This is a genomic window from Peiella sedimenti, assembly GCF_030504955.1.
Classification (GTDB): domain Bacteria; phylum Pseudomonadota; class Alphaproteobacteria; order Caulobacterales; family Caulobacteraceae; genus Brevundimonas; species Brevundimonas sedimenti.
In genome coordinates, this window is the sequence record NZ_JAUKTR010000001.1 from 1 (window position 1) to 54357 (window position 54357).

Annotated in this window: 58 protein-coding genes (1 of these 58 only partly in view); 29 read left to right on the forward strand and 29 right to left on the reverse strand. The window is 69.8% G+C overall.

Features of this window, described 5'->3' with window-relative positions; genetic code table 11:
* Positions 1–313 precede the first annotated feature (313 nt).
* Both Q0812_RS00005 and efp read right to left on the reverse strand, forming a co-directional pair.
* On the reverse strand, positions 314–1111 hold the full coding sequence (locus Q0812_RS00005) for an inositol monophosphatase family protein (protein WP_302108244.1): 798 nt from the start codon (positions 1109–1111) through the stop codon (positions 314–316).
* Between the two features lie 12 nt (positions 1112–1123).
* Positions 1124–1690, reverse strand: a complete 567-nt coding sequence (efp, locus tag Q0812_RS00010; RefSeq protein WP_302108245.1) for an elongation factor P — start codon at positions 1688–1690, stop codon at positions 1124–1126.
* A 171-nt stretch (positions 1691–1861) separates the two neighbouring features.
* Between efp and Q0812_RS00015 the strand changes: the two genes are divergently transcribed.
* The 5 genes from Q0812_RS00015 to Q0812_RS00035 all read left to right on the forward strand — a co-directional run bounded on the left by Q0812_RS00015 (position 1862) and on the right by Q0812_RS00035 (position 4259).
* Entirely contained in the window at positions 1862–2458 is a 597-nt protein-coding gene (locus Q0812_RS00015) for a type 1 glutamine amidotransferase domain-containing protein (RefSeq protein ID WP_302108246.1), read from the forward strand.
* Between the two features lie 91 nt (positions 2459–2549).
* Positions 2550–2939: a hypothetical protein gene (locus tag Q0812_RS00020; RefSeq protein ID WP_302108247.1), complete on the forward strand. Its 390-nt coding sequence runs from the start codon at positions 2550–2552 to the stop codon at positions 2937–2939.
* Positions 2939–3139 (forward strand): helix-turn-helix transcriptional regulator, encoded by a 201-nt coding sequence (locus Q0812_RS00025; RefSeq protein ID WP_302108248.1) that lies wholly within the window; start codon positions 2939–2941, stop codon positions 3137–3139. The genes Q0812_RS00020 and Q0812_RS00025 overlap by 1 nt, the downstream gene beginning before the upstream one ends.
* Positions 3140–3149: 10 nt before the next feature.
* Positions 3150–4031, forward strand: a complete 882-nt coding sequence (locus Q0812_RS00030; protein ID WP_302108249.1) for an alpha/beta fold hydrolase — start codon at positions 3150–3152, stop codon at positions 4029–4031.
* A gap of 51 nt (positions 4032–4082) precedes the next feature.
* The gene (locus tag Q0812_RS00035) at positions 4083–4259 is read left to right on the forward strand and encodes a hypothetical protein (RefSeq protein ID WP_302108250.1); all 177 of its coding nucleotides are present in this window, start codon (positions 4083–4085) and stop codon (positions 4257–4259) included.
* Here Q0812_RS00035 and Q0812_RS00040 read toward each other — a convergent pair.
* Positions 4256–4747, reverse strand: coding sequence for a winged helix-turn-helix transcriptional regulator (locus tag Q0812_RS00040; protein WP_302108251.1), 492 nt, complete (start codon positions 4745–4747; stop codon positions 4256–4258). The two genes, Q0812_RS00035 and Q0812_RS00040, sit on opposite strands and share 4 nt — an antisense overlap.
* Before the next feature lie 99 nt (positions 4748–4846).
* On the opposite strand from Q0812_RS00040, the gene Q0812_RS00045 reads away from it, so the two are divergent.
* The 3 genes from Q0812_RS00045 to Q0812_RS00055 all read left to right on the forward strand — a co-directional run bounded on the left by Q0812_RS00045 (position 4847) and on the right by Q0812_RS00055 (position 7405).
* Entirely contained in the window at positions 4847–5692 is an 846-nt protein-coding gene (locus Q0812_RS00045; protein ID WP_302108252.1) for a thioesterase family protein, read from the forward strand.
* Between the two features lie 43 nt (positions 5693–5735).
* Entirely contained in the window at positions 5736–6923 is a 1188-nt protein-coding gene (locus tag Q0812_RS00050; protein WP_302108253.1) for an acetyl-CoA C-acyltransferase, read from the forward strand.
* Between the two features lie 80 nt (positions 6924–7003).
* Positions 7004–7405, forward strand: a complete 402-nt coding sequence (locus Q0812_RS00055) for a hypothetical protein (protein WP_302108254.1) — start codon at positions 7004–7006, stop codon at positions 7403–7405.
* Position 7406: 1 nt separating this feature from the next.
* Here the strand turns inward: Q0812_RS00055 and Q0812_RS00060 are convergent, their stop codons facing one another.
* From Q0812_RS00060 to Q0812_RS00090, 7 genes are all read right to left on the reverse strand, one after another.
* A complete protein-coding gene (locus tag Q0812_RS00060; RefSeq protein ID WP_302108255.1) occupies positions 7407–8030 on the reverse strand; it encodes an EipA family protein in 624 nt (207 codons plus the stop codon).
* A gap of 105 nt (positions 8031–8135) precedes the next feature.
* Positions 8136–10577, reverse strand: coding sequence for a phenylalanine--tRNA ligase subunit beta (pheT, locus tag Q0812_RS00065; protein ID WP_302108256.1), 2442 nt, complete (start codon positions 10575–10577; stop codon positions 8136–8138).
* Positions 10574–10969 (reverse strand): hypothetical protein, encoded by a 396-nt coding sequence (locus Q0812_RS00070; RefSeq protein WP_302108257.1) that lies wholly within the window; start codon positions 10967–10969, stop codon positions 10574–10576. Before Q0812_RS00070 ends, pheT begins: the two co-directional genes overlap by 4 nt.
* An 11-nt stretch (positions 10970–10980) precedes the next feature.
* A complete protein-coding gene (gene pheS, locus Q0812_RS00075) occupies positions 10981–12057 on the reverse strand; it encodes a phenylalanine--tRNA ligase subunit alpha (RefSeq protein ID WP_302108258.1) in 1077 nt (358 codons plus the stop codon).
* A 90-nt stretch (positions 12058–12147) separates the two neighbouring features.
* Positions 12148–12501 (reverse strand): 50S ribosomal protein L20, encoded by a 354-nt coding sequence (gene rplT, locus Q0812_RS00080; protein WP_302108259.1) that lies wholly within the window; start codon positions 12499–12501, stop codon positions 12148–12150.
* Between the two features lie 86 nt (positions 12502–12587).
* Complete coding sequence (rpmI, locus tag Q0812_RS00085; RefSeq protein WP_302108260.1) at positions 12588–12791, reverse strand: 50S ribosomal protein L35; 204 nt, start codon at positions 12789–12791, stop codon at positions 12588–12590.
* 312 nt (positions 12792–13103) lie between these two features.
* On the reverse strand, positions 13104–14333 hold the full coding sequence (locus Q0812_RS00090) for an MFS transporter (protein ID WP_425281531.1): 1230 nt from the start codon (positions 14331–14333) through the stop codon (positions 13104–13106).
* Between the two features lie 117 nt (positions 14334–14450).
* On the opposite strand from Q0812_RS00090, the gene Q0812_RS00095 reads away from it, so the two are divergent.
* The 3 genes from Q0812_RS00095 (at position 14451) to Q0812_RS00105 (ending at position 18291) form a co-directional block, all read left to right on the forward strand.
* A complete protein-coding gene (locus tag Q0812_RS00095) occupies positions 14451–15197 on the forward strand; it encodes a helix-turn-helix transcriptional regulator (protein ID WP_302108261.1) in 747 nt (248 codons plus the stop codon).
* Positions 15198–15259: 62 nt separating this feature from the next.
* Positions 15260–17065 (forward strand): hypothetical protein, encoded by a 1806-nt coding sequence (locus Q0812_RS00100; RefSeq protein WP_302108262.1) that lies wholly within the window; start codon positions 15260–15262, stop codon positions 17063–17065.
* A gap of 167 nt (positions 17066–17232) precedes the next feature.
* Positions 17233–18291, forward strand: a complete 1059-nt coding sequence (locus Q0812_RS00105; protein WP_302108263.1) for a 1,9-bis(guanidino)-5-aza-nonane synthase — start codon at positions 17233–17235, stop codon at positions 18289–18291.
* Positions 18292–18370: 79 nt separating this feature from the next.
* On the opposite strand, the gene Q0812_RS00110 is transcribed toward Q0812_RS00105, so the two are convergent.
* The 5 genes from Q0812_RS00110 to ppa all read right to left on the reverse strand — a co-directional run bounded on the left by Q0812_RS00110 (position 18371) and on the right by ppa (position 23831).
* The gene (locus Q0812_RS00110; RefSeq protein ID WP_302108264.1) at positions 18371–18943 is read right to left on the reverse strand and encodes a BA14K family protein; all 573 of its coding nucleotides are present in this window, start codon (positions 18941–18943) and stop codon (positions 18371–18373) included.
* Between the two features lie 89 nt (positions 18944–19032).
* Positions 19033–20838: a DUF885 domain-containing protein gene (locus Q0812_RS00115; protein ID WP_302108265.1), complete on the reverse strand. Its 1806-nt coding sequence runs from the start codon at positions 20836–20838 to the stop codon at positions 19033–19035.
* Positions 20835–22688, reverse strand: coding sequence for a monovalent cation:proton antiporter-2 (CPA2) family protein (locus tag Q0812_RS00120; protein WP_302108266.1), 1854 nt, complete (start codon positions 22686–22688; stop codon positions 20835–20837). The genes Q0812_RS00115 and Q0812_RS00120 overlap by 4 nt, the downstream gene beginning before the upstream one ends.
* On the reverse strand, positions 22685–23224 hold the full coding sequence (locus Q0812_RS00125; RefSeq protein ID WP_302108267.1) for an NAD(P)H-dependent oxidoreductase: 540 nt from the start codon (positions 23222–23224) through the stop codon (positions 22685–22687). Before Q0812_RS00125 ends, Q0812_RS00120 begins: the two co-directional genes overlap by 4 nt.
* A 64-nt stretch (positions 23225–23288) precedes the next feature.
* Entirely contained in the window at positions 23289–23831 is a 543-nt protein-coding gene (gene ppa, locus Q0812_RS00130; protein WP_302108268.1) for an inorganic diphosphatase, read from the reverse strand.
* A gap of 105 nt (positions 23832–23936) precedes the next feature.
* Here ppa and Q0812_RS00135 point away from each other — a divergent pair, with 105 nt between their 5' ends.
* Entirely contained in the window at positions 23937–24650 is a 714-nt protein-coding gene (locus Q0812_RS00135) for a DUF599 domain-containing protein (RefSeq protein ID WP_302108269.1), read from the forward strand.
* A 113-nt stretch (positions 24651–24763) separates the two neighbouring features.
* Here the strand turns inward: Q0812_RS00135 and Q0812_RS00140 are convergent, their stop codons facing one another.
* Positions 24764–25591, reverse strand: a complete 828-nt coding sequence (locus Q0812_RS00140) for an N-formylglutamate amidohydrolase (protein ID WP_302108270.1) — start codon at positions 25589–25591, stop codon at positions 24764–24766.
* A 71-nt stretch (positions 25592–25662) separates the two neighbouring features.
* Between Q0812_RS00140 and Q0812_RS00145 the strand changes: the two genes are divergently transcribed.
* Both Q0812_RS00145 and thiE read left to right on the forward strand, forming a co-directional pair.
* A complete protein-coding gene (locus Q0812_RS00145; protein WP_302108271.1) occupies positions 25663–26019 on the forward strand; it encodes a response regulator in 357 nt (118 codons plus the stop codon).
* A 39-nt stretch (positions 26020–26058) separates the two neighbouring features.
* Entirely contained in the window at positions 26059–26688 is a 630-nt protein-coding gene (gene thiE, locus Q0812_RS00150) for a thiamine phosphate synthase (protein ID WP_302108272.1), read from the forward strand.
* Here thiE and Q0812_RS00155 read toward each other — a convergent pair.
* The 4 genes from Q0812_RS00155 to Q0812_RS00170 all read right to left on the reverse strand — a co-directional run bounded on the left by Q0812_RS00155 (position 26685) and on the right by Q0812_RS00170 (position 30869).
* Positions 26685–27335 carry a hypothetical protein gene (locus Q0812_RS00155; RefSeq protein ID WP_302108273.1) on the reverse strand — a complete coding sequence of 217 codons (651 nt, stop codon included), beginning with the start codon at positions 27333–27335 and terminating at the stop codon, positions 26685–26687. The genes thiE and Q0812_RS00155 overlap by 4 nt on opposite strands.
* A 68-nt stretch (positions 27336–27403) precedes the next feature.
* Entirely contained in the window at positions 27404–28051 is a 648-nt protein-coding gene (locus Q0812_RS00160) for a M23 family metallopeptidase (protein WP_302108274.1), read from the reverse strand.
* Positions 28052–28114: 63 nt separating this feature from the next.
* Positions 28115–28789 carry a M23 family metallopeptidase gene (locus Q0812_RS00165; protein ID WP_302108275.1) on the reverse strand — a complete coding sequence of 225 codons (675 nt, stop codon included), beginning with the start codon at positions 28787–28789 and terminating at the stop codon, positions 28115–28117.
* Positions 28790–29033: 244 nt separating this feature from the next.
* Positions 29034–30869, reverse strand: a complete 1836-nt coding sequence (locus Q0812_RS00170; RefSeq protein WP_302108276.1) for an ABC transporter transmembrane domain-containing protein — start codon at positions 30867–30869, stop codon at positions 29034–29036.
* A 164-nt stretch (positions 30870–31033) separates the two neighbouring features.
* Between Q0812_RS00170 and rpmE the strand changes: the two genes are divergently transcribed.
* The 6 genes from rpmE to Q0812_RS00200 all read left to right on the forward strand — a co-directional run bounded on the left by rpmE (position 31034) and on the right by Q0812_RS00200 (position 36693).
* Positions 31034–31258, forward strand: a complete 225-nt coding sequence (gene rpmE / locus Q0812_RS00175; protein ID WP_302108277.1) for a 50S ribosomal protein L31 — start codon at positions 31034–31036, stop codon at positions 31256–31258.
* Between the two features lie 138 nt (positions 31259–31396).
* The gene (locus Q0812_RS00180) at positions 31397–32956 is read left to right on the forward strand and encodes a L,D-transpeptidase family protein (protein WP_302108278.1); all 1560 of its coding nucleotides are present in this window, start codon (positions 31397–31399) and stop codon (positions 32954–32956) included.
* A gap of 39 nt (positions 32957–32995) precedes the next feature.
* Positions 32996–33451 carry an iron-sulfur cluster assembly scaffold protein gene (locus Q0812_RS00185; protein ID WP_302108279.1) on the forward strand — a complete coding sequence of 152 codons (456 nt, stop codon included), beginning with the start codon at positions 32996–32998 and terminating at the stop codon, positions 33449–33451.
* A 58-nt stretch (positions 33452–33509) separates the two neighbouring features.
* Positions 33510–33764 (forward strand): membrane protein insertion efficiency factor YidD, encoded by a 255-nt coding sequence (gene yidD / locus Q0812_RS00190; RefSeq protein WP_302108280.1) that lies wholly within the window; start codon positions 33510–33512, stop codon positions 33762–33764.
* Positions 33761–35689 (forward strand): threonine--tRNA ligase, encoded by a 1929-nt coding sequence (gene thrS, locus Q0812_RS00195; RefSeq protein ID WP_302108281.1) that lies wholly within the window; start codon positions 33761–33763, stop codon positions 35687–35689. The genes yidD and thrS overlap by 4 nt, the downstream gene beginning before the upstream one ends.
* Before the next feature lie 101 nt (positions 35690–35790).
* Positions 35791–36693 (forward strand): glycosyltransferase family 2 protein, encoded by a 903-nt coding sequence (locus Q0812_RS00200; protein WP_425281546.1) that lies wholly within the window; start codon positions 35791–35793, stop codon positions 36691–36693.
* Here Q0812_RS00200 and Q0812_RS00205 read toward each other — a convergent pair.
* Positions 36644–37561: a hydroxymethylglutaryl-CoA lyase gene (locus Q0812_RS00205; protein ID WP_302108282.1), complete on the reverse strand. Its 918-nt coding sequence runs from the start codon at positions 37559–37561 to the stop codon at positions 36644–36646. The genes Q0812_RS00200 and Q0812_RS00205 overlap by 50 nt on opposite strands.
* 18 nt (positions 37562–37579) lie before the next feature.
* Positions 37580–39232 (reverse strand): glycosyltransferase family 39 protein, encoded by a 1653-nt coding sequence (locus Q0812_RS00210; protein ID WP_302108283.1) that lies wholly within the window; start codon positions 39230–39232, stop codon positions 37580–37582.
* Positions 39233–39300: 68 nt separating this feature from the next.
* Between Q0812_RS00210 and Q0812_RS00215 the strand changes: the two genes are divergently transcribed.
* Complete coding sequence (locus tag Q0812_RS00215; RefSeq protein ID WP_302108284.1) at positions 39301–40062, forward strand: glycosyltransferase family 2 protein; 762 nt, start codon at positions 39301–39303, stop codon at positions 40060–40062.
* A gap of 86 nt (positions 40063–40148) precedes the next feature.
* Entirely contained in the window at positions 40149–40571 is a 423-nt protein-coding gene (locus Q0812_RS00220) for a hypothetical protein (RefSeq protein ID WP_302109177.1), read from the forward strand.
* Positions 40572–40768: 197 nt separating this feature from the next.
* Here the strand turns inward: Q0812_RS00220 and Q0812_RS00225 are convergent, their stop codons facing one another.
* Entirely contained in the window at positions 40769–41122 is a 354-nt protein-coding gene (locus Q0812_RS00225; RefSeq protein WP_302108285.1) for a hypothetical protein, read from the reverse strand.
* Positions 41119–41781 carry a polyhydroxyalkanoate synthesis repressor PhaR gene (gene phaR / locus Q0812_RS00230; protein WP_302108286.1) on the reverse strand — a complete coding sequence of 221 codons (663 nt, stop codon included), beginning with the start codon at positions 41779–41781 and terminating at the stop codon, positions 41119–41121. Before phaR ends, Q0812_RS00225 begins: the two co-directional genes overlap by 4 nt.
* A 105-nt stretch (positions 41782–41886) precedes the next feature.
* Here phaR and Q0812_RS00235 point away from each other — a divergent pair, with 105 nt between their 5' ends.
* Genes Q0812_RS00235 through trxA form a run of 7 tightly spaced genes read left to right on the forward strand, consistent with a single transcriptional unit; the run spans position 41887 to position 51798 of the window.
* Complete coding sequence (locus Q0812_RS00235) at positions 41887–42729, forward strand: 1-acyl-sn-glycerol-3-phosphate acyltransferase (RefSeq protein WP_302108287.1); 843 nt, start codon at positions 41887–41889, stop codon at positions 42727–42729.
* On the forward strand, positions 42726–43172 hold the full coding sequence (gene tsaE / locus Q0812_RS00240) for a tRNA (adenosine(37)-N6)-threonylcarbamoyltransferase complex ATPase subunit type 1 TsaE (protein ID WP_302108288.1): 447 nt from the start codon (positions 42726–42728) through the stop codon (positions 43170–43172). The genes Q0812_RS00235 and tsaE overlap by 4 nt, the downstream gene beginning before the upstream one ends.
* Complete coding sequence (gene amgK, locus Q0812_RS00245; RefSeq protein WP_302108289.1) at positions 43159–44259, forward strand: N-acetylmuramate/N-acetylglucosamine kinase AmgK; 1101 nt, start codon at positions 43159–43161, stop codon at positions 44257–44259. The genes tsaE and amgK overlap by 14 nt, the downstream gene beginning before the upstream one ends.
* A gap of 17 nt (positions 44260–44276) precedes the next feature.
* Positions 44277–44969 carry an N-acetylmuramate alpha-1-phosphate uridylyltransferase MurU gene (gene murU, locus Q0812_RS00250; protein WP_302109178.1) on the forward strand — a complete coding sequence of 231 codons (693 nt, stop codon included), beginning with the start codon at positions 44277–44279 and terminating at the stop codon, positions 44967–44969.
* Positions 44966–47935, forward strand: a complete 2970-nt coding sequence (gene addB, locus Q0812_RS00255) for a double-strand break repair protein AddB (RefSeq protein WP_302108290.1) — start codon at positions 44966–44968, stop codon at positions 47933–47935. Before murU ends, addB begins: the two co-directional genes overlap by 4 nt.
* Positions 47932–51411: a double-strand break repair helicase AddA gene (addA, locus tag Q0812_RS00260; RefSeq protein WP_302108291.1), complete on the forward strand. Its 3480-nt coding sequence runs from the start codon at positions 47932–47934 to the stop codon at positions 51409–51411. Before addB ends, addA begins: the two co-directional genes overlap by 4 nt.
* 54 nt (positions 51412–51465) lie before the next feature.
* A complete protein-coding gene (gene trxA / locus Q0812_RS00265) occupies positions 51466–51798 on the forward strand; it encodes a thioredoxin (RefSeq protein ID WP_302108292.1) in 333 nt (110 codons plus the stop codon).
* 78 nt (positions 51799–51876) lie between these two features.
* On the opposite strand, the gene rplS is transcribed toward trxA, so the two are convergent.
* From rplS to rpsA, 5 genes are all read right to left on the reverse strand, one after another.
* Positions 51877–52305, reverse strand: coding sequence for a 50S ribosomal protein L19 (rplS, locus tag Q0812_RS00270; RefSeq protein WP_302108293.1), 429 nt, complete (start codon positions 52303–52305; stop codon positions 51877–51879).
* Between the two features lie 58 nt (positions 52306–52363).
* Positions 52364–53080, reverse strand: a complete 717-nt coding sequence (gene trmD, locus Q0812_RS00275; RefSeq protein WP_302108294.1) for a tRNA (guanosine(37)-N1)-methyltransferase TrmD — start codon at positions 53078–53080, stop codon at positions 52364–52366.
* Between the two features lie 36 nt (positions 53081–53116).
* The gene (mscL, locus tag Q0812_RS00280; protein ID WP_302108295.1) at positions 53117–53542 is read right to left on the reverse strand and encodes a large-conductance mechanosensitive channel protein MscL; all 426 of its coding nucleotides are present in this window, start codon (positions 53540–53542) and stop codon (positions 53117–53119) included.
* The gene (locus Q0812_RS00285) at positions 53542–53832 is read right to left on the reverse strand and encodes an integration host factor subunit beta (RefSeq protein ID WP_302108296.1); all 291 of its coding nucleotides are present in this window, start codon (positions 53830–53832) and stop codon (positions 53542–53544) included. Before Q0812_RS00285 ends, mscL begins: the two co-directional genes overlap by 1 nt.
* A gap of 135 nt (positions 53833–53967) precedes the next feature.
* Positions 53968–54357, reverse strand: partial view of a 30S ribosomal protein S1 gene (rpsA, locus tag Q0812_RS00290; protein ID WP_302108297.1) — the 3' end only. It continues 1317 nt past the right edge of the window; only the last 390 of its 1707 coding nucleotides appear in the window; the start codon falls outside the window, past its right edge; the stop codon is at positions 53968–53970.

Sequence of the window (54357 nt, forward strand, 5' to 3'; positions counted from 1 at the left end):
GAGAGGGCTTCGGGCCCATTCTGGCATACCCAGGCCCGACGGGCCCGCCCCGCCGGCGGGTCTGCTCCGACAGCGCCTTCCTGACAGAAGGCCGGCCAAGCCTGACGAACCGCGGAGCGCTGATAAGCCTCTGGGCCTGGAAAACCCAGCGGCGGCCCCAGCCGAACCCGGTACCACCTATAACGAGACCACCGGGCGAAGGCCCGGCGCTCCGCCGCCTCTCCACCCTAACTCCGCAGCGAAAGCGCGGGGGCGCCGGCCCCTGTTCGCCTGCCCGTCGCTCACGCGGCAGGACGGAGACAGAGGCGCCGCCTCACAGGGCCGTGCGCAACACCTTCAGGAGGTCGCCGTGACACTCGGCGTTGGTGGCGATGACCGAGGCGCCGTCGAAGGGCTGGGCCTCCTCGTTCTCGATGGTGCTGACGCGCCCGCCCGCCTCGGTGACGAACAGCAGGCCCGCCGCCACGTCCCAGGGCTTCAGATTGCGCTCCCAGAAGCCGTCGTAACGGCCGCACGCCACCCAGGCCAGGTCCAGCGCCGCCGAGCCCAGGCGGCGGATGCCCGCCACGCGCTGGCCCACGGCGTGGATTTCCTTGATGGTCTGGGCGTGGCCGGCCCGGCCGATGAAGGGCAGGCCCGTGCCGATAAGGCAGGTGGTCAGGTCCTTGCGCCCCGAGACGCGCACGCGCGTGTCGTTCAGGTAGCAACCCTTGCCCCGCTCGGCCCAGAACAGGTCGTTGGTGATCGGGTTGAAGGTGACGCCTGCCTGCATCTGGCCTTCGCGCTCCAGCCCCACCGTGATGGCGAAGTGGGGCATGGCGTGCATGAAGTTGGTCGTCCCGTCGATCGGATCGACGATCCAGGTGTGGGACTTGTCCGTGCCCTCCACCAGGCCGCGCTCCTCGCCGAGGAAGCCATAGCCCGGGCGCGCCTTCATCAGGCTTTCGAACAGGCTCTGCTCGGCGGCCGTGTCGGCTGCGGTGACGAAGTCGCCGGGGCCCTTGCGCGACACCTGAAGCGCCGACACCTCGCCGAAGTCGCGCGCCATCGGGCGGGCGGCCTTGCGGACCGCCTGGATCATGGTCTGGACGACGGTGGAGGCGAGGGCCAAGGCGGCGGCCCCCTAGTCGGCGCGGCGGACGTATTCGCCCGTGGCGGTGTCGACGACGATGCGCTCGCCCGTGGTCATGTAGGGCGGGATCATGATGCGGATGCCGTTGTCGGCGATGGCCGGCTTGTACGAGGAAGACGCCGTCTGACCCTTCACCGTCGGCTCGGTCTCGGCCACGGTCAGGGTCACCTGGTCAGGCAGGTTCAGGCCGATGGGGCGGCCCTCGTGGCTCTCGATCACCACCTTCATGCCGTCCTGCAGATAGGCGATGCGATCCTCGCCGACCCAGTCCTTCTGCAGCTCGATCTGCTCGTAGGAGGCGTCGTCCATGAAGACCAGGGTGTCGCCGTTGTCGAACAGGAACGAATAGTCGCGCTGCTCCAGCGTCACGCGCTCGACCCGGTCGTCCGAGCGGAAGCGCTCGTTCAGCTTGGTGCCGGTCTCCAGGTTCTTGGCCTCGACCTGGGCGAAGGCGCCGCCCTTGCCGGGCTTGACGTGCGCGGTCTTGGTGACGACCCACAGGCCGCCCTCGTGCTGGAGCACCATGCCGGGCTTGATGGTGTTGGCGTTGATCTTCATGCGCGGAATCCGAAGGCGTGGACCCGCGCGTGGCGCGCGGGAAATCGGGCGCTTCCCCTACAGGGGCCAGGGTCCGGTGGCAAGGCTGGGTCGCGCGCCTGGGATCGTGGAACATCCCTCGGCCCACCAGGTTTCCGCCACTCTCACCCCCCGCATCAAAGGAGACCCGCCATGGCCCAGCGCCTGGAAGGAAAGACCATCGCCGTTCTGGCCACCGACGGCTTTGAACAGGTCGAGCTGACCAAACCTGTCGAGGCCCTGAAGGAGGCCGGGGCGACCGTGGAGATCGTCTCGGACAAATCCGGCGCCATCCAGGGCTTCAATCACTTCGACAAGGGGCAGACGGTTCAGGTGGACCGCACGCTCTCGGACGCCGACGCCGGCCGCTATGACGGGCTTGTATTGCCGGGCGGCGCGCACAATCCGGACACCCTGCGCATCAACCAGCAGGCGCGCGATTTCGTCCGCGCCTTCTTCACCCAGAACAAGCCGGTCGCCGCCATCTGCCACGCGCCCTGGATCCTCATTGACGCGGGCGTGGCCGAGGGCCGACGCATGACCAGCTACAAGACCATCCGCAAGGATCTCGAAAATGCGGGCGCCGAGGTGGTCGACGAGCAGGTGGTTGTCGATGACGGTCTGGTCACCAGCCGCGACCCCGACGACCTGCCCGCCTTCTGCGCCAAGATGATCGAAGAGTTCGCCGAGGGCCGGCACAGCCAAGGCCGCTCCGCCGGCCGCGGCGAGACGCCGTCCGCCCCGCACTGACGACGAGTCAGGTCAGCCTCACACGATGTGGGGTTGACCTGACACTCTCGGGGTGTAATGTCTGCCTGACATTTCGTCGGGAGAACCTCACATGGACCGCAATAGCCCGGCTTTTCGCCGCTACTTCGTGCGGACCGCCCTGTTCATGGGCGGCTACATCGCCGTGAACTTCCTCGCGATCGGGGGCGCTTTTGACGATATCGCAACGCCCGGTGCCTATCTGCTTGCGCTGGCCGTAGCCGCGCCGGTGGGCGGGCAGATCTGGGCCACACTTTCGTTAATGAACGAGTCGGACGAGTTCTTCCGCGCCCTGACCGCCAAACGCTTCATCATCGCCGCAGGCTGGGCCATCGCCCTCTTTTCGGCATGGGGCTTCACCGAAAGCTACGCCCAGGCGCCACACGCGCCCGGCTGGCTGATCTATCCGCTGTTCTGGGTCATGTTCGCCCTGGTGAAGCCTTTCGTGCGGACTACCCGCTAGTGCGCTCGCGGCTCAAGGTGCTGCGCGCCGAGCGTGGCTGGACCCAAGCCGATCTGGGCGAGCGGGTCGGCGTCTCGCGCCAGGCCATCATCGCCATCGAGAGCGACAAGCACGACCCCTCCCTGGACCTGGCTTTCCGTATCGCCGCCGCCTTCGGCCTGGCGGTCGAGGCGGTGTTCGAAAACCCCCATACGACCTGAAGGACGCCCTATGACGCTTCGCCTCCTCGCCGCCGCCGCGGCGGCTTTCACCTTTGCCGCCGCGCCCCTGGCCCACGCTGAAACCGCCTGGCGCGACCGCATCACCGTCCAGACCGTGGGCCAGGGCCCGGACGTGATCCTGATCCCCGGCCTGTCATCGTCGCGCCAGGTGTTTGCGGCGACGGCTGAGCGCCTGTCGGCGGAGCATCGGGTGCATCTTGTGCAGGTGCGCGGGTTCGCCGGCGATCCGCCGCCTGAGGATGCAGACCGCGTGTTCGATCCCCTGGTCGAAGCTTTGGGGGATTACATTCGCCAGGAACGGCTCGACGCTCCCGCGATCATCGGCCACTCGATGGGCGGCGCGGCGGCCCTGGCCCTGGCCGCGCGAGAACCGGATTTGCCGGGCCGCGTGATGATCGTGGACGCCTTGCCCTTCTATCCGCTGCTGTTCTCGCCCACCGTGACCGTCGAGACGGCCCGCCCCTTCGCCGACCAGGCGCGGTCCCAGTTGCTGGCCCTCGACGAGGCCGGGTTTCGCCAGATGCAGGAGGCCGCCGCCGCCACCCTTTCGCTGACCCCCGAGGCCCGCACCCGCATAGTGGCCGACGGTCTGGCCTCGACGAGGTCGGTTCAGGCCCAGGCTGTCCATGAACTGATGACGACTGACCTGCGCGCTGAGTTCGGGCAGGTGCGGGCGCCTGTGACGGTGCTGTACGCCTGGGATGCCTCCATGGGGCGGCCGGCGACCGCGGCGGACGCCCTGTTCGGCGGTGGATATGACGGTCTTGCGGGCGTCGGGATGGTGCGCATCGACGGGTCGCTGCACTTCATCATGGACGACCAGCCGGGGCGCTTCGCCCATGCCGTCGACGCCTTTCTGGAGGCGCCATGAAACCAACCTCCCGCCCAGGGGGTTCAGCCCTCTAGGCCGAAGGAGGACCCCATGCCGGTTCCCGTAACCCCCCTGGAGGCGCTTGAGCTGCTGATTGATCGCATCGCGGCGGTCGAGTACCGCGACGCGCACGGCCGCCCGCTGGACCGTGATCCGATCTTCGAGACGGCGCTGTCGGTGGTGGAGAGCGAAGTCCTGCCGGAGGAAAAGAGCTTCCAGCCGGGCTAGGCGGCCTCTTCCCGGGCCAGCACCTCGCCCACGGTGGGCTGATCCTGCCTTATGATCATCTCCAGGTCCCGGGGACGCACGATCTCGCCGCAGCAGCCGCAGGCCAGCTTCGGGTCGAGATCGCCGCCGCAGGACTTGTGCTTGAAGCTGACGCCGGAATCGGCGTCGCCATACAGGTGCCGGTGGCCCCAGGAGTGCAGGGTCAAAAGGACGGCGTAGAGATCCTTGCCCTTGGCGGTCAGGACGTACTCATTGCGCGGGGGGCGCTCTGAATACTGACGAACCTCGAGCACGCCGTGGGCCACGAGGGTCTTCAGGCGCGAGGCCAGGACGTTGCGGGCGACGCCCAGCCGCTCCTGCCACTGCTCAAAGCGGCGCACGCCGTTGAAGGCGTCGCGAATGACCAGGAGGGTCCAGGGATCGCCGATCACTTCCAGCGTGGCGGCGATCGAGCAACTCTGGCGTGAATAGTCGGCGGTGCGTCCCATGTTGCGGAAAGTGCCCCTGCGTCAGCCTTTGCGCAAGGGCTTGAACCTCTTTGGGGAAGATTTAGTTGCGTTTTGCAACGCACAATGCAGACTAGCCTGATGCTCGCACCTGCAGCACACGCATCGATCCTGCCGCGCGCCCTGACTCTGACGCTCGAGGATGGCGGCGTCAGCGCCGACCTGCCTCCGGGACTGTCCAATGCGCCCCGCGCCGGCGCGGCCGAGGCGGGCGCGCCCTTCGGCGGCCTGATGGCGGCTTTAAGCCTGCTGTCTGCGCGCGAACTGCTGGCGATAAGATCGCCGCTGCGTACGATCACCGTTCAGTTCATGGCCGGGGCCCGCTTCGCGCCGTGCCGGTTTACCGCCGAGCTGCTGCGGGGCGGCGGCTCAACCGCCTTCGCCGCCGTGCGCGCCGGCCAGGGCGAGCGGACAGCGATCTCGTCGCTGCTGACCTTCGGGCGCGAGGCGGACCAGGTGGAGCTTGAACCGCTGCACCGCCACCCGCCGCCGCTTGCCGAGGCTGCAGAGGACGATAAAGACCACCCCTTCTGGCCCTGGTTCACGAACGAGGTGGAGCACCGCTTCCTCGATGGACCGGGCCTGTTCGGGCAGTTCGAAAAGCCTCTGGTGCGATGCTGGATGCGCACCCGCGACGGCCTGCCGCTGGACGAGGCCCGGCTGGCCTTCCTGCTGGATGCGGTGTTTCCCAACTACTGGACCGCATTGCCGGCCCCGCCCGCCCTCTCGGCCACGGTCGACCTGCGCTATGACCTCCTGGTTCCGATCACCGAGGAGACCGCGCCGGACGGCTTCGCCTATTTCGAGTTCCAGACAGCGCACGTGTCCGGGGGCTGGGCGGTCGAAGACGGCGTCTGCTGGGCGCGCGACGGAACGCCTCTGGCCGTCGCCCGCCAGAGGCGCAAGCTTGTTGCACTGCGGCGCTGATCCCACCTAAACAGTCGCCACCTGAGAAATGGAGCATCTCCCCATGCCCGCCGATCCCATCGTCATCGCCTCCTATGCCCGCACGCCCATGGGCGGATTCCAGGGCGTCCTCGCCGACGCCAAGGCCACGGACCTGGGCGCCGCGGCGGTCAAGGCGGCGCTGGAGCGGGCGGGCGTGTCGCCCGACGCGGTGCAGCAGATCTTTATGGGCTGCGTCCTGCCGGCTGGCCTGGGTCAGGCCCCGGCGCGCCAGGCAGGCATGGGCGCCGGCCTGCCGCTGAACGTGGAGGCCACTACGGTCAACAAGATGTGCGGCTCGGGCATGCAGGCGGCCATCATGGCGCATGACGCTCTTGCGGCGGGCACGGCGGACGTGATCGTGGCGGGCGGCATGGAGAGCATGACCAATGCGCCCTACCTGATGCAGAAGCACCGCGGCGGCGCACGCATCGGCCACGATGTCATCAAGGACAGCATGTACCTGGACGGGCTGGAGGACGCCTACGATCCCGGCAAGCTGATGGGCGCCTTCGCCGAGGACATCGCCCGCGAATACCAGTTCACCCGCGAGGCCCAGGACGCCTACGCCATCGAGAGCCTGAGCCGCGCCAAGCACGCGGTCGAGAGCGGCGCCTTTGACGCCGAGGTGGTCCCCGTCACGGTCAAGACCCGCAAGGGCGAGGTCGTCGTCAGCCATGACGAGCAGCCCGCCAAGGGCGACCCGGCCAAGATCCCGTCGCTGAAGCCCGCCTTCGCGAAGGACGGCACCATCACCGCCGCCAATGCCAGCTCCATCTCGGACGGCGCCGCGGCCCTGGTCATGACCCGCGCTTCGGTGGCCGAACAGCTGGGCTTGAACGTGGTGGCCCGCGTCGTCGCTCACGCCGCCCACGCCCATGAGCCGGGCCTGTTCACCACCGCGCCCGTGCCCGCCATGAGGAAGGTGCTGGACAAGGCCGGATGGGACGCCGCCGAGGTCGATCTGTGGGAGATCAACGAGGCCTTCGCCGTCGTGGCCATGATCGCCATGAAGGAGCTGAACCTCGACCACGCCAAGGTGAACGTGAATGGCGGCGCCACGGCGCTGGGCCACCCCATCGGGGCCTCCGGAGCGCGGATCCTGGCCACCCTGTTGTCCGCGCTGAAGGCGCGCGGCGGGACCAAGGGCGTCGCCTCGCTGTGCATTGGCGGGGGCGAGGCGACGGCCATGGCGGTCGAGCTGGTTCACTGACGAGGCGCTCGCCCCAGCTGTTTCTCGACTGCGACGGCGTCCTGGCCGATTTTGACCGGGGCGCTCGCGCCATCCTGGGCATGCCCCCGCGCGCGTTCGAAGCAAGGCATGGCCCGCGGCTGTTCTGGAGGAAGCTGGCCGCCGCGCCCGACTTCTACGGCACGCTGCCGCTGCTGCCGGATGCGGAACAGCTGGTAGACGCCGTGCGCCACCTGGACCCCATCATCCTGACCGGCTGTCCCATGGGCGGCTGGGCCGAGGCCCAGAAGGAGGCCTGGGCCGCCCGCCATTTCCCCGACCTGCGCATCATCACCTGCATGGCCCGGAACAAGCGCGACCATGCCGAGCCCGGCGACATCCTGGTGGACGACACGCTGAAGCACCGCGCCCGCTGGGAGGACATGGGCGGGCTCTTCGTTCCGCACACCGACACCGCCTCGACGCTGGATAAGCTGCGGGCGATCCCTGAGTTGGGCCTCTAGCCTAGAACGGCAGCGGATTGCGCTGGCGGCTGTAGCTCATGGTGCCGATGTTGGCCCCCAGGCGCAGGCCGACGCCGGTGCGGATGGGCGCCAGAACGATGCCGTCGGCCTGTTGGTAGTTCACGCCCAGCCCGCCGATCAGATAGGCCGAGCCCTCGACACCGGGATAGCGGCGATAGATCATCTCGGGCTGGTACAGATAATAGACCAGGGTGAACACCCGGCTGACGTTGCCGCCTACGTCCCAGCCGATGGAGATGCCCTGCCAATAGACTTCGCGCGGCTCCCGCTCGGACTTCATGTAAAGCAGGCCCCGCCCGTAGCGCAGGCCCACGCCGGCCGCGCCCGCGCCCTCTTCGCCGGCGATGTAGGCGGTGGGAGCGTCGCCATAGTCCGAGAAGATGCGCTCGATCGCGCCGCCCAGGGCCTCGGCCGTCACGCCCATGAAGTTGGCGCCGGCCGCGACCAGTTCTTCGCGCGTATAGGCCGGCGGCGCCGTTCCGGCGGGGCCGCCCTGGCCGGGTTCGACGCCATAGGCGGGACGCGGTTGCTGAGCCGGCGCGGTGGCGCAGGCGCCGGCGGCCGAAGCGGCCAGGCCGGACAGGATCAGGTTACGGCGGTGCATGAGCGGCTCTCTCGGATTGAGACGGCGGGCTGGGATCGACAGCCTCGCCGCCCTTTGCGGCAGCCTTGCGGCCCCAAGGTTAACCGAACCTTGCCTTGCGCCGGTTCAGGCGCGCAGCTGCGCGCCCAGCTTTTCGCACGCCGCCACGATGCGGCCCGACAGCTGCTCGATCTCGGCGTCCGTCAGGGTGCGTTCGCGAGGTTGGATAACCACCTCAAGAGCAATGGACTTCTTGCCGTCCGGAACGCCCGCGCCCTGGTAGACGTCGAAGACCCGCACCTGATCGATCAGGGCCTTGTCGGCCGAGGCGGTCGCGCGGACCAGATCGCCGGCGGGCAGGCCCTCCTCCACAACGAAGGCGAAGTCCCGCGTCAGGGGCATCAGGTCGGGCAGCTGGGCGGCCGGTCGGGTTTTCCCGCCCTTGCGGCGCGGCTCGGGCACGGCGTCCAAGCGCACCTCAAAGGCGTAGAGAGGTCCGGGAACGTCCATGACCTTGAGCACGCCCGGGTGCAGCTGTCCGAACTCGGCGATGACCGCCTTGGGCCCCAGCTGCAGGCGCGCGGAACGGCCCGGATGCCACCAGGGGCCGCCCTGGCCCTGCACCATCTGCAGCGAGCCCACAGGCGCGCCCATCTGCTCCAACAGGGCCATCAGGTCCGCCTTCAGCTGGAACAGAGGATCGGCCCCCTTGCCGGACCAATGCCGCGGCGTCTGCCCGCTCATCAGCCCCGCGGCGACGGCCATCTGACCGCTGGGCGTATCGTCGCGAAAAACGGGGCCGACTTCGAACAATGCGAGGTCTGGAAAGCCCCGCGCCATGTTGCGTCCGGCCATGCGCATCAGCCCCGGCAGGGCCGAGGGACGCATGTAGTCGAGGTCGGAAGCGATGGGGTTGGCTAGGGCGAGGCTGTCATCCTCGCCGCCGCCGAACAGCCGGGCGTCGTCTCGTGACACGAAGGACCAGCCGATCACCTCGGACCAGCCCATGGCCGCCAAGGCGCGGCGGGCCGTGCGGACACGGCTCTGGGCCGGAGACAGCACGCCCGAGGCTTTCACCGTCTGTTCCGGCAGGGCGGTCGACTGGATTCGGTCATAGCCCAGGGTGCGCGCCACCTCCTCGACGAGATCGGCGGGACCCTCCACGTCGCGACGGAAGCTGGGCGGAGTCACGCGCCAGGGATCGTTGTCGCCGGAGACCTCGAACCCCAGGTCGATCAGGACGCGGCGCACCATCTCGGGGCGGACGGGGACTCCGGCGAGGCCCGGCACGCTGCGCCATTCGAAGTCGAACCCTTCAGGAGGCGCCGGCGCCTCCCCGGCGAAAGTGATCTGCGACGGCTCGCCCCCGCAGAACTCAAGGATCAGGCGGGTGGCCTGCTCTACGCCGGGGACCAGCGACTGGGGATCGACCGTGCGCGCGAACCGGTACTGGGCGTCGGAGTGGATGCCGAGGGTCCGCCCCGTCTGGGCCGTGACGATGGGGTCGAACCAGGCGCTCTCGATGAAGACGTCGGTCGTGCCCTCGTCGCAGCCGGTGGACTCGCCGCCCATGACGCCGCCCAGGCCGATGGGACGCTCGCCATTCGCGTCGGCGATGATGCACATCTGGTCGGACAGGTCGTAGGTTTTGCCGTCCAGGGCGATCAGTTGCTCGTCGGCATGGGGCGCGGGCGAGGCTTCGGCCGGGCCCTTCTCGGCCGATCCGCGTCCGGCGCGGGCGACGATGGTCTGACCGGACAGCTTGGCCAGATCATACACGTGCAGCGGCCGCGCGCGATCGTAGGAGATCAGGTTGGTCACATCGACCAGCGCATTGATTGGGCGAAGGCCGATCGCGCGCAGGCGCTGTTGCACCCACTCGGGCGAAGGCCCGTTCTTCACGCCGCGAATGACCCGACCGGCGAAGGCGGGGCACATCTGCGGCGCCTCCAGGCGAACCTCGATGGGGCAGGGGAAGCTTCCAGCCACGGGGCCGATGGCCGGCGTCTTGAAGCGGCCCAGACCGGCGGCGGCCAGATCCCGGGCGATGCCGACGACGCCCAGCCAGTCGGGGCGGTTGGGAGTCACCTCGAAGTCGATGACCGGGTCCGCGCCGAAGACCTCGGCCGCGGGCGTCCCCACCTTCAGATCGGCGGCGAGCTCGAGGATGCCGTCGCTCTCGTCGGACAGCTCCAGTTCAGAAGCCGAACACAGCATGCCGTTGGACACGACGCCCCGAACCGGCTTCTCGACCAGGGTCACCCCCAGGCCCGGCACATAGGCGCCGATGGGGGCGTAGATGGTCGTCAGGCCCGCCCGCGCGTTCGGCGCGCCGCAGACGATCTCCTTCATCCCATCGACGGTTTCGACCTGACAGACCTGCAGCCGGTCGGCGTTCGGATGCCGGGCGGCCTCGACGATGCGCGCGACGCTGAAGGGCTTCAGGCGGGACGCGGGGTCGGCGACGTGCTCGACCTCAAGACCGGCCATCGTCATGGCGTCGGCCACGGCCGACACGTCGGCGTCAGTCTCCAGGTGTTCCTTCAGCCAGGAGAGCGTGAACTTCATTGCACAGTCCCGCGCAGCAGAACCGCCTTCATCTGCTCGATGAAGCCGGGCGCGCCCGTATAGCCGATGGCCGCGAACTGGCAGTTGCGGAAGGCGCAGTTGCGGAAGGGCGCGGGGCCGATGGCTTGGCTAGAGGACAGCGGCTGGAAGAGGACGCTCAAGGGATCAGGCCCCGTGTAGCCCAGGTTGCAGGCGTCCATGGTGACGCCGTCCAGCGCCATCATCACGCCCGGCCCCTCGATGCGGCAGTTGACGAAGGTGCGCCCTTCGATCAGCGGCTTGCCGTTGATGAGCTCGTGCTTGAACAGCTCGAACAGCGAGATGGCCACGCCCTCGAAATATAGCTGCGAATAGTCCTCGCACGGGGTCCACTGGATGGGCTGCTGGGTCATGGTCGGGAGTCTCAGCTGAGGCCGGCGGCGGCCGAGGGCGCCGAAAGCGGTGAAAAGGCATAGTGGGACAGCCAGCGCACGTCGCCGGCGAACATGTCGCGCAGGTCCGGCATGCCGTACTTCAGCATGGCCAGGCGATCGACGCCCATGCCGAAGGCGAAGCCCTGGTATTCGACCGGGTCGATGCCGCAGTTGGCCAGGACCTTCGGGTGGACCATGCCGCAGCCCAGGATCTCCAGCCAGTCGTCACCCTGGCCGATGCGGATCTCGCCGCCAGATCGGTCGCAACGCACATCCATCTCGGCCGACGGCTCGGTGAACGGGAAGTGGTGGGGCCGGAAGCGCGTCTCGACGTCCTCCACCTCGAAGAAGCGGGCGACGGCCTGGGCGACGGTCCACTTCAGGTGGCCCATGTGGATGCCGCGGTCGATCACCAGCCCCTCGATCTGGTGGAACATGGGCGTGTGGGTGGCGTCGGAATCGCAGCGGTAGGTGCGGCCCGGCGCGACGATGCGGATGGGCGGCTGTTGCGACTGCATGACCCGCACCTGGACCGGGCTGGTGTGGGTGCGCAGCACCTTGCGCTCCTCGCCCTCGGCGGCCTTGAGGAAGAAGGTGTCGTGCATCTCGCGCGCCGGGTGGCGCGGCGGGAAATTAAGGGCCGTGAAGTTGTGCCAGTCGTCCTCGATGTCCGGCCCCTCGGCGACCGAGAAACCCATCTCGGCGAAGATCTCGATCAGCTCGTCCATGGCCTGCATGGTGGGGTGCAGCCCGCCCTTGTGGCGCGGCGGGGCCGGTAGGGTCAGGTCGACGCGCTCCGACGCGAGACGGGCCTCAAGCTCGGCCGCCTCGAGCTCGGCCTTCCGGGTGGAAAGGGCGGCTGAGACGCGGTCGCGCAGGCCGTTGATGCGCGGCCCCTGCTCGCGGCGCTCGTCCGGGGTCATGGCGCCCAGGCCCTTGAGCAGGCCGGAGATGGAGCCGGACTTGCCCAGGGCCGCGACGCGCAGCTCCTCCAGGCGGGCGGCGGTCTCCGCCGCGCCGATGGACTGGATCAGCTCCAGTTCGAGGTTTTCGAGGTCTGTGGTCATGGTCTGGTCCGTCTAGCGGCTGCGGCGCCAAGCAAAAAGCCCCCCGGCGCGGGGCCGAGGGGCTTTTGCATCTTCCGTGTTCGGAAAGGCTTAGGCCAGGGCCGCGCGCACCTTGTCGGCGATGGCCTTAAAGCCCGCCTGATCGGCGGCCATGGCGGCCAGGATCTTGCGGTCCAGCTCGATGCCGGCCTTGTTCAGGCCGTTGATGAACTGGGAATAGGTCATGCCTTCGGCGCGCGCCGCAGCGTTGATGCGCTGGATCCACAGGGCGCGGAAGCTGCGCTTCTTGTTGCGGCGGTCGCGGTAGGCGTACTGACCGGCCTTGTCCACCGCGGCCTTGGCGGCGCGGATGGTGTTCTTGCGGCGGCCGTAGAAGCCCTTGGCCTGCTCGAGAACCTTCTTGTGCTTGGCGTGGGACGTAACGCCCCGTTTCACGCGAGCCATGATCTTATTTCCTTCGGGAGCCCCTATCGCTCATCGCGCGGGGCGTGTCTTCAAACTGTGGTGGGATCGAGGTTCAGCCCGCGCCTTTAGGCGTAGGGCATGTAGGACTTGATCTTCGTGGCGTCCGCGTCCGACATCACCTGCGTGCCGCGGTTCTGACGGATGTACTTGGCGTTGTGGCTGATCAGGCGGTGGCGCTTGCCGGCCACGCCCGCCTTCACCTTGCCGGTGGCGGTCAGTTTGAAGCGCTTCTTGGCGCCCGATTTGGTCTTCAGCTTGTACTTAGACATTTCCCAGCGGGCTTTGCGGCCCGTCCTTCTAGATGGTCGTGATGGCCGCCCAGGCATGTCTAGGGCCCGGCGACCGGAAAGGCGGGGCTGATACGCCAAAGCCGCTACGAAAGCAAGGACTGCCGTGGCAGGGCGCCGGCTCGAAAACGCCGTGCCAAACCGCGCCATCTCCTTTCATGTCGTCATCAGGCCTGTCCGATCGGGCAGTGTGCGTCGCTCGGCGACGACGTGGACAAGCCTGCGCGAAAACCTGCTCGGAGCCAGGCGCCGCAAGGCTTGCCCGGTGGGCCGAAAGGGGCGTTAGCGCCAGGGTCAGGACGCAGGCGCCGCCGCCAACTCGGCCTGGCGCTTGCGGAAGGCGCGCCCGGCGTTCACCGCCATGACGGCGGCGGGAAGCGTCAGCAGGGCGCCCACCAGGAAGGGCCAGTTCGGTCCCAGGCCTGAGAACAGGGCGCCGGCGGCCATCGGACCCAGGATGCGCGCCGAGGACCCCGAGGCCATGTTCAGGCCCAGCATGGCGCCCTGACGGTCCGGCGGCGTCGAGCGCGAGATCAGGGCCGAGGTGTTGGGCATGAACATGCTCATGCCCAGGGCGCCCAGGCTCATCACCACGGGCACCATCCACCCGGCGGTGGTCAGCACCTGGGCCACAAGCGAGCCTCCGAAGAGCAGGGCCGCCGCGGCGATCACGCGCGCCTCGCCGAAGCGGCGCGCCAGACGCCCGGCGAGGAAGCCCTGGCCGAACACCGAGACCACCCCGACGACCATGAAGGACAGGCCCACCTCCCGCGCGCCCCAGCCGTAGCGGCTCTCGGCCCACAGGCCGAAGGCGGACTCCATGCCGGAGAAGGCCGCCATGTAGATCAGCGTCATCAGAAGGACGCGCGACACCACGGGGTTGGCCACGGCGTCCTGCAGCCCGCCCAGGAACCTGGGGCGGGGCGTGGTCGGATCGGCCTTGGCGCGGCTCTCCTTCAGGAAGATCAGCACGCCCACCGCCGCCAGGCCTGACAGCCCGGCCGCCACGAAGAGCGGAATCATGTAGCCGGCGTGGCCCAGTTCCGGACGCGTCAGAAGCCCGCCCATGGCCGGGCCGACGATGAATCCGAGACCGAAGGCCGCGCCCAAAAGGCCCATGCGTCCGGCCCGCTGCTCGGGCGGGGTCACGTCCGCCACGTAGCCCTGAATGGTCGAGATGTTCCCCGCGCCGAAGCCGGTCGCCAGCCGGATGAGAATGGCGATCCAGATGTCCGGGGCGAAGGCCAGCGCCACATAGCCCAGCGCATTGGCGGCCACCGTGGCCATCAGAACCGGCTTGCGGCCGATGCGGTCGGACAGGCGGCCCCACAGGGGCTCGGCGAAGAACTGGCCCAGCGAGTAGGCCGAGAACATCAGCGTCACCTGCCATTCAGGCGCGCCCAGGCTGGTCCCGAAGAAGGGCAGCAGCGGCACCACGAGGCCGAACCCCGCCAGGTTGACGAAGACGATCGAGAAGAGGATCGCCAGGGCTGCGATCGAGGTGGGGCGGGTAGCGGCGGACATGGCCCCCTTTACCGCCCGCTCCGGCGATGCGGAAAGAGCGCTGATCTGAAATTGAGACGCTACCCTCTAAAGCCTTTGTAACGAGCGAGGCGGCCGCCGCCCGGCTATGCTGACCTAATGCTGCGCACCCTGGCCTTTGGGGAGAACCTGAACCTCGCCGCGACGGGCGCCGGGGGGCGGGCGACGCTGAGCCTTCACACCGCCGGCGACGAGGCTGGTCTGCACGAGCACGCCGATGGGTACGTGCGCATCCTGCTGTGGGGCGCGCTCGAGGATGTGACCGCCACGGGCGTCTCGGAGTTCCGCGCCGGGCAACGCTCGCGACACCGCTCAGGGGACCGTCACGCCAATCGCATCGGCGCGGCGGGCGCCCTGTGCCTGAACTTGCACGGCGCGGCAGACGTGGATGGCTGGACCGACGGGCCTCTGGATGTGGGCGGCCGCATCGCCGCGCATGAACTGGCCTGGGCGCTGGTGCGGGAGGCTCCGCGTCAGGAAGTGGAGGCCCTGTCCGCGGAGCTTGAGGCGGTCGGCGCCGCGCCGCGCCCCGATCCCCAGGCGGTCTATCGGGCGATGGAGGCCCTGGCGGCCGGGGGGAGCGAAAGCCTGGGGCTGGAGCGGCTGGCGCTCCTCTGCGACCGGCATCCCACCCATCTGGCGCGGGCCTTTCGTAGGGCCACGGGCCTGTCCATCGGCGCCTGGAGCCGCCGCCTGCGCCTGACCCGCGCGGCGGGAGCCTTGCGGGCGAGTCGCGCCAGTATCGCCGAGATCGCGGCCCAGCACGGCTTTGCGGACCAGGCGCATCTGTGTCGGGACTTCCGCCGGGCCTTCGGCTGCCCCCCCAGCGCCTGGCGAGCGCGCTAGGGACGTTCAAGCCGCCGGGGCTTTCCGCGCGCAGGATCGGGGCCCGATTCATGGAGCCGTTCATGAGGTCCCTGCTGCTCGCGTCCCTCGCCCTGATCGCCGCCCTGGCCCCCGCAGCCCAGGCCGCGCCCTCCATCGCCGAGGCGCAAGCTCACTACATGGGCAATCGCGTCGCCCAGGCGGAAAGCGCCTTCGCCGAAATCGCGGACGATCCCGCAGCCAGCCCACGCGACCGCTCCGCCTCCGAACGCGCCCTGGCGCGCATCGCCTGGCTCATCGACGACCGCGCCGACCTCGCCCGGCCGCATGTGGCGCGCGCGCTGGCCACCGGAACCGACCTCTGCCTGACCCGCAGTCTGGCCGTCCGCATCGACCCGCCGTCCGGCCCGCAAGCCTTGCTGGCCGCAGCCGAGCTGGCCGCCGCGTGCGACGACCCCCAACGCGCGGATTCCTACCGCGTCGCCCTGCTTGATCTGGTGCTGGAGCGCATGCGCTCGGACCCCGCCGACGCCTGGGTCGCCGCCTATGGCCAGGTGCTGGCGCAGGTCGTTCCGGAAGGCGCCCAGTCCCAGCCCGCACTGCATCACCGTCTGGCCTACGCCGTGCTGGACGGCGACGCGGTCGCCGCGCTGACAGCCTGGCGCGGCTATTTCTGGCTTGAGGGCCGGGACATGCCGCCGGTCTTCGCTGACCGCTTCGACAGCGAGGTGTTTCCCCAAGGCCTCGGCCCCTCGGCCTCGCTCGCCGGTCGCCTGCGGCTGGTCGACCTGCTGATCCGTTCCGGATTCGGCCACGCCGCCGAAGCTTTTGCCACCCAGCAGGCCCTGGCCGAACGCGCGGGCGACGACCCCTCCTGGATCAGCGCCCAAACCTATTTCGCCCTCCGCCGCGATCTGACCGCAGCCGAACTGGCGGCCAACCGGCGCATGGCCCGCGGCCAAGACGCGACCGACTTTATCGCCGCGGTCCGCAGCCTCGGCCAACAGGCCTCGGGAGAGACCGAACCCGGTCCCATGCTGGCCGCGCTGGGCGAACGCTGGGGCCTCTACGGTTCGGTCGGGACCACCAGCGGCTATCCCAGCCTACACCTGGGCCACATCGTTCAGGACGACCGACGCGAGGTCCGCGGGTTCGGAGACGCTGCCCCCATCCGCTACATCGCGCTGGAGGGCATGATCGCCAACGGCTTCGAGACCTGGCTCTGGGACGGCGCGGCCGCCGCCGGCGGCTGGGCCTCGGGCGGCGACACCATCATCCAGATCCGGCCGGGCTACGCTGACGGCGTGCCCGCCGCCTGGACCATCTCACGGCCCTCGCCCGCGCGTGAAGAAGCCTTGGCCAACATCGCCCGGCTGGAGGCCCAGGACACGAGCGGCGACCCGGCCGCCCCTCATCCTTCGGTCCCCGCGCGGCTGCGCCTGCAGGGCATAGACGCCGTGGCGACCGCCCATCCGGACAGGCGCGGCTTCTTGGCGGCCTACTGGGATGCGATCCTCGGCTACAGCATCTTTCTGCACGAGGGCCGCCACGTACTGGACCAGCGGCTGGACCCCGCACCGCCCGCCGATCAGTTCGAGTACCGGGCCAAGCTGACCGAGCTCGGCTATTCGCCCCATGTGCGGCTGCCCCTGGCCACCATCCTGTCCGGCGTGACCGGGGCGGACAATCCGCACGCCGTGGGCAATCGACGGGTGCAGGAGGCCCTGACCGCGTGGATCGAGGCGAACCCCGACGAGGTCGCGGGCTATGACCCCGCCCGCCCCGCAGTGCTGCAGATCGACAAGCTCAGCGACGAGCAGATCCGCGCTGTCGCCCGCGCCCTCGATCCCCAGGGGCCGGACGGCCGCATCACGGTGACGGCGGACTAGAACGGAACGATCCGGGTGCGCCCCGGGTTGGGCCCTGCGTCAATCCCGCGCGCGTGCATTGCCATGGGGGCTGGGTTTCCCTAGATGGCCTCCTCGCGCGCGCCGGTCGCTCCGTCCCGCCGCCGCAGGATCAAGGACGGGCGCTCATATCCAGGGAAAACGCTGAGATGACCGCACCCGTACCCCCCAACTCCAAGGCCCAGCTGCTGCAGACCACGGTCGAGCACGTGGACATCACGTCCTTCGACGCCCGGCCGATCATCGACAACATGCGCAAGATGTCCTTCTCGAGCCGCGACACCGCGCGCGCGTCGGACATCTTCAACATGGCCATTGAGGATTCGGACTGCTCGCCCTGGCTGATCCTGGCCGGATCCACCTCGGCCGGCGGCTGCATGCACGTGTACCGCGACATGGTGAAGTACGGCATGATCGACGCCGTGGTCGCCACCGGCGCCTCCATTGTCGACATGGATTTCTTCGAGGCCCTGGGCTTCAAGCACTACCAGGCGTCCGGCCCGGTCGACGACAACGTGCTGCGCGACCACTACATCGACCGCATCTACGACACCTACATCGACGAGGAAGAGCTCCAGGCCTGCGACCACACCATCTTGGAGATCGCCAACCGGCTGCAGCCGCGCGGCTATTCCAGCCGTGAGTTCATCTGGGAGATGGGCAAGTGGCTGTCGGAGGGGAATGCGAAGAAGGAAGGCAGCCTGATCCAGACTGCCTATGAGATGGGCGTGCCGATCTTCTGCCCGGCCTTCGTCGACAGCTCGGCCGGCTTCGGCCTGGTCAAGCATCAGAAGGAGCGGGCCGCCGCGGGCCAGCCCTACATGATGCTGGACGCTATCGCTGACTTCCGCGAACTGACCGACATCAAGATCGCGGCGGGCACCACCGGCCTGTTCATGGTCGGCGGCGGGGTGCCGAAGAACTTCGCCCAGGACACGGTGGTCTGCGCCGAGATCCTCGGCGTCGAGGCCGAGATGCACAAGTACGCCGTGCAGATCACGGTCGCCGACGTGCGCGACGGCGCCTGCTCGTCCTCGACGCTGCAGGAGGCGGCCAGCTGGGGCAAGGTGTCGACCACCTATGAGCAGATGGTCTTCGCCGAGGCGACGACGGTCGTTCCGCTGATCGGCTCGGACGCCTATCACCGCCGCGGCTGGGAAAAGCGCACCCCGCGCCGCTGGCAGAAGCTGTTCGAGAAGCAGGCTTAATCGCCGCCCTCAAGCAGCAAGGCTCAGCGAGCCCATTAGAAAAGGGCGGGGAGCGATCCCCGCCCTTTGCACGTCGGCCTCAGTACATCCGGCAATAGTACCGGTACCCGTCGTGGGCCTGGTAGGTGCCGCTGTACGGATCGAACGAGCGATAGCGGCTGGCGCACCAGCGGCGCCATTCGGCGTCGTTGCGGTACCGGTCATAATAGGCCCGGTCGTCGTAGCTGCCGCGGATGTCGACGCCCAGCGCCTGACCGAGGATGGTGGCCAGCACGCCTAGCTCTGACGTTCCCGAGCCGTAATAGGGGTCCGTCCGTCCATAGTAACGGCCGCTCGAATAGGGGTAGCTGCTGCTGTAGCCGCCGTAGTTGTAGCCGCCATAGCTGTAGGGGTTGTAGCCGTACGAGCCGTAGCCGTACTGGCCCCTGTAAGGATCGCCGCGATAGTCGGGCGTGCCGTCATACGGCCGATGGCCGTACCGCTCCTGATAGCTCAGGCGTGACCAGCAGCGGTTGCGGTCCTCGTTGCGGTAGCAGTAGGCCGTCCAGTTGCGGCCGTAGCTGGTCTGGGCCTCGGCGGGGGCCGGGGCCATGGCCGCGGCGCTGAGCGCGAGGCCGGCCGTGGCGGCGCATGTGATCAGGACGTTTTTCATGTGGAACCTCCGTTAAGCGTCCGGTTCCCCCTGGACCCGGAAGAACGCCGCTCAGCCGATGAGGTTCTTAATCGTCCCGCTTGAGCGGCTTAGGACGCCTCGGCGCGCGCCGCGATCCAGGCGTCCACCCGCTGCTCCAGCAAGGACAGGGGCAGCGGTCCGTCGACCAGGATCAGGTCGTGGAAGGCCCGCACGTCAAAGCGGTCGCCCAGCCGCTGTTCGGCCCGGGCGCGCAGCTCACGCAGGCGCAGTTCGCCGATCTTGTAGCCCAGCGCCTGCCCCGGCCAGGAGACGTAGCGCTCCAGCTCGGTTTCGATGTTGTGCGGGGCCAGCGCCGAATTGTCCCGGAAACAGGCGCGGGCCTGCTCCAGGTCCCAGCCCAGCCAGTGGATGCCGGTGTCCGCCACCAGGCGGCAGGCGCGCCACATCTCGTAGCTGAGCTTGCCGAAGCGCTCGTAGGGATCGCGGTAGAAGCCCATCTCGACGCCCAGCCACTCGGAATACAGGCCCCAGCCTTCGGTGTAGGCCGTCACGTTGGCGTTGCGCCGGAAGAAGGGCTGCTCGCCCGCTTCCTGTTGCAGGGCGATCTGCAGGTGGTGGCCGGGCACGGCCTCATGCAGGGTCAGGGCCGGCAGCTCGTACAGGGGCCGCTGGTCCAGCCGCGAGGTGTTGACCATGTAGCCGCCGGCGCGGCCCTGGGCCATGCTGCCGGGAAAGTAGCGGCCGGTGGTGTAGTTGGCCTCGATCTCGGCGGGCACGGGCCTGACGCCATAGGGCAGGCGCGGCAGCGTCCCGAACAGGGCCGGCAGGCCGTCGTCGGCGCGCTTGGCCATCTCGCTGGCCTTCTCGAGCAGGTCTTCGTGCGTCTGGGCGTAGAAGCGCGGGTCGGTACGCAGGAAGGTCAGGAACTCGGCGAAGGTCCCGGTGAAGCCCGTCTCGCGGATCTGGACCTCCATTTCGGCGCGGATGCGGGCCACCTCGTCGAGGCCGATCTGATGGATCTGGTCCGGCGTCAGGTCCGTGGTGGTGTAGCCCCGGGCCAGCCAGGCGTAGAGTTCGCGCCCTCCTGGCCGGTCCCCGACGCCCAGAGTCTGCGGCGCGGCGGGGCGGTATTCGTCCACCACATAGTCCAGCCATTGCTGGCGGGCCTGGCGGATGGGGCCCGAGACCAGCGCCTCGGCTTCGGCGCGCAGGGCCGCCTGGCGATCAGCGGGGATCGAGGCGGGCAGGCTCCGCAGGGGCGCCATCAGGGGATCGTCCGCGATCGGGGTGGCCAGCACCGCCCGCGACAGTTCGATGAAGCGGTCGGTGATCAGGGCGGACTGCATCAGTCCCGTTTCGTGGCCCCTCCGGACGTTGGCCAGGCGCTGGGCGTAGTAGTCGGGCGCGGCCCTTAGGCGCTGAAGGTACCACTCGGCTTCCTGCGCGTTGGTGATGCGCGAGCTTTGCGCCACATAGGCCAGGTACTGGTCCGGTCCGCCCTCGGAATCGAAGCCGAGGCGGCTGGCGTCCAGCGCGACGCCCTCAAGGCTGTTGGACAGGCTCCAGACCAGGAAGGCGTGGTTGAGGCGCTCCTGCTCATTCAGGCCGGCCGCCTCGATGGCCTGCACCCGGTCGAGGAACTGCTGCATCACCGGTGCAGTGGCCAGCTCATGTTCGCGCGACGGGTCCGGCAGGCGCGCCTGGGCCTCGTCATCGCCTTCCTCTCCGGCCGACAGCGGATCCTCCTGCTGCAGCCAGGCGTCGTACTCTCGGATCAGGTCGGCCAGGCGCGCCGAGGCTTCGGAAGGCGCCGCCGCCTGCGCCTCATCCTGGGCTCGGGCCTCACTTGCGAGAGGGGCGCCGAGGGCAAGGCCCAGGATCAGGCCGGACGTCACGAGGCGGATGCGGGTCATAGGGGTCTCCGGTCGGAATCGTCATCGGCGCCCAGGACGTGGGCATGGGTCTGCAGCTGCAGATCGGCGCGCAGCAGGTCCTCCATGCGCGGACTGCTCTCGCGTGCGGCGACCACGAAGCGCTCGTCGTCGTCCCACAATTCGCGCAGCTCCTCGAACATGCGCTCGTCATAGCGGCGGAACAGGCGGGCGGCCCGTTCGGCCCGGTAGGCGCGCCAGCCCAGCGCCTTCAGCGCCTCGGCGCCCATGGCCAGTCCGCCCTCGAAGGTCTCGCGCTCGATGACGTGGGCGCCCTTGGCCAGCAGCTCGTAGGCGTGGCGGCGGTCGAAGGCGCGGGCAAGGACCTCGAGGTTTGGGAACATTTCCCGCGCGGTCTCGACGATCTGCAGGGCCTTCTCCTTGTCATCGATGGCGATGACCAGAATGCGGGCCTGGGCGGCGCCGGCGGCGCGCAGTAGATCAGGGCGGGCGGCGTCGCCGTAATAGGTGCGGCGGCCGAACCGCTTCAGAAGGGCGATCTGTTCGACCGACACGTCCAGGGTCGAGACCTTGAGGCCGTGCGCCATGAGCAGGCGCGTGACCACCTGGCCGAAGCGGCCGTAGCCGGCCACGATGGCGTCCGGCGCTTCATGCTCGAAGGCGTTGTCCTCCGGCGCCTGGGTCTCCACGCGCGGACGGCTCAGCCTCTGCCAGGCCGACAGAAGCAGGGGCGTGGCCGCCATCGACAGGGCGACGACCGCCGTCAGCGTCCCGGCCAGCGCACCATCGATCAGCGCCGCGGCGATGGCCGCCGTCAGCAGGACGAAGACGAACTCCCCGCCCTGGGCCAGGGCGACGGCGCTGGTGGCGGCGTCGCGGGTCGGCAACCTGAAGAGCTTGGCGGCGGCGAAGGCGCCCGCGAACTTCAGCGCCATCAGACCCGCCGTCAGGCCGAAGATCACGGCGGGCTGGGACGCCACGAGCGGCAGGTTCACACCCGCCCCTACGGCTATGAAGAAGACGCCCATCAGCAGCCCGCGGAACGGCTCTATGTCCGTCTCCAGCTCGCGGCGGAACTCGCTCTCGGACAGGACGACGCCCGCCAGGAAGGCGCCCAGCGCCGCCGACAGGCCCACCGCCTGCATCAGCAGGGCGGCGCCGACCACGATCAGGAGGGCGAAGGCGGTGAAGGCCTCGCGCAGCTCGGCGCGGGCGATGATCCGGAACACCGGCGGGGTCAGGAACAGTCCGGCCGCCACCACGGCCGCGACCGCGCCCAGCCCGCCCAGCGCCTGAATCCAGCCGGGCTGGTGCGCCAGCAGGCTGGCGGCGTGGCCGCCCGCCTCGGCGCCATGACCGTCGCCCAGCAGGGGCAGGACCGCCAGCAGCGGGATCACCGCCAGGTCCTGGAACAGCAGGGTGCCGAACGCCGACGCGCCGACGGTGCCGCGCCGCAGGCCGCGCTCCTCGAGCAGTTGCAGGACGAGCGCCGTCGAGGACAGGGCCAGGATGAAGCCCGCCACCCCGGCCGTGCGAGGCTCAAGGCCCAGGGCCAGCCCCGCCAGGGTCAGCAGCACGCCGGTGATCGCCACCTGGGCCAGGCCGACGCCGAAGATGGCCCCCTTCATCCGCCAAAGGAGGGCCGGCTGCATCTCCAGCCCGATGATGAACAGCAGGATGACGACGCCGAACTCGGCGGCGTGGCCCACGTCCTCCACATCGCCCGCCAGGCCCAGGACGAACGGCCCGATCAGAACGCCGGCGATCAGATACCCCAGGATCGAGCCCAGCCCGGCGCGTTTGGCCAGGGGCGCGGCCAGGGCCGCCGCCGCGAGGTAGACGAGGATCTGGGCCAGCAGGCTCGCGCTCATCGTCCCAGGCCCCCCAACCAGTCCGAATAGGCCGCCGCGGCGCGCTTGAGCGCGGCCTGATCCGTCAGGTCGGCGTCGCGCACGATGAAGGGCTCGGCCCAGCGCATGCCGCAAAGTCGAGCGGTCAGTTCGAGCGGGCGTAGAAGAAGGCCGACGTCCTTGGCGGTCAGCCCCTCAGTCTGCCGCGCCAGCGCGCCGCCGCCCGTCGAGACGGCGCAGCCCAGCGTCTTGCAGCGCAGCCGCTCCCCTTTGTCGCCATAGGCGAAGCCGTGCGTCAGCACGACGTCCAGCCATTCCTTCAGAAGGGCCGGGGCGGCGTACCAGTAGAAGGGAAACTGCAGGACCAGATGATCGTAGCCGGCCAGGTCGGCCTGCTCTGCCGGCGCATCGACGGCGAAGTCTGGGTAGGTCTCATAGAGGTCGCGCACCGCGACGCCGGGCGTCGCCTCAGCGGCCGCCGCCAGCGGTGGATGGATGCGAGCCTGCTCCAGCGCCGGATGGGCCAGGATCACCAGTGTGCGCGCCGTCCCGTCCATCCGCCCTCCCGTGGGGCCAATCTAGGGAGGGCGGGGGCGGCCCGGCAAGGGCCGCTTCGGGCCCTTAGGCCTCGGCGGCCTTGGCGCGGTGGGCTTCCATGCCGGTGCGGATCAGTTCGGCGGCCTCCGCGGCGTCGGCCCAGCGGTGCACCTTCACCGACTTGCCCTTCTCCAGATCCTTGTAGCGGGTGAAGAAGTGCTCGATCTGCTCCAGCAGGATGCTGGGCAGCTGCCGGTAGCTGGCGATGTCCGAATAGAACGGGTTCAGCTTGTCGACCGGGACGGCCAGGATCTTTTCGTCGCCGCCGGCCTCGTCCGTCATCATCAAAGCGCCGATCGGGCGCGCGCGGATGATGCAGCCCGGCACCACGGGCGTCGGGTTGATGACCAGCACGTCGCAGGGGTCGCCGTCATCAGCCAGGGTGTGGGGCACGAAGCCGTAGTTGCCCGGATAGTACATGGCCGTGTGAAGGAACCGGTCCACGAACAGGGCGCCGGACGCCTTGTCCATCTCGTACTTCACCGGCAGGCCCCCTTGCGGGATTTCGATGATGACGTTGACGTCCCAAGGGGGGTTGGGGCCGACGGGCACGGCGTCGATGTTCATGGCTTCAAGATCCGGGCAGGCGTGTGGGGAGGGCGCGCCTTTTAGGTCCCAAGCGGGCCGTTCACAAGCGTCGCCAAAGCTTCGGCGTAGGCCTAGAGTGCGGCCATGGACCTCAGCGGCATGACGGCGATGGATTGGGCGGGCCTTGTGGCCTTCGCCATCGGCTGGCTGGCCTATGAGCCGGTGCTGAGCGTCGTTACGCGCCAGGGCGGCTCCATCAACGGCCACATGCAGGTGGTGCGCCGCGCCTGGATGGCGGCCATGACCGTGCGCGAGAACCGTCTGCTGGACAGCCAGTTGATGGGACATTCAATCAACTCGGCCTCCTTCTTCGCCTCGGCCAACCTCCTGCTGATCGCGGCTGTGGGCGGCTTCCTGATCGGGGGGCGGTCGGTGACGGAGCTGGTGGGCGACGCGCCGGTGGCCGAAGCGCTGCGCAGCCTGGTCGAGGCCAAGCTGGCCCTGGTCATCGTCTGCCTGGTCAGGGGTTTCCTCGACTTCACCTGGTCGATCCGCCAGATGAACTACACCCTGGCGCTGATAGGGGCGACGCCTGAAGCGGAGCAGGCCGAGGCGGCCCGCGCCGCCTTCGCCGAAGCGGCCGAGCGGGTGCTGAACCCGGCCCTGACCGCCTTCAGCCGCGGCGTGCGCGGCTATTACTTCGCGCTTGCAGCAGCGGCGTGGATGTTCGGCGGTGTGGCGCTGCTGGCGGCGTCCCTGGCCGTGCTGGCGCTGCTGATTTGGCGTCAGGGCTTTTCTGCGGCGGCTCAGGGCATACGCGGCAGCGCGGTCCATATCGATGGTGCGGCGCACAAATAGGGCTTGACGTTTTTGCGCTGCAGCGTAGTCTTTAGCCACGGCCTAGCGCCGTGGCCCTCATTGGGCGTTTCCTCCCTATCGACTTTCGCCGCGCCGGTTCCGGCGCGGCTTTTTTATGTGCTGAGGTCCAGCATCAGCAGACCCCGGGCGACCTGGTGCAGGTCCGAGCGCAGCCGCTCGAACCCGGCGTTTGGCTCCAGGGTGTCCGGATCCAGGTAAAGGCTGCGATCGATCTCGATCTGAAGCGCGTGCACGCCTTCCCCGGGTCGGCCCCAGGCCTGGGTGGTCCACCCCCCGGCATAGGGGGCGTTCAGCCCCACCTGATAGCCCCGCGCCTGGAACAGCCGCTTGGCGGAACCGGTCAGCGCGCTGGCGCACGATGCGCCGTGCCGGTCACCCAGGACGATGAGGCGTTGGGCTCTCTGACCCCCGGGGCTCGGCATGGAGTGCCAGTCGATGACCGCCGCCCAGCCGTGCTCGGCCTGGGCTTCCCTGACCAGTGCGGTCAGGGCGTCGTGATAGGGTCGGTGTACGGCGGCGATGCGGGCTTCCACCTCGGCCGGCTTCAGCGGCTCGGCGTAGATGTCCTGACCCTCGCCGACGCGGCGGGGCACCACGCCGAACCCCGCCTCGGCCCGAGGCGAACCCGCGCCCGGAAGCCCTACCAGCGCGGGATCCAGGTCACTCGGACCCCGGTTCACATCCACATAGGCGCGGGCGATCCGGTTCAGGATCAGGGTGGCGCCCAGGCCTTCCATCCCCGCGATCAGCCGGTCCACCAGCGCGTCCTCAGAGCCGCGCAGGGCCCTGGCGTCCAGCATGCTGACCGCGCGCAGGGCCTCGGGATAGATCGTGCCGGCGTGGGGCGAGGCGAAGATGAAGGGCCCGGCCCGACCCGCCGGGCGGCGCACCTCGACCGGCGGCGGCAGATCGGCGATCATGGCCGCTCTTTCACGAGCGGTTTACGCGCGGTCAATAGGGTGCGCTCGTTGACTGCACCCGAGCGGAGCCCATGGCGCACATCCTTTTGGCCGAAGACGACGGCTCTCTTCGTGGTTTCCTGGCGCGGGCGCTGGAGCGCGCCGGCCATACCGTGGTCGTCTGCGAGAACGGCGACGAGGCGGTGGCGGCGCTCGAAGACGGTCACTACGATCTGCTGCTCACCGACATCGTCATGCCCGGCGCGGACGGCATCGAGGTGGCCCGTCTGGCGGCCCTGAAGCAGCCGGGCCTGCGCATCATGTTCATCACGGGCTTCGCGGCCGTCGCCCTGACCGCGGCCCAGGCCGCGCCCCAGGCAAAGGTGCTGTCCAAGCCGGTGCACCTGCGCGAGATCGTCTCCGAGGTGGAGCGGATGATCGCCGCCTGACGTTGACGGGCCGCGCGGCTTGAGCGCATGAGCCGCGCCATGCCCTGCCGTCTCTATCTGATCACGCCGCCGACGATCGAGGATGCGAGCGCCTTTCTGCCACGGCTGGACGCCGCCCTGGCGGGCGGCGACGTGGCCGCCGTGCAGATCAGGCTGAAGCCGGCCTCGGACGCCCACATCCTGGAGGTGGGCCGCGCCTTGGTTCCGCATATTCAGGCCGGGGGCGTGGCCGTTCTGCTGAACGACCGGCCGGACCTGGCGGCGCAGCTGGGCTGCGACGGGGTCCACCTGGGCCAGAGCGACGCCAGCCTTGCCGAAGCCCGGCGACAGCTGGGGCGGGACGCCATGATCGGCGTGACCTGTCACGATAGCCGGCACCTGGCCATGGAGGCCGCCGAGGCTGGCGCGGACTATGTGGCCTTCGGCGCCTTCTTCCCGACCACGACCAAGGACACGGTTCACCGGCCGGACCCTGAGATCCTGACCATATGGCAGGAGACGATGCAGACGCCCTGCGTCGCCATCGGCGGGATCAATGCGGACAATGCGGAGCTGCTGGCCAGCGCGGGCGCCGATTTCATCGCCGTATCGTCAGCCGTGTGGGACGCCGCTGATCCGGGCGACGCCGTGGCCCGGCTGAACGCCGCCCTCGCCAGGGCCGCCGGCTAACGCACGGACCCGAAGGTCAGACGCTCGGGTCTGCGCGACGCCCGGATCAGGGCGGCGCCTGGGTAGTCCGAGGGCTTGAAATAAGGATGCCCGCCCCGTAGCGGCAGGGCTCCGCCCGCCCCGCCCTCGACGCGGGCGGACCCGGCGCCCCTCAGGATCACCGCGTCGAGCCGAGGCGCGGCGAAACCCAGCACCCCCGCCGCGCGACGCATGGCGACCGCCGCCTGCTCCAGCGCGGCGGCCAAGGCCGGCGCTGAGATGGCCTGGCTGGCCGGCACGTTCGGCTGCATTTCCATGTTGACGCCAAGGCTCGTTCCCGGCGGCACGTCAAAACCGATCTGGCCGTCCCGCCACTGGGCCAGGCTGGGCATGGGCGCGCGGCCGTCCTGGCCCACGGTGATCGGCGTCCGCGCGCCGTTCAGCAGGATGTAGCCGGTCAGGCCCCGTGCGGGTTGGTCGTTTCGCGTCACGTAGTAGGCCAGGGTGAAGCGGTCGCGCTGGTTCGCCGGCAAACCGAGGTAGCGGTCGAGATAAGGAAAGACGCGCCGCACGGCCACGGTGCGAGGCGCGTCCTGTGCCAACGCAGGGCCCGCCGCAGCGATGGCGATGCCGGCGACGAGCGTTCGGCGTGAGATATTCGAGGTCATGGCCTGACCACTCCGGCTGGGCGCCCCCGCCCGTCCGACCCGGATGAGGCCTGCGGCAAGGCTGGCCGTCAAGCGCCTTCGCCCGAGCCGGTCTGAACTTCGCGCACGCCGATATGGGCCTGCGGATTGATGGGACGACCGGCGGCGCGCATTTCGAAATGCAGGTGCGGTCCGGTGGAATGGCCGGTGGAGCCGACCGCGCCCAGGCGCTGGCCCGGCACGACCGAAGCGCCCCGGCTGACCGACGGATCGATCTCGGACAGATGGCCGTAGAGCGTGACCATGCCGTCCTCGTGCTCGACCACGACATAGCGGCCGTAGCCGCCGCCCGAGAGCCCCGCCCTGAGGACCCGCCCGCCCGAGGCGGCCAGGACCGGCGTGCCCAGGGGCGCGGCGATGTCGACGCCGGCGTGAAGGCGGGCCCGCTCCTCGTCGGCGAGGCGGCGATGGCCGAAGCGGGAGTTGACGTCGTAACCGCGCACGGGGAGCAGCCAGGGCTCGACCACGGTGGGCGGCGCCGGCTCGGGCAGGCCGCGCGCCTCGCGCCACTGGCGCGCCAACCAGTCGTTGGGCGCCGACGCCATGGCCAGGCCGCCGACGGTCAGCAGCGTCATCAGGTGGCCCAGCCGCACCAGGGCGGCGCGCGCCATGCGGGCGCGGCGGCTCGCGCGGCGGGTGGGTCGGTCAAAGACGGGGCGGTTCAGGACGAGGGTCATGCGCCAACGAAAAACGGCGGACGCCTGAAACGCCCGCCGTGCATTTTAAACGCTCGTCGCCGTTTAGCGATAGACCACCTGGGCCAGCTGGGCGTAGGGCACCGGCTCGGCCGGGCCTTCCTCAAGCGAAGCCAGGATACGCTCGCCGTTCTCGCCCTCGGGGACGATGTCACGCAGAGCCAGGGTCCGGCCCAGGAAGCGCTGGGGGTCGACCTGCTGGCCGTTGCGGCGGATTTCGAAGTGCAGGTGCGGGCCGGTCACGCGACCGGTGGAGCCGACCTTGCCCAGCTCGGCGCCGGCGGCGACGGCGTCGCCTTCCGCGACATGGATGCGCGACAGGTGGGCGTAGAAGGAGGTCAGGCCGTTGGCGTGACGCACTTCCACATAACGGCCGTAGGAGCTGGAGTTGCCCACGCCGACCACTTCGCCCTCTGCGACGGCCAGAACCGGCGAGCCGGTGGGCGCGGCGTAGTCGACGCCTTCATGCATGCGGGCTCGGCGCTCGTAGGACAGGCGGCGCAGGCCGAAGCGCGAGTTGATGTCGTAGCCGTCGACGGGCGCGGCGAAGGAAATGGTCCGCGCCACGGCGGCGGTGGCCGCTCGCACATCGATGTCCGCCTTGGCCGAGGCTTCACGCACAAACAGCAGCGACAGCACGGCCACGAGAAGGGCGCCCAGGCTGACCAGCACGGCGCGACGCACATCGAACACCGCGGTCACGGCGAGTTTCTTACGCAAGAGGCTCCTCCTTCAGAGTCCTTGCGGCCGGAAAGCTGAACCGACCGGATTAAATCGTCATGGAATCAGCGACGCCCCGCCGAGATGACGTGGGCAGTCATATGCGGGTGTTCACCACGAGAGAACACGGGGCGGGTTGTCGCAGGCGCGGAACTATTCAGTCGCTCTGTGGATTATCCGCCGTTCACTCGAAATGTTGCTCAAGTATCACTAGGCGTTGCTGTAGGGTCACGCAGGGGGCGCCTCATGCCCCCTGAAACTGCAGGGCCGCGAGCCGCGCGTAGAGGCCGCCCTGGGCGACGAGACCGGCGTGATCGCCTTCCTCCACGACGCGGCCCTCATCCATAACGACGATGCGGTCCGCCTTGAGCACCGTGGCCAGACGATGGGCGATGACCAGGGTGGTGCGTCCTTCCATGGCCCGCTCCAGCGCCAGCTGAACCAGCCGCTCATTCTCGGCGTCGAGGGCGCTGGTGGCTTCGTCCAGCAAGAGCAGGGGCGCCTCGCGCACCAGGGCGCGCGCGATGGCCAGGCGCTGACGCTGACCACCCGACAGGCTGCGGCCGCGCTCGCCCAGGGGGGCGTTCAGCCCGCCCGGGAGGCGCTCAAGAAAACTCCAGGCCTGGGCCGCCTCGGCGGCGCGGCGCGCCTCGTCCTCCGACAGGGGTTCGCGGCCGAAACGGATATTGTCGAGCGCCGAGCCGGTGAACAGGGGCGCGTCCTGGGCCACCCAGGCCATGCGGCCGCGCACCTCGGCCGGATCGGCCTGGCGAAGATCGACGCCGTCGAGCCGCACGACGCCCCGATCCGGATCGTAGAAGCGCAGCAGCAGACGGAAGACCGTCGATTTGCCTGAGCCGGAGGGGCCGACCAGGGCTACGGTCTCGCCAGGTCGGACATGCAGGGAGAAGCCGCGCAGGGCCGGCAGGTCGGGCCGGCCCGGATAACTGAACTCCACATCCTCCAAGGTCACCTCGCCCACAGCCGGCTGCGGCAGGGGCTGCGGCGCGGCCGGAGCGGTGATCTGGGGCTGGATGGCCAAAAGCTCGTCGATGCGCTCCATGGCGCCGGCGGCCTTCTGCACATCGCCCCAGGTCTCGCCCAGCGCCCCCACGGCCCCCGCCGCGAAAACGGCCAGGAGGACGAACTGGAGCAAGGCGCCCTCGCTCATGTTCCCGCTGACCACGTCGCGCGCGCCCAGCCACAGCACCGCGGTGACGCCGCCGAAGACGACGCAGATCATCAGAGCCGTCATGAAGGCGCGCGCGCGCATCCGGCGCAGCGAGACGCCGAAGGCGCCCTCGACCGCGTCGCTGAAACGGGACGAAGCCTTGCCCTCGCGGCCAAAGGCCTGGACCGTCTCGAGCGCATCGAGACTTTCACCCGCCAGGCCCACGGCCTCGGCGAAGCGGTCCTGGCTTTCAACGGTCAGGCGGCGCACCCGCCGGGCGTAAAGGAACAGCGGCCCCAGCACGAAGGGAAAGCCCGCAAGCACCAGGGCGGTCAGCTTGGGGCTGACGATGAAGAGCAGGATGACGGCCCCGATCAGCGTCAGCAGGTTGCGCAGGGCGAAGGAGACAGAGGTGGTCAGAAGATTGTCGACGATCTGCACGTCGGTGGTCAGGCGCGACAAAACCTCGCCCGTGCGCAGCGAGGACAGGTGCGCGCGGTCCAGCCTGAGGATGGAGGCGAAAACCGCTTCGCGCAGGTCGGCGATGATGCGCTCGCCGGTCTTGGTGACGAAGAAGTAGCGCAGGGCCGTGGCCAGCCCCAGCACCACCGCGTTCGCGCCGAGGATCAGGAACCAGACGCCGATCCCGGATTCGTCGCGCGCCATGAAGCCGTGATCGATCGTCAGCCGGGCCGTGACCGTCAGGGCCAGAGATGCGGCGGACGAGACGATGAGGAAGAGGCCGGCCAGGGCCGCGTCGGACCAGCGGCGCAGGGCGTAAGGCGCCAGGCGCGCCAGCGGGCGGATGTCGCGCCGCTTGCCGCGCCGGTCGGCCTGTTCCTCCAGTTGCGCGGCCAGGACGGCGCCCTGGCCGGGGCGGTCGCGCGTCAGATCGCCCGGTTCACTCATACGACCAATGGCCCCCGGCGTCGCCGCCCCTTGAATCCCGACAGCCGCTCCTGTAAGGAGCCGCCTCTTCCCGCCCGAACCCGGGCGGGATTTCCATTTGCGCGTTCTCGCCAGCCACGGCGAGGCCGCCCCTTCCAGATTTACCCGCCGGGACGCCCACGCCGATGAAACAGGACACCCATCCCGACTATCACTTCATCACCGTGGTGATGACCGACGGCACGACCTACCAGACCCGTTCGACCTACGGCAAGGAAGGCGCGACCCTGAACCTGGACATCGATCCGAAGACGCATCCGGCCTGGACCGGCGGCAACCAGCAGCTGCTGGACCGCGGCGGCCGCGTGTCGCGCTTCGCGGCGAAGTACGGCGGCTTCCTCAAGAAGTAATCCGGCCACAGGCTGCAACAAACCCGCATGGGAGGGCGTTGGCCGAAGGGTCAGCGCCCTTTCTGTTTTGGATCACGCTGATAGAGTTAAGTCCGCTTTCGCTACGGGGATCGACACGTGGGGATCAACAGACGCGACATGGCTCTGACGCTGGGGGCGGCGGCGACCGCCGTCTCGGCCGCCTGCGCGCAGGCCCAGCCCAGCGGACAGAACCAGCGCCAGTCCACCTATCCGACGCCGCCGTCCAACGGGACGCTTCCTCAGGCGGCGGCCATTTCGCGCGCGCCGGCGGCGCTGCGCGCCGACCTGACCCGGATTTACGAGGCGACGGGCGGACGCCCCCTGTGGACCGGGCCGCTGGCCCAGAGCCTGGCCGCCGCGGTGAGCCAGGCCTACAGGCACGGCCTGGACCCCCAGGCCTATGGCGGCGACCGGCTGCTGAACGGGTCCGCCTCGGACGTGGATCTGACGGTGGCGGCCCTCAACTACGCCAAGGTGCTGTCCGAGGGGTCGGTCGATCCCACCACGGTCGAAGACCTGTGGGAGATGCGCAGGAACTCGGCGGACCTGGCCTCGGGTCTGCTGTCCGCCACGTCGCAGAACCGCGTCGGCGACTGGCTTGAAAGCCTGGCGCCGGACGACATCGGCTATCGCAACCTGTCCGAGGGTTATGTCCGCTATCGCCAGATCGCTGAACGCGGCGGCTGGCCGACCTTCCGCCAGGGCGGCAAGATCGAGCCGGGCCAGTCCGACCCGCGCCTGCCCGCAATCAAGGCCCGCCTTCTGGCCGAGGGGGACCTGAGCCCGGCGGACGAGCTGTCCCTGAGCGGCGAGGGTGACCTCTATGGGCCGACCCTGGAGCGCGGCGTCCGCGCCTTCCAGCTGCGTCACGGCCTGTTGGTGGACGGCATCATCGGCGAGGGCACCCAGTCCGCCCTGTCCGCCAGCGCCATGGACCGCGCCCGTCAGATCGCCCTGAACCTGGAGCGCCGCCGCTGGCTGGCCCGCGACGTGGCGCCTGAACGCATCGAGGTGAATACGGCCGCGGCCATCATGGTCTACTGGAAGGACGCCCGGCCGGTGCACTCGAACCGGGTGATCGTTGGGACGGCGCGCAACCAGACGCCCAGCCTGGAGAAGCCCTTCGCCTCGGTGGTGGCCAATCCGCCCTGGTATGTGCCCATGTCGATCGCGCGCAGCGAGATCCTGCCGCGCGGGCCGGGCTATCTGCGCAACAACAACATGTATGTGGTGGACGGACGCGTCATCCAGCGCGCCAGTCCGTCCAGCGCCCTGGGCCTGGTCAAGTTCGAACTGGTCGACAGCTACGCCATCTTCCTGCACGACACCCCGACCAAGCCGCTCTTCCGTCACGCTTTCCGGCACAGGAGCCACGGCTGTGTGCGGGTCGAGAACGCGGTGGAGTTCGCGCGCCTTCTGCTGTCGCCGGATCCGGAGCGGCTGGCGCGTTTCGACGCGGCGCTGGACTCCCGGAACACCACGCGCGTCGATACGGGCCGAAGCATCTCGGTGCGCCTGCTCTACTGGACGGCGTTCGTGACCGGTCAGGGAGCGGTGGCCTTCCGCGAGGATGTCTATCAGCGCGACCAGCGCCTGGCCGAAGCGCTGGGCATCGCGGTGAACCTGCCCCGGGCGGTGGATGACGGCCGCAATGATCCGGCGGACGTCGGGCCGTAGCGGCTGGCGAACCCGCGGCGAAGAGCGCATATTCGGCCCATGATCGACGAGATCTACAGCGATCGCATCCTGAGGCTGGCCGCCAATATGCCGCGCGCCGGGCGTTTGCCTGCGCCCCAGGGCACGGGCGAGCAGACCGCCAAGCTGTGCGGCAGCCGCGCCGTGGTGGACGTGACGCTGGACGACCAGGATCGGATCGCCGGGTTCGCGCAGGAGGTCAAGGCCTGCGCTCTGGGCCAGGCCGCCGCCGCCGTGCTGGGCGAGATGGTCATCGGCGCCTCGGTCAAAGAGCTGGTCGACGCGCGCGATGCGCTCATGGCCATGCTGAAGCACGGCGCGCCGCCGCCGGCCGGCCGGTTCGCCGGTCTGGCCGTGCTGGAGTGCGTGCGCGACTATCCCGCCCGCCACGCCTCGACCCTGGTGGCCTTCGACGCCGCCGTGGCCGCCGTGCGCCAGGCCCAGAGCACACGAACTAGCCTCGCCGGCGCGGCTTGATCGCCGGGGGCGCGGAGGCGATAAGCCGCGCGATCCTGTCTCCAGGCGAAGCGCCGGCATGAACCTCTACGAACGCAGCGTGCGCGTGGCCCACCGGGCCTACAAGCTGACGCTGTCGCCGCTGATCGGGCGGCAGTGCCGTTTTCTTCCGACCTGTTCGGACTATGCGGCCGAGGCCCTGATCACCCACGGTCCGTGGCGCGGCGGCTGGCTGACGACGCGCAGGCTGTGCAGGTGTCACCCATTCGGCGGTCACGGCTATGATCCCGTGCCGCCAGCCGCCCCAAGGGGCGGAGCTAAGGCTGAGAAATGATCGAACTCGAATTCCCCGACGGCGCCAAACGCCAGTTTGAAAAAGGCGCGACGGGCCTGGAGGTGGCCAGGGCCATCTCGCCGTCCCTGGCCAAGAAAGCCGCCCTGATCGAGCTGGACGGCGAACTGCGCGACCTGATGCGCCCCATCGAGGCGGACGGACGCATCCGCATCCTCACCCGCGATGCCCCCGAGGCGCTGGAGACCATCCGCCACGACACGGCCCACGTGCTGGCCGAGGCGGTGCAGGAGCTGTTCCCCGGCACCCAGGTGACCATCGGCCCATCGATAGAGGACGGATTCTATTACGACTTCGCCCGGGATGAGCCTTTCTCCATCGACGATTTCCCCAAGATCGAAGCCAAGATGCGCGAGATCGTCGAGCGCGACGCGCCCATCGTGCGCGAGGTTTGGGACCGGGACGAGGCCATCGCCCACTTCGAGAAGATCGGCGAGGCCTACAAGGCCGAGATCATACGCGACCTGCCCGAGGGCGAGGAGATCACCCTCTATCGCCAGGGAGACTGGTTGGACCTGTGCCGGGGGCCGCACTTCCCCTCGACGCGCCACGTGGGCAAGGCCTTCAAGCTGACGAAGCTGGCCGGGGCCTACTGGCGGGGCGATCACCGAAACGCCCAGCTGCAGCGCATGTACGGCACGGCTTGGGCCTCCCAGGAGGACCTCGACGCCTATCTGAAGCGGGTCGAGGAGGCCGAGAAGCGCGACCACCGAAAGCTGGGCCGTCAGATGAACCTCTTCCACATGCAGGAAGAGGGGCGCGGCATGGTCTTCTGGCACCCCAAGGGGTGGCGGCTGTGGCTGACGCTCGAGGCCTACATGCGCCGGCGCCTGGCCGAGGCGGGCTACACCGAGGTGAAGACGCCCCAGGTGCTGGAGCGCGGCTTCTGGGAGGCTTCAGGCCACTGGGACAAGTACCGCCCCAACATGTTCGTCTGCGAGACGGAGGAGGGCGAGGTCCTGTCGCTGAAGCCCATGAACTGTCCGGGCCACGTGCAGATCTTCGATCACGGCCAGCGCAGCTATCGCGAACTGCCCATCCGCATGGCCGAGTTCGGGGCCTGTCACCGGTACGAGCCGTCGGGGTCTCTGCACGGCCTGATGCGGGTGCGCGGCTTCACCCAGGACGACGCCCACATCTTCTGCCGCGAAGACCAGATCGTCGAGGAGACGGCCGCCTTCATCCAGCTGGCGCGCTCGGTCCACGCCGACCTCGGCATGGAGACGGCCTATATCAGCCTGGGCACGCGGCCCGAGGTGCGGGCCGGCTCGGACGAGTTCTGGGACCGCGCCGAAGCCCAGATGCTGGAGGCGGCCCGCGCGGCGGGTTCGGAGCCGGTCATCACGCTGGGCGACGGCGCTTTCTACGCGCCCAAGCTCGACTTCGTGGTGCGCGACGCCATCGGCCGGGAATGGACCTGCGGCACGATCCAGCTGGACTACGTCCTGCCCGAGCGTCTGGGAGCAGAGTACATCGGCGAGGACGGGCAGAAGCACCGGCCCGTCATGCTGCACCGGGCGATCCTGGGCAGCTTCGAGCGCTTCATCGGCATCATGATCGAGAACTACGGCGGGGCCTTCCCGCTGTGGCTGGCGCCCGTTCAGGTGGTGGTCGCCACCATCACCTCGGATGCTGACGAATATGCCATCGAAGCGGCTCAAAAGCTTCAAGAGGCAGGGCTAAGAGTGGAGACCGACCTGCGGAACGAAAAGGTCGGCTACAAGGTTCGTGAGCATTCTCTGGCCAAGGTTCCGCTTATCGCGGTGGTTGGCCGGCAGGAGGCTGAAACGCGTCAAATCGCCCTGCGCCGGCTGGGCTCTAACGCGCAGGAGTTGATCAGTCTTGACGCAGCGGCATCGAACCTGTCGAAAGAAGCCCTGCCGCCGGATTTGGCGGCACAACGTTAAGTATCAGTGATTTACGAGGCGGTTCGGTGAACAGGGCGGTTCGACTGGCGGACTTCTTCCCCGCGCGCATCGCGTCGCCGGCGGTGGACGTGTCAGTCGTCATGGTCGTCTATCGGACCGGACCGGACCTGTTCACCAGCATCGATCACGTCCTCAACGAGCACCGTGTGGACGACTTCGTCATCGTCGACAACGGCTCCACCGAGGAGGACGCCGCGCGTCTGCGGGCCATCGCCGAACGCGAACCGCGCATCCGCCTGTTGCACGGCCACGGCAACATCGGTTTCGCGCGCGGGGCCAACCTCGGCGCCTCGCAGGCGGCGGGGCGCTGGCTGGTGTTCCTGAACCCCGACGCCTTCCTGCAGGAGGGCTGCATCGACGCGCTGATCACGGCCGCCGCCTCGGCGCCCTCGCCCGCCGTCGCCGGGGCGCGGGTGCTCAACCCCGACGGCACCGAACAGCGCGGGGCGCGGCGGGGGGAGGTGACCCCGGTCACCACCCTGCTCAGCTTCACCCACCTGTCCGAGCGCGGGCCGCTGCGCCGGTTCGAAATCCACCGGGAGTTCGAGCCCGCGCCGGAGCGGGCCGCCCCTGTGCCGACGATCTCGGGCGCCTGCTTCTGCGTGTCTCGGCGGGATTTCGAACGGCTGAACGGCTTTGACGGCCGCTTCTTCCTGCACGTGGAGGACATCGACCTGTGCTGGCGCGCGCGCCAGATGGGCGGCCAGGTGCTGTTTCAGCCCAATGCGCGGGTCATCCATGTGGGCCACACAAGCCATGTGGAGCCGATGCTGGTCGAATGGCACAAGGGACGGGGCCTGGCGCGTTATTTCCGCAAGCGCGCCGACAACCCCCTGCGCATGCTTCTGGCGTGGGCGCTGGGACCCCTGATCGTCCTGGCGGCGGTCTCGCGTCCGGTGCTGCGCAGTCTGACCGGCGGCCCGGTGCGGCGGCTCAGGCCCGCGGACGAAACGGCCCCGCCCGCGACAGGGCCGAAGGGGTAGGCCGGCCCAGCCTGTCGCCGATCCACAGCGCGGTCTCGATCATGGCGTTGAGGTCGACGCCCGTCTGGAAGCCGCCGCGCTCCAGCATGTAGACTAGGTCCTCGGTCGCCACATTGCCCGTGGCGCCCGGCGCGAAGGGGCAGCCGCCGATCCCGCCGCAGGAGGCGTCAAGCACGTCCACGCCCGCCTCGATGGCGGCATAGGCGTTGGCCAGAGCGGTGTTGCGGGTGTCGTGGAAATGGACCCGCAGGGTCGCGTCAGGCGCGGCGGCGCGGGCGGCCTCCACCTTGCGGCGCACAGACCAGGGATCGCCCACCCCGATGGTGTCGGCCAGGGCGATCTCTTTCAGGCCAAGACGCGCGGCCTCGGACACCACCGACACCACCTGATCCGTGGAGACCTCGCCGTCAAAGGGGCAGCCCCAGACGGTGGAGAAGGTGACGCTGAGCCTGGGGCCGGTGCCCGCGCCCGTCATGTTGGAGGCGCGGCTGACGATCTCGGCCAGCATGGCCAGCTGGTCAGAGACCCCCATGCCCTGGTTCTTGAGCCCGAAGCCGTCGGTGGCGGAGAGGGCGACGTTCACCTCATCGACGCCCGACTCCATGGCCCGATCCCAGCCCTTGAGATTGAGCACCAGCCCAATGCGCGAGCGGCTGGGATCAGCCGGGAGGGCGGCCATGACCTCTTCGGCGCCGGCCATCTGGGGCACGCGGCCGGGATGGACGAAGGACACCGCCTCGATGCGGGTCACGCCCGCTTTTTCCAGCCGCTGGATGAACTCAGCCCGATCCTCGGGAGAGAGAACGACCTTTTCGTTCTGGAGGCCGTCGCGGGGACCGACCTCGACGATCTGAATTGGACGCGGCATGGCTTGGCGAGCTCGGGGCTACTGGGGCTGGGGCGTATATAGGGTCAGGTCGACCGGATCGCCCTTGGAGTAGTTGACGCCTTCGATACGCGCGGCGGGCCGGGGGCTGAGGCCCAGTCGCCGCGCCTCGGCCCGGAAGGCCGGCTCAAAGGCGCGTTCCACGGCCACCGGGCGGCGCTCGGCCAGGGCCTGGGCCGCGCCGGCGCCGTCGGTGAAGGCGGTGGCGGTTCCCAGGAGGAAGACCGCGCTGGGCTCCGAATAGCCGGCGATGGCCAGCGGACCGGTGGGCGCGGACGGCAGGGCCGCGACGGCCTCGGCCAGGCGCGGCGAGACCCACAGCGGAGCCAGGCTGCGCGCGGTGGCGGCCAGCCCCGCGTGGGCGATGATCCCGGCGACGGCGGCGGTCGCCAACGCCTGCCAGGGCATCTGGCGCATCAGGAACAGGGCAGGGAGCACAAGGGCGGCCACGGCGAAGACGATCATCATGGCCGCCGGCGCTTCGGCGCCCTCTCCCCCGATTTCGGACAGGCCGTAGACCGCGATGGCCGAGACCAGCAGCGCCCCGAAGCCGCCGATGATCAGCCCGGCGATGAGCAGCCGCTTCGAGATGGGACGGAACAACGCCCTGGCCGCCAGCCAGGCCAGCGCGCCGAAGGCGGGCAGGGTGTAGTGCCACAGTTTCGTCGGCGCGGCCTCGAACATGATCCAGGTGGGGATCAGCCAGCACAGGGCGAAGCGCACCACCGGCTCGGTCCGGTCGCGCCAGGCGCCCGTGAGGGCGGCGGGCAGCAACAGCCCCGCCGGAAAGAACAGCAGCGGCAGGAGCAGCAGGTGCTGGCCGGGCGGCCCCCAGTGCCGCTCGTGCCCGCCAACCAGCTTGGGCGCCAGGTCTCCGCCGATGGCCGTGCCCCAGAAGGCCCCGTCCGTGGCCACCGTGACGGCCACCGCCCAGGGTCCGACGATGGCGATGAGCAAGAGAGCGCCCCAGCCCCAGCCGATGTGCCGCATCCAGCCCCAGCGGCGGTCCCACAGGCCCAGCGCCAGCAAGGCCAGGGCCGGGACCAGCGGCCCCACCGGGCCCTTGACCAGGACGGCCACCGCCACCGCCGCCCAGAAGATCAGCTTGTGACGTCGGGCCGGATCGCGGCCGCCGGCTTGATCCACATACATCCTGGCGAGCGCAGCCATGGCCAGGGTGACCAGGCCGCACAGCACCGCGTCGGTCTTGGCGATCCCGGCCTCGGACGACAGCAGGAAGGTGACGCCCAGTATGACCCCGGCGGCGAAGCCCTCGCGCCGGCCGATCAGGGCGGCGGCGCCCCAGGCGGCGGCGAAGGCGGCCAGGGCGGCCCCCAGAAGCGAGGGCAGGCGATAGGCCCAGATAGCGCCCGCCTCGGGCCCCGTGGTCAGGGACACGGCCGCGGCCTGCATCCAGTGGATGCCCACGGGCTTCTTGTGGCGCGGCTGGTCCTGGAAGCGGATGTCGACCAGATCGCCGGTGTGCAGCATCTGGGTCGTGGCCTGAGCAAAGCGCGACTCGTCGCGGTCCAGCGGCGGCAGCAGCGCCAGGCTGGGCAGGCCGGCCAGAACGGCGATCAGCGCCGCCAGCAGCGGTCCGCGCCAGCCCCGGATCCACTCGTCGATGTCGAAGCCTGGATTCGTCCCCGTCATGCGGCCTCCTTAGCACGGGCCAAAAGGGTGCGCTCCCGCTCCGGCGCAAATGCGGTTAAGAGGGCGGAATGACCCGCGCGCCGCGAAAGAAGACCGAAGCCGCCCCGTCCTCCACGCCGGAGGTGTCCATCGTCGTGCCCGTTCACGACGAGGCCGGCAACGCCGCCAACCTGGCGCGCGAGATCGCCGCCGCCTTCCAGGGCCGCGACTACGAGATGATCTTCGTCGACGACCTCAGCCGAGACTCGACCCTGGCCGAGCTGGAGGCCGCCAAGGCCGAACTGCCGCGGCTGCGGGTGCTGAAACACGGACGGAACGCCGGACAGAGCCGGGCCGTGCGCACCGGCGTGATCGCGGCGCGGGCTCCCATCGTGGTCACCCTGGACGGGGACGGCCAGAATCCCCCGGCGGACGCCCCCCGCCTGTTCGAAGCGCTGCGCGACGCCCCGCCCGAGGTGGCGCTGGTGGGCGGCATCCGCGCCAGTCGGCAGGACACCGAGGCCAAGCGCTGGGCCTCGCGCTGGGCCAACCGCATCCGCAAGAACCTGCTGAAGGACGACTGCGACGATACCGGCTGCGGCCTGAAGGCCTTTCGCAGGGAGGCCTTCCTGCGCCTGCCCTACTTCGATCACATCCATCGCTACCTGCCGGCCTTGATGCGGCGCGAGGGCTTTGAAAATCGCTTCATCGACGTAGGCCATAGACATCGGGAGCAGGGCCGGTCGAAATACACCAACCTGGGCCGTCTGAAGGCGTCCCTGTCAGACCTTCTGGGGGTCATGTGGCTGAACACGAGAGCAAGGAATCCCGGGCAGGTCACGGAATCGTAGCCATGGGCGTCATGGCGTCCAAGCAGCGCCAGGGTGAGGAGAGCGGAACGATGAGCACGGTGGTTCGGGGGTCCGCGGGCGGATCCATGTGGATGGCGTTCCCGCTGCTGGTGATCCCGGTGGTGGTCTACAATCTGGTGGCCCTGGGCTCGGCGGCGACCAGTTCCATGGCGACGACGCCCGATCAGGGCCTGCGCGAGCCGCTGTTCTCGGTGCCCATGGCCTCGGGCGTGAACTGGAACGTCGGATCCGGCGACCTGATCATCCTGGTCTCGCTGATCCTGCTGTTCTTCGAGCTGCTCAAGTCCACCAACACCCAGAAGGTGGCGATCATCAATCACGCCCTGTCGATGATCCTGTTCATCATCTGCCTGGTGGAGTTCCTGCTTTTGCCGGGCTTCGCCACCTCGACCTTCTTCCTGGTCACGGTGATGGTCCTGCTGGACGTGCTGGCGGGCTTCATCGTCACCATCATCGCCGCCCGCAAGGACTTCGAGTTCGGGGCCTAGCCGAACGCGAGGAAGATCAGGGCCACCACGGTCACGTCGACGACACGGGCGAGGGCGGAAAGGGCGGCTTGCATCGGCGGGGCGTCCTGAAAGCGATTTCAGGATCGTGGGTCAGCAAGGATCGGGCCACCTGTTAGCGGCCCGAAAACTGAGCCCAGCGGGGCGCGTCCCACTGGACCGATTGCGGGCTGGCCGTCCTAGATTTCGGACTTGAGCGCCTTGCCCTTGGCCGGACGCCGGTCGGCCGGGCCGGAGTATTCAGCGTTCAGATAGGTCGACCGGGCCTTGTCCAGCACCTCGGGCCCGCCCTTCAGGCCCCGGCGGCGGTTGCCGTCGTCGGCCAGCACCTGGGCGGCGAAGGCGGCGTCGGCCTGCGGCTTGGCGGACGCAGGGGCGGGTCCAGACGCGAGGGCGCCCGGCGTTTCCTGCCCAGGCGGAAGCGGCCCGGTGGGCACAAGCGCCCGCACTGACGGGATGGCGTCGCTCTGGCGGCGGCCCGAAGCGCGGCGGTCGCCCGAACGCCGGTCCTGGCCGCGCCGGTCCTCGGTCATTTCTTGCCGCCGGCCAGGCCGTCCAGCCGGGCGCGCAGGGCCTCCAGCTCGCGGCGCATCTCATCCAGGGCCGGATCGCCCCCGGCGGCGCCTCTGCCGACGTCCTGGGCGGGTTCGGCGGGAGCCTGGTCCTGGGCCTGTCCCGGCGCCTCGGCGGGCCGGTAGGCGAAGGGCGAGAACATCTTCATGGCCTGCTGGAACATGGCCGTGTTCTGGCGCATCTGCTCCTCGAAGGCGGCGGCGGCCGGATTGGTCCCCATGGCCTTGGTCATCTGGGCGCGGATGGCGTCCTGCTGGCGGGCGAAGTTCTCCAGCGACAGCTCCAGATAGCTGGGCAGGACGGCCTGGACCTGATCGCCGTAGAAGCCGATCAGCTGACGCAGGAACTGGATGGGCAGAAGGCTCTGCCCCCGGCTCTCTTCCTCGAAGATGATCTGGGTCAGGACCGAGCGGGTGATGTCCTCGCCCGTCTTGGCGTCATAGACCACGAAGTCCTGCCCCTGGCGCACCATCTCGGCCAGGTGATCGAGGGTGACGTAGGCGCTGGTGGCGGTGTTGTAGAGGCGCCGGTTGGCGTACTTCTTGATGACCACCGGCTTGTCGCCGGATGCGGACTGATCTGCGGCTGCGGCCACGCGAGGCTCCTCCGGGTCATCCATTGTGCGGTGCATTATCCCTTAGGCGGATGATCTGCGCCAGTGGCGGCGCGGCGCCCCCTCTGATCCGCTTGCAGGCGGCGGGCTAGCTCATCATCATCGCGCCGGATGACGCCCGCCCCTGATCCCCACATCGTCGACGTGCTGATCGCCGAGCGGGCGCCGCGCCTGACGGCTTCGCCCTTCTGGCCCGTGCTGCGGCCGGTGCTGTATCGGCTGCTGGACTATCAGAGCGCGCGGCGCATGGCCGACGCCATCCAGGGGCTGTCGGGCGACCAGGCCATCGCCCACGTGTCGGGCCTGCTGCGGCTGGACGTGAAGGTTCTGTTCGAGGAGCGCATTCCCCGGAAAGGCCGCTGCGTCATCGTCTGCAACCATCCGACCGGCATTGCCGACGGCGTCGCCGTCTACGACGCGGTGCGCAGCGTGCGCGAGGACGCCATCTACTTCGCCAACGCCGACGCCCTGAGAGTGTCTCCGCGTCTGGCCGAGACCGTGATCCCCGTCGAGTGGGTCGAGACCAAGCGCACCCGCGAAAAGACCCGCGCCACCCTGGAGGCCGCCAAGGCCGCCTTTCTGGCTGAGCGGGCGGTGGTGATCTTCGCCGCAGGGCGGTTGGCCCGGATGGACCGCAAGGGCAATCTGATCGACCCGCCCTGGGCCCCCACGGCGGCGTCGCTGGCGCGCAAGTACGAGGCGCCGGTCTGTCCCATCCATGTGGCCGGACCCTATTCGCGGCTGTTCCACGCCTTTGACCGCATCTCGCCCGAGCTGCGCGACGTGACCCTGTTCCACGAACTGCTCAACAAGCGCGGCAAGCGTTTCACGCTCACGGTGGGGCCGCTGATCGCGCCGACGCGTCTGGACCCTGACGCCGGCTTGGCCATCCGGGGCCTGAAGGCCTATGTCGAGCGTGTGCTTCCCTTCCAGCCAGACCTGCCCTTCGTATGAGACTGTTCCTGGCCGACGAGGCGGCGACCCTGGCGCTGGGCGCGCGGCTGGCGGACCTGATCCAGAGGGGCGACGTGCTGTTGCTCAGGGGCGGCCTGGGCGCCGGCAAGTCGACCCTGGCGCGCGGCCTCATCCGCGCCCTGACGACGCCTGACGAGGACGTGCCCTCGCCCACCTTCACCCTGGTGCAGACCTATGAGGGCCGCGCGCCGGTCGCCCATTTCGACCTCTATCGGCTGGAGAACCCGGAGGAGGCGCGCGAGCTGGGGATCGAGGAGGCCCTGGAAGAGGGCGCCGTCCTGATCGAGTGGCCTGAACGCCTGGGCGGCTGGATACCTGGGGGCGCTCGACTCGATATAGAGCTGCGACCGGAACAGACGGGGCGCGCGGCGATCCTTTCGGCGGGCGGGTCATGGTCGGAGCGGTTGCGTGAGTTCATCTGAGGCCGAGCGCGAGGCCGTCAAGGCCGCCTTCCTGGCGGAGGCAGGGCTGGGCGCGGCCCAGCGCACGCCGCTGCCCGGCGACGCCTCAACGCGCAGGTATGAGCGGCTGACCCTGGCGGGGGGGCGCACCCTGATGCTGATGGATCAGCCGCCGTCGCACGAGAGCGAGCCCTGCCGACCTGACTGGGATGCGGCCCGGCGCGCGGCCTCGGGCTGGAACGCCGTGGCCAGATTGTCGGCCGGACGGATCGAGGCCTTCACCGCGGTGGCGGACTGGCTGCGTGGACTGGGGCTCTCGGCGCCGGAGATCGTGGCCATGGATGCGGCCGCCGGCCTGGCGGTGCTGGAGGATTTCGGACACCGCCCCTTCGCCGAGCTGCTGGCCGAGGGGCGAGCGGAGGAACAGGCCCTCTACGGAGCCGCCGTCGATGTGCTGGCGCGTCTGCATGAGGCGGGCGCGCCTGAGGCCATGGCGATACCGTCGGGCGGCGCGTGGCCCATCCTGGACTACGACGACCTGGCCCTGAAGGGCGGCGCCGACCTGTTCGTGCAGTGGACGCCCCAGCTGGCGGGCGAGGCCTACCCCGCGGAAGCCCTGGCCGAATGGGACGCCCTGTGGAGCCCCTGGATCGCGCGCGGCGCCGCAGGCGCCTCGGTCATCGCCCACCGCGACTATCATGCCGAGAACCTAATGTGGCTGGACGAGCGCCAGGGCCTGGCCCGCGTCGGCCTGATCGACTTCCAGGACGCGGTGCGGGCCCATCCCGGCTGGGACCTGCATTCGCTGTTGCAGGACGCGCGGCGCGATGTCTCGCCCGAGCTAGAGGCCTGGGCAATCGATCGTTATCTGGAGCGGCGGCCTGAGATCGACCGTGAGGCCTTCCTGGCGGACTATGCGGGTCTGGCGGCGCTGAACGAGGCGCGCATTCTGGGGGTCTTCGCCCGCCTGATCGTGCGCGACGGCAAGCCGCGATACCAGGCCTTCATGCCGCGCGTGGCGGGGCATCTGCGGCGCAATCTTGAGCGTCCCGAGATGGCGGGACTGAAGGCCTGGTTCCAGCGTCACGCGCCGGAGATCTTCCAGTGACGGGGCCGACGCGCGCCATGGTGCTGGCGGCGGGGCTGGGCACCCGCATGCGGCCGCTGACGGATGATCGTCCCAAGGCCCTGGTGGAGGTGGACGGCCGAGCCCTGATCGATCACGTGCTGGACCGGCTGGCGGAGGCCGGCGTCGAGGAAGCGGTGGTCAACGTTCACTGGTTCGCCGACCGGCTGGAGACGCATCTGACGGGCCGCGAACGGCCCCGCATCCTGATCTCGGACGAGCGTGATGAGCTGCTGGAAACCGGCGGCGGCCTGAAGAAGGCGCGCCCCCTGCTGGGCGATGAGCCGGTGTTCGTGGCCAACATCGATTCCGTCTGGATCGACCGCGGCGACGCCCTTGGTGATCTGATCCGCATGTGGGACCCGGATCTCATGGACGCCGCCCTACTGCTGGCGCGGCGCGAGAGCTCCATCGGTTTCGAGGGGGCGGGCGACGTCTTCCTGGGCGAGGACGGACGCTTGACCTTCCGGGGCGAGGCCGCGGAGGCCCCCTACGCCTATATGGGCGTGCACATCACCAAGCCCCAGGTGGTGGACGACGGTCCCGAGGGGCCGTTCTCCCTGTCGCCCGTCTGGCGACGGCTGGCGGCCGAGGGGCGGCTGTTCGGCGCGGTGCTGGACGGGGACTGGATGCACGTCGGCGATCCCCAGGCGCGGGACGAAGCCGAGGCGCGCCTCAAGGGGCGAGCGTGACGCAGAGCCCCTTCGCAGAAGCCGGGCCGCGCTGGTTCACCATTCCGGCGCACCGCCCTTTTTTCGAGGATCTGGCGCGGGCGCTGCGCCCTGCGTTGGGCGGCGAATCGCCCGAGGCGGCGGCGCAGGCGGTCATCCTTACGCCCACGCGGCGGGCCGGGCGCGACCTGGCCGAGGCCTGGCTGCGCGGCGAGGGGCCCAGGGCGGCCGTGCTGCCTCAGATCCGGCCGTTGGGCGATCTGGAGGAGGGAGAGCCGCCCTTCGAGCCCAGCGATCTGGCGTTGGACCTGCCGGCCGCCCTCAGCCCCTTGCGACGGCGGTTCGAACTGGCGCGGCTGTGCGCCGAACACGCCCACCTGCTGAAGCGCGAACTGGACGCGGCCGCCGCCCTCGACATGGCCGAGGCCCTGGGCGGCCTGATCGATAGCGCCCTGCTGGAGGAGGTCGAACTGCAAGGGCGGCTGGAGGGCCTCGTGGCCGCCGACCTGGCCGAGCATTGGCGCCGGGCGCGAGCGTTTCTGGAGGCGGCGCTGAACGCCTGGCCGGGGCGGCTGAAGGCGTTGGGCCTGATCGATCCCGCCGCGCGTCGGGTGCTGCTGCTGAACCGGCTGGCCGAGAGCTGGGAGGCGCGCCCGCCGCAAACACCGCTGGTCATCGCCGGATCAACCGGCACGGCGCCCGCCACGGCCCGAGTGATGCGGGCGGCCGCCGAGGCGCCGATGGGCTGCGTGGTCCTGCCGGGGCTGGACCAGAGCCTGTCGGATCCGGCCTGGGCCGAGGTGGACGTGCAGCATCCGCAAGGGGCGCTGAAGCGCCTGCTGGCCCGCTTCGGCCTGACGCGCGGCCAAGTGAAGGTGTGGCCGGGTTCGCGCCCCGATCCGGCGGGCGAGGCGCGAGATCGCCTGATCAACGAGGCCCTGCGCCCGGCGCGCGCCACGGCGGACTGGGTGACCGAGCTGAAGGAGTTCGCCCGTACCGGCCGCGATCCGGTGGCGCGGGGGCTTCAGGGTCTGACGGTTCACGCCGCGCCCGACGACGAGAAGGCGGCGGAGACCTGCGCCCTTCTGGTGCGCGAGGCGCTGAAGACGCCCGAGCGGACCTGCGCCGTCGTCACGCCCGACCAGGCCCTGGCGCGCCGCATCGCCCTGAAACTCGAGCGGTGGGGTGTCGGGCCGGACGTGTCCGCGGGGCGGCCCCTGTCCCTTTCGGCGACTGGAACCCTCGCGCGGTTGATGGTGGAGGCTGCAGCCGATCCGGCCGACCCCGTCGCCCTGCTCGCCCTGTTGAAACACCCGCTGGCGCGGCTGGACGGGGCCGAGGCCCTGGACCTGCTCGAGGAGAAGGCTCTGCGTGGCCCCCGGGCGCGCACGCCGGACGATCTGGCGCGGCGGCTGACGGCCTATCCCACGGCGCGGGACCTGCTGGACGAGCTTCAGGCGAAGATCGCGGCGTCGCGCGCGCCCTTCGCGAACGGCCTGGCCGCGGCGGACGAGGCGGCGCGCGGGTTGGCCCAGGCCCTGGAGGCTTTGGCTGGGCTCGAGGTGTGGGGCGGCGCCGACGGCGAGGCGCTGGCCACCCTGCTGGCCGAACTGATGGATCAGGGGGCGGCCCTGCCGCCGGTCTCCGTGCGGGACTTCGCCCGGCTGATCCCCCGCCTGACCGGCCAGGAGAGCCTGCGGCACGGCGGCAATCACCCCCGCGTACGCATCCTGGGCGCGGTCGAGGCGCGGCTCTACCGGGCCGACCGCATGATCCTGTGCGGGCTGGAGGAGGGCGTCTGGCCGGCGCATCCGCCGATCGACCCCTTCCTGTCGCGTCCCATGCGCGAGCGTCTGGGCCTGCCCTCGCCCGAGCGGCGCGTTGGCTTGACGGCGCATGACTTTGTCCAGGCCGCCTGCGCGCCGGAGGTGATCCTGGTCCATTCGGAGCGGCGGGGCGGCCAGCCGGCTCAGCTGTCGCGCTGGCTTTGGCGCCTGCGCATGCTGGCCAGGGGGGTCGGGGTCGAACTGCCGGTACGGCCTGAGCTGGCGGCCTGGACGGAGGTGCTGGACGCGCCGGGGCCGTGGACGCCGTGCTCGCGCCCCGCGCCCCGTCCGCCGGTCGAGCATCGGCCGAGAGACTGGTTCGTGACCCAGGTCGAGACCCTGACGCGCGACCCCTACGCCGTCTGGGCGGGCAAGATCCTGGGCCTGCGCCAGAAGCCGCGCCCGGACGAGGCGGTGGATGCGCGCCTGCGCGGCACGGCCGTACACAAGGCCTTCGAGGACTTCGCCGAGAGCCTCAACCGGGGCGAGGCGCCCGATCCCGCCGCCTTCGAAACTCTCTACATGCAGGCCCTGCGCGATGGCGGCCTGGGCGCCGCCGCCCTCGCGCGCGAGCAGGCGCTGGCGGCCGAGACGGCCCGATGGGCCGCCGGGTTCGAGATGGAGCGCCGCGCCGAAGGGGCCCGGGTGCTGGTTGAACGCAAGGGGACCATGCCGGTCAGTGTCTCGGGCGAGGCCTTCACGCTCAGCGCCAAGGCCGACCGGCTGGAGGCGGCGCAGGACGGGCGCGTGCACGTCCTCGACTTCAAGACCGGCTCGCCGCCCTCGGCCAAGCAGGTGGCGGCGGGCTTCGCGCCCCAACTGACCCTGACCGCCGCCATCGTCGAGGCGGGCGGCTTCGAGGGGCTGGCGCACCGCACGGCGGGCGACCTGGCCTATGTGCGCGTGACGGGCCGCAATCCGCCGGGCGAAGTGAAGCTGGCCACCGAAAGCCGGGGCGTGGTCACTCCCTCGGATGAGGCCGGCGCGGCGGCGCTGGACGGCTTCATCAAGCTGATGAGCGTCTATCTCAACCCTGAAACGGCCTACGTGTCGCGGCTGGCGCCCGAGCATGTGCGCGACGGCGGCGACTACGATCACCTGGCCCGCGTGCGCGAATGGTCGGCTGGCGAAGCCGAGGCCGAGGGCGGAGGCGCCGAATGAACGCCGCCGAGACCCAGCGCGAGGCGGCCGATCCACGCCTGATCACCTTCGTGGCGGCCAACGCCGGATCGGGCAAGACCAAGACCCTGATCGACCGGGTGGCGCGCCTGTTGCTGGCCGAGGCCGAGCCGGACAAGATCCTGTGCGTCACCTATACGCGCGCCGCCGCCGCCGAGATGCAGTCCCGCCTGTTCGAGCGGCTGGGCGGCTGGGCCGTCATGGATGACAAGGCGCTGGCCAAGGAGTTGGGCGGCCTTCTGGGCGGCGAGGCGGATCTCGACAAGGCGTTCCTGTCCCACGCGCGCACCCTGTTCGCCCGGGCGCTGGAGACGCCGGGCGGGCTGAAGATCCAGACCCTGCACGCCTTCTGCGAAAAGCTGCTGCGACGATTTCCGGTTGAGGCGGAGGTCTCGCCCGGGTTCGAGGTCATGGACGACGCCTCGGCGGCCCAGGCGTCGGCCGCGGCCAGGGACATGCTGGCGCGCGCCGCCGCCGCCTCGCAGCTCGTGGGCGACGCCTACGCCCGGATGGCCATCGCGCTGGACCACCAGTCCTTCGAGGGCCTGCTCGACACCCTGGCGCACCGCCGCGAGGCCCTCTCGGCCTATATCGAGGCGCAGGGCGGGCTGGCCGGAGCGATCGCCCACACCTGGCGGCTGTGCGGCTTTGAAGCGCCCGTCGATCCGGAGGCCCTGGCCTACGCCGCCATGGCCGAGCTGGACCGCGACGGTTACGCCGCCGCTATCGCAGCCCTCAAGAAGGGCGCGCCGACCCAGCAGGACTGCGCCGCCGCCCTGGAGGCCATGTTCAGGGAGCCCGATCCCCGGTTCGAGGCCCTGACCGGGCTGCTCTTCACCGCCGGAGGACGGGGGAACCCGGTCGCCTGGGTCGTCAAGGCCAAGGTCTTTCAGACCCACACCGCCGAGCAGCAGTTCCTGCTGGCCGAACAGGCCCGACTGGAGACGGCGCGGGAGCGGGTCCGCGCGGCCCGCATTGCCGAGGACACCAGCCGGGTGCTGGCCCTGGCCCAGGCCTACATCCACGCCTACGGCCTCGAGAAGACCAGCCGGGGCGTGCTGGACTTCGCCGATCTGGTGGAGCGGGCGCGCAAGCTGCTCAGCGAGGCGGAGAGCGCCGCCTGGGTGCTCTACAAGCTGGACGGCGGCATCGATCACATCCTGCTCGACGAGGCCCAGGACACGGCCCCTGACCAGTGGGAGGTCGTCGAGGGACTGGTCGGGGAGTTTTTCGCCGGGCGTAGCGTGCGCGACGAGGACGAGCGTCCCGCCGCCCTCAAGCGCAGCCTGTTCGTGGTGGGCGACGACAAGCAGTCCATCTATTCCTTCCAGGGCGCCGCGCCGGAGCTGATGCAGCAGAAGACGCGCGCCTGGATCAAACGCATCGAGGCCATGGGGCCGGAGGCGGGCCTGCGAGCGGCCCAGCTGGAGTTGACCACCTCGTTCCGCTCGGCGCCCGAGGTGCTTCGCCTGGTGGACGAGGTGCTGAGCCTGCCGGACCTGTCCACCGGCGCGCCGCCCGAGACGGCCAATGTCGTGCGCCACATCGCCGAGCGCGATCCCGGCGGCTGCGTCGAGCTGTGGCCGCTGGAGCCTTTCCGCGATCCGCCGAAACCCGACCGCGACGCCTGGGACCCGGTCGATTTTGAAGGGGATGGGTCGGGGGCCAGGCGCCTGGCCCAGGCCATCGCCGCCGAGGTGTCGCGTCTGCTGCGGGAGGACGCGGTTCACGACCGGGACAGATCCCTGCGTCCCGCCACGCCGGGCGACGTGCTGATCCTGGTGCGGCGGCGCGCCGTGCTGTTCGAGGAAATCATCCGCGAGCTGCGCCGGGCCGGCGTGCCAGTGGCCGGGGCCGACCGGCTGGCCCTGTCGGAACACCTGGCCCTGCAGGACATGGCGGCCCTGGCGCGCGCCTGCCTGTCGCCCTGGGACGAGCTGGTGCTGGCCGCGGTCCTGAAGTCGCCTGTCTACGGCTTTGACGACGATCAGCTCTACGCCCTGGCGTACGGGCGCAAGAAGACATTGTGGGATACGCTGCAGGCCCGCGCGGACGAGCGTCCCCAGTGGCGCTTCGCGGCGGACGACCTGAGGCGGCGCAGGGAGCTGGCCCGCACCGCGCCGCCCTTCGACTTTTTCGCCGACCTGTTGCGGTCCCCCGCCTGGGGCGGCGGCTCGGTGAGGGCGGCCATGGGCACGCGCATGGGCTCCGAGGCCCTGGACGTGCTCGACGAACTGATGGCCCAGGTGATCGCCGCGGAGGCCAAGGGGGCCACGGACCTGGAGACGCTGCTGGCGGTGTTCGCGCGCCTGGACATCTCCATCAAGCGCGAACTGGAGGCGGGGCAGGCGGTGCGGGTGATGACCGTGCACGCCGCCAAGGGCCTGGAGGCCCCCGTGGTGATCCTGCCCGAGACCGTCGCCACCCAGCCGCCCCGCGACACGCCCCTGGTGGAGCTGGATGTAGAGCCCGAGACCGGCCGGGTGGGCGGCTTTCTCTGGTGCGCGACAAAGGACGAGGCGTGCGACGCCTCGCTCGCCGGGCGGACCCTGCGCGAGCGGAAGCGGGCCGAAGAGGACGCGCGCCTGCTCTACGTGGCCATGACGCGGGCGAGGGACCGGCTGATCGTGTGTGGCCGTATCGGCGCCAAAGCGAAGGAGATCAAGGGCTGGTACGCCCATGTGAGCGCCGCCTTCGAGGCGTTGGGCGCGGACGTGCACGAGGTTCAGGCGGGCGGACATACGGCCCTGAGGTTCGGGCCCGATCCGCAGGCCGCGCCCACCGAAGGCGCCCGGGAAAACATCCCCGTGACTGCGGAACCGGTGTGGCTGAGGACGCTCGCGCCTGAGGAAGCCGCGCGGCGTTTCCTCTCGCCCTCGCGCCTGGAGGGGATGGAGGCTGCGGCGCCGGCGGCCTCGCCGCTCGAGCGGTTGGGCGGCCTGGGCCGGTACCGCCGCGGGTCGCTGATTCACCGGCTGCTGGAGATACTGCCGGAGCTGGAGCCGGCCCATCGCGCGGAGGCCGCGGCGCGCCTTTTGGCGCGCGAGCCGGACCTGAGCCAGGCCCAGCGCGAGGAGATCGTCGCCGCCGCCTTCAAGGTGCTGGATGACACCGCCTTCGCCGCCGTCTTCGGCCCCGGCTCGCGCGCGGAGGTTCAGCTGGCCGGGGCGGCCGCGCGGCTCCACGCCGGCCTGTCGATCAGCGGACGGGTCGACCGCCTGGTGGTGAGGCCGGATCGCGTCCTGGTGCTGGACTTCAAGACCAATCGCCCCCCGCCTGTCCGAATCGAGGACGCGGACCGCGCCTATGTGGCGCAGATGGCGGTCTACTGGGCGGTGCTGACCGAGCTTTATCCCGGCCGCGAGGTGGAGGCCGCCCTCGTCTGGACCGACGGACCCACCCTCATGGCGGTGCCCCATGCGATGATGGAGGAGGCGCTGGCTCGGCTGGCGCGTTGAACCCGGCGAGGCCCGCCCCTACCTTACGGGACCGATTCTGGAAGGAGCCGCCCCATGCCGACCCTAAAGGTCACCGACGACAGCTTCGAAGGCGACGTGCTGAAGAGCGACAAGCCGGTGCTGGTGGACTTCTGGGCCGAGTGGTGCGGGCCCTGCAAGCAGATCGGCCCCGCTTTGGAGCAGATCTCGGACGAACTGGCGGGCAGCGCCGTCATCGCCAAGATGGACATCGAGGACAGCCCCATGACGCCCTCCAAACTGGGCGTGAAGGGCATCCCCACCATGATGCTGTTCAAGGACGGCCAGATGGCCTCCATGAAGGTGGGCGCCATGCCCAAGCAGCGCATCCTGGAATGGCTGGCCGAAAACGGTGTCCAGGCGGGCTGATCCCGGCGCAAAGCGGACAGGAAAAAGGCCCCGTCGGCATCCGGCGGGGCCTTTCTCGTTTCAGGAAGCTGAGAGGGATCAGCCCTCCGTGGACTCATCCGCCGCAGCGGCGGGGGCGGGGGCGGCGGCCGGCGCCTGCTCGCGGGCGGCCATCTGGCGCTCGGCGATACGGGCCGACTTACCGCGGCGGTCGCGCAGGTAGTACAGCTTGGCGCGGCGCACGACGCCCCGGCGCTTGACCTCGATGGACTCGATGTTGGGCGAGTGCAGCGGGAAGACGCGCTCGACGCCTTCGCCGAAGGAGATCTTGCGGACGGTGAAGTTCTCGTTCACGCCGCCGCCGGCGCGAGCGATGCAGACGCCTTCGAAGGCCTGAATGCGTTCGCGTTCGCCTTCCTTGATGCGCACGTTCACGCGCAGGGTGTCGCCGGCCTGGAAGGTGGGAATCTTGCGGGTTTCGCCGAGGCGCGCGGTTTCTTCGCGCTCCAGCTGCTGGATGATGTTCATCGTCTTGTCTCCTTGGGCTTTTTCGCCCTTTGCCTGTCAGTTGGCGGGCTGAGCCTGCTCAGTCCCGCGGGGTCGTCTTCGCCTGCCGCTCCAGCCAGGCGGCCCACAGTTCGGGGCGCCTTTCCTTCGTGGCCTGCTCCCTCTGCTCCTGTCGCCAGCGCGCCACCTTGGCGTGGTCGCCGGACAGCAGGACCTCGGGGATGTCGCGCCCTTCGAACGTCCGCGGCCTTGTGAACTGCGGATGCTCGAGGAGCCCGTCCTCGAAACTCTCGACCTCGGTGCTTTCGGCCTGCCCCAGAACGCCCGGGACCAGCCGCACCGCGGCCTCGATCGCCACCATCGCCGCCGCCTCGCCGCCGGCGAGAACCGCGTCGCCGACGGCGACCTCCTCGAACCCGCGCGCGTCCAGCACGCGTTGATCCACCCCCTCGAAGCGTCCGCAAAGGACGATCAGTCCTTCGCCTCGGCTCCACTCACGCACGCGCGCTTGGGTCAGGGGCCGGCCCCGCGCGCTCATGTACAAAAGCGGCCGTGGCGAGGCCGGGAGGCTGTCTAGCGCCCTGGCCACCACGTCCGCCTTCAGAACCTGTCCCGGGCCGCCACCCGCAGGGGTGTCGTCCAGGAAGCCGCGCTTATCTGTCGAAAAGCCGCGAATGTCCACCGTTTCCAGCGACCACAGCCCCTTCTCGCGCCAGGCGGTCCCGATCAGCGAGACGCCCAGCGGCCCGGGAAAGGCCTCGGGAAACATGGTCAGGACGGTGACGGTGAAGGACATGGGCCGGCTGCATAGCCCAAGACGCGCCGTTTCGCCTCAGTCTTTAGCGCGGCCGGCCTTCAGCTCGTCGCGGATCTCTGTCAGCAGCTTTTCCGTCGCCGTGGGGGCTGGCGGCGCGGCGGGGCCTTCCTCCGCCTGCTTGCGGCGCAACTGGTTGATCCCCTTGATCAGCAGGAAGACCACGAAGGCCACGATCAGGAACTGGATCAGGGTGCTGATGAAGGCGCCGTACTGGATGGCCACCTTCTCGACCGCCTCGGTGGCGGGGTCTTCCGGCTTCAGAACCCACTCCAGCCGCGAGAAGTCCACATCGCCCAGCAGAAGGCCGATGGGCGGCATGACCACCTGGTCCACCAGGCTGGTGGTGATCTTGCCGAAGGCCGCGCCGATGATCACGCCCACAGCCAGGTCGACGACATTGCCGCGGGCTGCGAACTCGCGGAACTCGGCGAAGAGGCCCATCAGGCGTCGCCGGAGAGATTCAGCCGCTCGCGCAGCTCCTTGCCGCTCTTGAAGAAGGGCACCGCCTTGGCGGGTACGTCCACCGCCTGGCCCGTGCGGGGGTTTCGGCCGGTCCGCGCCGGGCGCGAGCGCACCGAAAAGGCGCCGAAGCCGCGCAGTTCGACCCGGCCGTTCTCGGCCAGGGCGTCCACCATGCTGTCGAGGATGGTGTTGACCACCCGCTCGACCTCGCGCCGCGTCAGGTGGGGGTTCTCGGCCCCCAGACGGTCGATAAGTTCGGACTTGATCACCAAGGCCTCCCGCCAGAGCCTTATGTCCGGAAGCGGACATAGATATTCTACGCCTCTCAGTGCGCGCAAAAAAGCCCCGGTCAAGGCTGACCGGGGCTTTTCCGCAAGGATTCTTACCTTAGGGAAGCTTACGGCTTACTCCTTGCCGGCCTTTTCACGCAGGGCCGCGCCCAGGATGTCCCCGAGCGAGGCGCCCGAGTCCGACGAGCCGAACTGCTCGATGGCTTCCTGTTCGTCCTTCATTTCCAGCGCCTTGATGGACACCGAGATGCGACGGCTGGCCTTGTCCACGGCCGTGACCATGGCGTCCACGCGGTCGCCGACGGCGAAACGCTCAGGGCGCTGCTCGGCGCGGTCGCGCGACAGGTCCGACTTGCGGATGAAGGCCGACACCGGTGCGTTGTCCTCGCCGAACTTCACCTCGATGCCGCCCGAGGTGACCTCGGTGACGGTGACAGTGACGGTCTGGCCGCGGCGGAAGCTGTCGCCTTCCATCGGGTCGCCCGAGAGCTGCTTGATGCCGAG

Excerpts from the sequence above, each read along its gene's own strand:
- trmD (WP_302108294.1), bottom strand. The coding sequence starts at position 53,080 with ATGTCCTTCACCGTCACCGTCCTGACCATGTTTCCCGAGGCCTTTCCC.
- Q0812_RS00020 (WP_302108247.1), top strand. The coding sequence starts at position 2,550 with ATGGACCGCAATAGCCCGGCTTTTCGCCGCTACTTCGTGCGGACCGCC.
- mscL (WP_302108295.1), bottom strand. The coding sequence starts at position 53,542 with ATGGGCCTCTTCGCCGAGTTCCGCGAGTTCGCAGCCCGCGGCAATGTC.
- trxA (WP_302108292.1), top strand. The coding sequence starts at position 51,466 with ATGCCGACCCTAAAGGTCACCGACGACAGCTTCGAAGGCGACGTGCTG.
- Q0812_RS00235 (WP_302108287.1), top strand. The coding sequence starts at position 41,887 with ATGACGCCCGCCCCTGATCCCCACATCGTCGACGTGCTGATCGCCGAG.
- Q0812_RS00215 (WP_302108284.1), top strand. The coding sequence starts at position 39,301 with ATGACCCGCGCGCCGCGAAAGAAGACCGAAGCCGCCCCGTCCTCCACG.
- Q0812_RS00205 (WP_302108282.1), bottom strand. The coding sequence starts at position 37,561 with ATGCCGCGTCCAATTCAGATCGTCGAGGTCGGTCCCCGCGACGGCCTC.
- addA (WP_302108291.1), top strand. The coding sequence starts at position 47,932 with ATGAACGCCGCCGAGACCCAGCGCGAGGCGGCCGATCCACGCCTGATC.
- pheS (WP_302108258.1), bottom strand. The coding sequence starts at position 12,057 with ATGACCACAGACCTCGAAAACCTCGAACTGGAGCTGATCCAGTCCATC.
- tsaE (WP_302108288.1), top strand. The coding sequence starts at position 42,726 with ATGAGACTGTTCCTGGCCGACGAGGCGGCGACCCTGGCGCTGGGCGCG.
- Q0812_RS00090 (WP_425281531.1), bottom strand. The coding sequence starts at position 14,333 with ATGTCCGCCGCTACCCGCCCCACCTCGATCGCAGCCCTGGCGATCCTC.
- Q0812_RS00115 (WP_302108265.1), bottom strand. The coding sequence starts at position 20,838 with ATGACCCGCATCCGCCTCGTGACGTCCGGCCTGATCCTGGGCCTTGCC.
- Q0812_RS00225 (WP_302108285.1), bottom strand. The coding sequence starts at position 41,122 with ATGACCGAGGACCGGCGCGGCCAGGACCGGCGTTCGGGCGACCGCCGC.
- thiE (WP_302108272.1), top strand. The coding sequence starts at position 26,059 with ATGCCCTGCCGTCTCTATCTGATCACGCCGCCGACGATCGAGGATGCG.
- Q0812_RS00185 (WP_302108279.1), top strand. The coding sequence starts at position 32,996 with ATGATCGACGAGATCTACAGCGATCGCATCCTGAGGCTGGCCGCCAAT.
- efp (WP_302108245.1), bottom strand. The coding sequence starts at position 1,690 with ATGAAGATCAACGCCAACACCATCAAGCCCGGCATGGTGCTCCAGCAC.
- Q0812_RS00180 (WP_302108278.1), top strand. The coding sequence starts at position 31,397 with ATGGCTCTGACGCTGGGGGCGGCGGCGACCGCCGTCTCGGCCGCCTGC.
- yidD (WP_302108280.1), top strand. The coding sequence starts at position 33,510 with ATGAACCTCTACGAACGCAGCGTGCGCGTGGCCCACCGGGCCTACAAG.
- rpmI (WP_302108260.1), bottom strand. The coding sequence starts at position 12,791 with ATGTCTAAGTACAAGCTGAAGACCAAATCGGGCGCCAAGAAGCGCTTC.
- Q0812_RS00035 (WP_302108250.1), top strand. The coding sequence starts at position 4,083 with ATGCCGGTTCCCGTAACCCCCCTGGAGGCGCTTGAGCTGCTGATTGAT.
- Q0812_RS00140 (WP_302108270.1), bottom strand. The coding sequence starts at position 25,591 with ATGATCGCCGATCTGCCGCCGCCGGTCGAGGTGCGCCGCCCGGCGGGT.
- murU (WP_302109178.1), top strand. The coding sequence starts at position 44,277 with ATGGTGCTGGCGGCGGGGCTGGGCACCCGCATGCGGCCGCTGACGGAT.
- Q0812_RS00145 (WP_302108271.1), top strand. The coding sequence starts at position 25,663 with ATGGCGCACATCCTTTTGGCCGAAGACGACGGCTCTCTTCGTGGTTTC.
- Q0812_RS00050 (WP_302108253.1), top strand. The coding sequence starts at position 5,736 with ATGCCCGCCGATCCCATCGTCATCGCCTCCTATGCCCGCACGCCCATG.
- Q0812_RS00200 (WP_425281546.1), top strand. The coding sequence starts at position 35,791 with ATGGTCGTCTATCGGACCGGACCGGACCTGTTCACCAGCATCGATCAC.
- Q0812_RS00060 (WP_302108255.1), bottom strand. The coding sequence starts at position 8,030 with ATGCACCGCCGTAACCTGATCCTGTCCGGCCTGGCCGCTTCGGCCGCC.
- Q0812_RS00155 (WP_302108273.1), bottom strand. The coding sequence starts at position 27,335 with ATGACCTCGAATATCTCACGCCGAACGCTCGTCGCCGGCATCGCCATC.
- Q0812_RS00120 (WP_302108266.1), bottom strand. The coding sequence starts at position 22,688 with ATGAGCGCGAGCCTGCTGGCCCAGATCCTCGTCTACCTCGCGGCGGCG.
- rpmE (WP_302108277.1), top strand. The coding sequence starts at position 31,034 with ATGAAACAGGACACCCATCCCGACTATCACTTCATCACCGTGGTGATG.
- Q0812_RS00095 (WP_302108261.1), top strand. The coding sequence starts at position 14,451 with ATGCTGCGCACCCTGGCCTTTGGGGAGAACCTGAACCTCGCCGCGACG.
- Q0812_RS00220 (WP_302109177.1), top strand. The coding sequence starts at position 40,149 with ATGTGGATGGCGTTCCCGCTGCTGGTGATCCCGGTGGTGGTCTACAAT.
- Q0812_RS00045 (WP_302108252.1), top strand. The coding sequence starts at position 4,847 with ATGCTCGCACCTGCAGCACACGCATCGATCCTGCCGCGCGCCCTGACT.
- rplT (WP_302108259.1), bottom strand. The coding sequence starts at position 12,501 with ATGGCTCGCGTGAAACGGGGCGTTACGTCCCACGCCAAGCACAAGAAG.
- Q0812_RS00055 (WP_302108254.1), top strand. The coding sequence starts at position 7,004 with ATGCCCCCGCGCGCGTTCGAAGCAAGGCATGGCCCGCGGCTGTTCTGG.
- Q0812_RS00040 (WP_302108251.1), bottom strand. The coding sequence starts at position 4,747 with ATGGGACGCACCGCCGACTATTCACGCCAGAGTTGCTCGATCGCCGCC.
- pheT (WP_302108256.1), bottom strand. The coding sequence starts at position 10,577 with ATGAAGTTCACGCTCTCCTGGCTGAAGGAACACCTGGAGACTGACGCC.
- Q0812_RS00100 (WP_302108262.1), top strand. The coding sequence starts at position 15,260 with ATGAGGTCCCTGCTGCTCGCGTCCCTCGCCCTGATCGCCGCCCTGGCC.
- Q0812_RS00125 (WP_302108267.1), bottom strand. The coding sequence starts at position 23,224 with ATGGACGGGACGGCGCGCACACTGGTGATCCTGGCCCATCCGGCGCTG.
- rplS (WP_302108293.1), bottom strand. The coding sequence starts at position 52,305 with ATGAACATCATCCAGCAGCTGGAGCGCGAAGAAACCGCGCGCCTCGGC.
- Q0812_RS00070 (WP_302108257.1), bottom strand. The coding sequence starts at position 10,969 with ATGACCCAGCAGCCCATCCAGTGGACCCCGTGCGAGGACTATTCGCAG.
- Q0812_RS00210 (WP_302108283.1), bottom strand. The coding sequence starts at position 39,232 with ATGACGGGGACGAATCCAGGCTTCGACATCGACGAGTGGATCCGGGGC.
- Q0812_RS00160 (WP_302108274.1), bottom strand. The coding sequence starts at position 28,051 with ATGACCCTCGTCCTGAACCGCCCCGTCTTTGACCGACCCACCCGCCGC.
- Q0812_RS00015 (WP_302108246.1), top strand. The coding sequence starts at position 1,862 with ATGGCCCAGCGCCTGGAAGGAAAGACCATCGCCGTTCTGGCCACCGAC.
- Q0812_RS00105 (WP_302108263.1), top strand. The coding sequence starts at position 17,233 with ATGACCGCACCCGTACCCCCCAACTCCAAGGCCCAGCTGCTGCAGACC.
- Q0812_RS00030 (WP_302108249.1), top strand. The coding sequence starts at position 3,150 with ATGACGCTTCGCCTCCTCGCCGCCGCCGCGGCGGCTTTCACCTTTGCC.
- phaR (WP_302108286.1), bottom strand. The coding sequence starts at position 41,781 with ATGGATGACCCGGAGGAGCCTCGCGTGGCCGCAGCCGCAGATCAGTCC.
- Q0812_RS00170 (WP_302108276.1), bottom strand. The coding sequence starts at position 30,869 with ATGAGTGAACCGGGCGATCTGACGCGCGACCGCCCCGGCCAGGGCGCC.
- Q0812_RS00135 (WP_302108269.1), top strand. The coding sequence starts at position 23,937 with ATGGACCTCAGCGGCATGACGGCGATGGATTGGGCGGGCCTTGTGGCC.
- Q0812_RS00110 (WP_302108264.1), bottom strand. The coding sequence starts at position 18,943 with ATGAAAAACGTCCTGATCACATGCGCCGCCACGGCCGGCCTCGCGCTC.
- thrS (WP_302108281.1), top strand. The coding sequence starts at position 33,761 with ATGATCGAACTCGAATTCCCCGACGGCGCCAAACGCCAGTTTGAAAAA.
- ppa (WP_302108268.1), bottom strand. The coding sequence starts at position 23,831 with ATGAACATCGACGCCGTGCCCGTCGGCCCCAACCCCCCTTGGGACGTC.